The organism is Pseudomonas sp. GD03903, assembly GCF_029840045.1.
GTDB lineage: Bacteria > Pseudomonadota > Gammaproteobacteria > Pseudomonadales > Pseudomonadaceae > Pseudomonas > Pseudomonas pseudonitroreducens.
The window spans coordinates 1-55,485 of the sequence record NZ_JAOCBT010000001.1 but is presented as its reverse complement, the minus strand read 5'-3'; the positions used below and the strand labels follow the sequence as shown (position 1 = coordinate 55,485).

The 55,485-nt window shown below is 65.2% G+C and carries 56 protein-coding genes (2 of these 56 cut by a window edge); 25 read left to right on the top strand and 31 right to left on the bottom strand.

Features of this window, described 5'->3' with window-relative positions; genetic code table 11:
- A protein-coding gene (locus N5C91_RS00280) for a RidA family protein (RefSeq protein ID WP_236199250.1) crosses the window boundary here: on the bottom strand, window positions 1–19 show its 5' portion. It extends 335 nt beyond the left edge of the window; 19 of the gene's 354 nt are visible here — the first part of the coding sequence; it begins with the start codon at window positions 17–19; its stop codon lies off the left edge, out of view.
- Window positions 1–1,289, bottom strand: the 5' portion of a protein-coding gene (gene dadA / locus N5C91_RS00275; protein WP_236174275.1) for a D-amino acid dehydrogenase. It extends 7 nt beyond the left edge of the window; only the first 1,289 of its 1,296 coding nucleotides appear in the window; it begins with the start codon at window positions 1,287–1,289; the stop codon falls past the left edge of the window. The genes N5C91_RS00280 and dadA overlap by 26 nt, the downstream gene beginning before the upstream one ends.
- Window positions 1,290–1,650: 361 nt before the next feature.
- On the bottom strand, window positions 1,651–1,995 hold the full coding sequence (locus N5C91_RS00270) for a YdbL family protein (protein ID WP_024762076.1): 345 nt from the start codon (window positions 1,993–1,995) through the stop codon (window positions 1,651–1,653).
- A gap of 14 nt (window positions 1,996–2,009) precedes the next feature.
- Window positions 2,010–2,201, bottom strand: coding sequence for a YnbE family lipoprotein (locus N5C91_RS00265; protein WP_236174274.1), 192 nt, complete (start codon window positions 2,199–2,201; stop codon window positions 2,010–2,012).
- Window positions 2,202–2,218: 17 nt separating this feature from the next.
- Window positions 2,219–4,783, bottom strand: coding sequence for a YdbH domain-containing protein (locus N5C91_RS00260; RefSeq protein ID WP_279826794.1), 2,565 nt, complete (start codon window positions 4,781–4,783; stop codon window positions 2,219–2,221).
- A gap of 171 nt (window positions 4,784–4,954) precedes the next feature.
- Between N5C91_RS00260 and dadR the strand changes: the two genes are divergently transcribed.
- The 3 genes from dadR to N5C91_RS00245 all read left to right on the top strand — a co-directional run bounded on the left by dadR (window position 4,955) and on the right by N5C91_RS00245 (window position 8,522).
- Window positions 4,955–5,443: a transcriptional regulator DadR gene (gene dadR, locus N5C91_RS00255; protein ID WP_015479539.1), complete on the top strand. Its 489-nt coding sequence runs from the start codon at window positions 4,955–4,957 to the stop codon at window positions 5,441–5,443.
- Between the two features lie 137 nt (window positions 5,444–5,580).
- Window positions 5,581–6,900, top strand: a complete 1,320-nt coding sequence (locus N5C91_RS00250) for an FAD-binding oxidoreductase (protein WP_279826789.1) — start codon at window positions 5,581–5,583, stop codon at window positions 6,898–6,900.
- Window positions 6,901–6,968: 68 nt separating this feature from the next.
- Window positions 6,969–8,522, top strand: coding sequence for a phospholipase D family protein (locus tag N5C91_RS00245; protein ID WP_279826787.1), 1,554 nt, complete (start codon window positions 6,969–6,971; stop codon window positions 8,520–8,522).
- Here the strand turns inward: N5C91_RS00245 and N5C91_RS00240 are convergent.
- The gene (locus N5C91_RS00240; protein ID WP_279826784.1) at window positions 8,519–9,688 is read right to left on the bottom strand and encodes an MFS transporter; all 1,170 of its coding nucleotides are present in this window, start codon (window positions 9,686–9,688) and stop codon (window positions 8,519–8,521) included. The genes N5C91_RS00245 and N5C91_RS00240 overlap by 4 nt on opposite strands.
- A 157-nt stretch (window positions 9,689–9,845) precedes the next feature.
- Window positions 9,846–11,339 carry an aldehyde dehydrogenase gene (locus N5C91_RS00235; RefSeq protein ID WP_024762073.1) on the bottom strand — a complete coding sequence of 498 codons (1,494 nt, stop codon included), beginning with the start codon at window positions 11,337–11,339 and terminating at the stop codon, window positions 9,846–9,848.
- Window positions 11,340–11,642: 303 nt separating this feature from the next.
- Between N5C91_RS00235 and N5C91_RS00230 the strand changes: the two genes are divergently transcribed.
- On the top strand, window positions 11,643–12,005 hold the full coding sequence (locus N5C91_RS00230) for a cupin domain-containing protein (RefSeq protein ID WP_024762072.1): 363 nt from the start codon (window positions 11,643–11,645) through the stop codon (window positions 12,003–12,005).
- A gap of 127 nt (window positions 12,006–12,132) precedes the next feature.
- On the opposite strand, the gene rpmG is transcribed toward N5C91_RS00230, so the two are convergent.
- Together rpmG and rpmB are read right to left on the bottom strand one after the other, a co-directional pair.
- Window positions 12,133–12,288, bottom strand: a complete 156-nt coding sequence (gene rpmG / locus N5C91_RS00225; RefSeq protein ID WP_017520721.1) for a 50S ribosomal protein L33 — start codon at window positions 12,286–12,288, stop codon at window positions 12,133–12,135.
- A gap of 12 nt (window positions 12,289–12,300) precedes the next feature.
- A complete protein-coding gene (gene rpmB / locus N5C91_RS00220) occupies window positions 12,301–12,537 on the bottom strand; it encodes a 50S ribosomal protein L28 (protein WP_009614118.1) in 237 nt (78 codons plus the stop codon).
- A 364-nt stretch (window positions 12,538–12,901) separates the two neighbouring features.
- Between rpmB and N5C91_RS00215 the strand changes: the two genes are divergently transcribed.
- Window positions 12,902–14,473 carry an ABC transporter substrate-binding protein gene (locus tag N5C91_RS00215; protein ID WP_279826777.1) on the top strand — a complete coding sequence of 524 codons (1,572 nt, stop codon included), beginning with the start codon at window positions 12,902–12,904 and terminating at the stop codon, window positions 14,471–14,473.
- Between the two features lie 4 nt (window positions 14,474–14,477).
- Here N5C91_RS00215 and radC read toward each other — a convergent pair whose 3' ends face one another.
- Window positions 14,478–15,152 carry a DNA repair protein RadC gene (radC, locus tag N5C91_RS00210; RefSeq protein WP_236225400.1) on the bottom strand — a complete coding sequence of 225 codons (675 nt, stop codon included), beginning with the start codon at window positions 15,150–15,152 and terminating at the stop codon, window positions 14,478–14,480.
- Window positions 15,153–15,292: 140 nt separating this feature from the next.
- Between radC and coaBC the strand changes: the two genes are divergently transcribed.
- The 5 genes from coaBC (at window position 15,293) to N5C91_RS00185 (ending at window position 21,120) form a co-directional block, all read left to right on the top strand.
- Window positions 15,293–16,501: a bifunctional phosphopantothenoylcysteine decarboxylase/phosphopantothenate--cysteine ligase CoaBC gene (gene coaBC, locus N5C91_RS00205; RefSeq protein ID WP_233297565.1), complete on the top strand. Its 1,209-nt coding sequence runs from the start codon at window positions 15,293–15,295 to the stop codon at window positions 16,499–16,501.
- Between the two features lie 7 nt (window positions 16,502–16,508).
- Window positions 16,509–16,964, top strand: a complete 456-nt coding sequence (gene dut, locus N5C91_RS00200) for a dUTP diphosphatase (RefSeq protein ID WP_236199258.1) — start codon at window positions 16,509–16,511, stop codon at window positions 16,962–16,964.
- Window positions 16,965–17,004: 40 nt separating this feature from the next.
- On the top strand, window positions 17,005–19,629 hold the full coding sequence (locus N5C91_RS00195; RefSeq protein ID WP_279826767.1) for a phosphomannomutase/phosphoglucomutase: 2,625 nt from the start codon (window positions 17,005–17,007) through the stop codon (window positions 19,627–19,629).
- A 30-nt stretch (window positions 19,630–19,659) separates the two neighbouring features.
- Entirely contained in the window at window positions 19,660–20,565 is a 906-nt protein-coding gene (gene argB / locus N5C91_RS00190; protein ID WP_184596569.1) for an acetylglutamate kinase, read from the top strand.
- Window positions 20,566–20,673: 108 nt separating this feature from the next.
- Window positions 20,674–21,120, top strand: a complete 447-nt coding sequence (locus N5C91_RS00185) for a thioesterase family protein (protein WP_236175719.1) — start codon at window positions 20,674–20,676, stop codon at window positions 21,118–21,120.
- A 16-nt stretch (window positions 21,121–21,136) separates the two neighbouring features.
- Here N5C91_RS00185 and N5C91_RS00180 read toward each other — a convergent pair whose 3' ends face one another.
- Together N5C91_RS00180 and pyrE are read right to left on the bottom strand one after the other, a co-directional pair.
- Window positions 21,137–21,697, bottom strand: a complete 561-nt coding sequence (locus N5C91_RS00180) for a DUF4124 domain-containing protein (protein ID WP_279827608.1) — start codon at window positions 21,695–21,697, stop codon at window positions 21,137–21,139.
- A gap of 74 nt (window positions 21,698–21,771) precedes the next feature.
- Window positions 21,772–22,413 carry an orotate phosphoribosyltransferase gene (gene pyrE / locus N5C91_RS00175; protein ID WP_236175720.1) on the bottom strand — a complete coding sequence of 214 codons (642 nt, stop codon included), beginning with the start codon at window positions 22,411–22,413 and terminating at the stop codon, window positions 21,772–21,774.
- An 81-nt stretch (window positions 22,414–22,494) separates the two neighbouring features.
- Here pyrE and N5C91_RS00170 point away from each other — a divergent pair, with 81 nt between their 5' ends.
- Window positions 22,495–23,274: an exodeoxyribonuclease III gene (locus N5C91_RS00170; RefSeq protein WP_037009721.1), complete on the top strand. Its 780-nt coding sequence runs from the start codon at window positions 22,495–22,497 to the stop codon at window positions 23,272–23,274.
- Between the two features lie 76 nt (window positions 23,275–23,350).
- On the opposite strand, the gene N5C91_RS00165 is transcribed toward N5C91_RS00170, so the two are convergent.
- Window positions 23,351–23,722 (bottom strand): DUF4870 domain-containing protein, encoded by a 372-nt coding sequence (locus N5C91_RS00165; protein ID WP_236199260.1) that lies wholly within the window; start codon window positions 23,720–23,722, stop codon window positions 23,351–23,353.
- Between the two features lie 49 nt (window positions 23,723–23,771).
- On the bottom strand, window positions 23,772–24,491 hold the full coding sequence (gene rph / locus N5C91_RS00160; RefSeq protein ID WP_015479557.1) for a ribonuclease PH: 720 nt from the start codon (window positions 24,489–24,491) through the stop codon (window positions 23,772–23,774).
- 166 nt (window positions 24,492–24,657) lie between these two features.
- Between rph and N5C91_RS00155 the strand changes: the two genes are divergently transcribed.
- From N5C91_RS00155 to N5C91_RS00130, 6 genes are all read left to right on the top strand, one after another.
- Complete coding sequence (locus tag N5C91_RS00155; RefSeq protein ID WP_236175722.1) at window positions 24,658–25,521, top strand: YicC/YloC family endoribonuclease; 864 nt, start codon at window positions 24,658–24,660, stop codon at window positions 25,519–25,521.
- Window positions 25,522–25,567: 46 nt separating this feature from the next.
- Window positions 25,568–26,179, top strand: coding sequence for a guanylate kinase (gene gmk, locus N5C91_RS00150; protein WP_233297568.1), 612 nt, complete (start codon window positions 25,568–25,570; stop codon window positions 26,177–26,179).
- A 101-nt stretch (window positions 26,180–26,280) separates the two neighbouring features.
- Complete coding sequence (rpoZ, locus tag N5C91_RS00145) at window positions 26,281–26,547, top strand: DNA-directed RNA polymerase subunit omega (protein ID WP_024762058.1); 267 nt, start codon at window positions 26,281–26,283, stop codon at window positions 26,545–26,547.
- 60 nt (window positions 26,548–26,607) lie between these two features.
- Window positions 26,608–28,716: a bifunctional GTP diphosphokinase/guanosine-3',5'-bis pyrophosphate 3'-pyrophosphohydrolase gene (gene spoT, locus N5C91_RS00140; protein ID WP_236175723.1), complete on the top strand. Its 2,109-nt coding sequence runs from the start codon at window positions 26,608–26,610 to the stop codon at window positions 28,714–28,716.
- 20 nt (window positions 28,717–28,736) lie between these two features.
- Window positions 28,737–29,117 carry a RidA family protein gene (locus N5C91_RS00135; protein WP_024762056.1) on the top strand — a complete coding sequence of 127 codons (381 nt, stop codon included), beginning with the start codon at window positions 28,737–28,739 and terminating at the stop codon, window positions 29,115–29,117.
- Window positions 29,118–29,177: 60 nt separating this feature from the next.
- On the top strand, window positions 29,178–29,912 hold the full coding sequence (locus tag N5C91_RS00130) for a hypothetical protein (protein WP_236175724.1): 735 nt from the start codon (window positions 29,178–29,180) through the stop codon (window positions 29,910–29,912).
- 33 nt (window positions 29,913–29,945) lie between these two features.
- Here the strand turns inward: N5C91_RS00130 and N5C91_RS00125 are convergent, their stop codons facing one another.
- The 3 genes from N5C91_RS00125 to N5C91_RS00115 form a co-directional block, all read right to left on the bottom strand.
- Window positions 29,946–30,569, bottom strand: a complete 624-nt coding sequence (locus N5C91_RS00125; RefSeq protein ID WP_279826744.1) for a LysE family translocator — start codon at window positions 30,567–30,569, stop codon at window positions 29,946–29,948.
- A 66-nt stretch (window positions 30,570–30,635) separates the two neighbouring features.
- On the bottom strand, window positions 30,636–31,436 hold the full coding sequence (locus N5C91_RS00120) for an AraC family transcriptional regulator (protein WP_236175726.1): 801 nt from the start codon (window positions 31,434–31,436) through the stop codon (window positions 30,636–30,638).
- A gap of 1 nt (window position 31,437) precedes the next feature.
- A complete protein-coding gene (locus N5C91_RS00115) occupies window positions 31,438–32,307 on the bottom strand; it encodes an NAD-dependent epimerase/dehydratase family protein (RefSeq protein ID WP_279826740.1) in 870 nt (289 codons plus the stop codon).
- 94 nt (window positions 32,308–32,401) lie between these two features.
- On the opposite strand from N5C91_RS00115, the gene N5C91_RS00110 reads away from it, so the two are divergent.
- From N5C91_RS00110 to N5C91_RS00100, 3 genes are all read left to right on the top strand, one after another.
- Entirely contained in the window at window positions 32,402–33,334 is a 933-nt protein-coding gene (locus N5C91_RS00110) for a hydrogen peroxide-inducible genes activator (protein ID WP_017520699.1), read from the top strand.
- Complete coding sequence (gene recG, locus N5C91_RS00105; protein ID WP_279826735.1) at window positions 33,331–35,406, top strand: ATP-dependent DNA helicase RecG; 2,076 nt, start codon at window positions 33,331–33,333, stop codon at window positions 35,404–35,406. The genes N5C91_RS00110 and recG overlap by 4 nt, the downstream gene beginning before the upstream one ends.
- A 91-nt stretch (window positions 35,407–35,497) precedes the next feature.
- A complete protein-coding gene (locus tag N5C91_RS00100; RefSeq protein WP_279826732.1) occupies window positions 35,498–36,904 on the top strand; it encodes an aminoacyl-tRNA deacylase and HDOD domain-containing protein in 1,407 nt (468 codons plus the stop codon).
- A gap of 181 nt (window positions 36,905–37,085) precedes the next feature.
- Here the strand turns inward: N5C91_RS00100 and N5C91_RS00095 are convergent, their stop codons facing one another.
- From N5C91_RS00095 to N5C91_RS00075, 5 genes are all read right to left on the bottom strand, one after another.
- Window positions 37,086–37,487 carry a helicase gene (locus N5C91_RS00095; RefSeq protein WP_236199265.1) on the bottom strand — a complete coding sequence of 134 codons (402 nt, stop codon included), beginning with the start codon at window positions 37,485–37,487 and terminating at the stop codon, window positions 37,086–37,088.
- Between the two features lie 135 nt (window positions 37,488–37,622).
- Window positions 37,623–37,895, bottom strand: a complete 273-nt coding sequence (locus tag N5C91_RS00090; protein WP_017520695.1) for an HU family DNA-binding protein — start codon at window positions 37,893–37,895, stop codon at window positions 37,623–37,625.
- A 196-nt stretch (window positions 37,896–38,091) separates the two neighbouring features.
- A complete protein-coding gene (locus N5C91_RS00085; protein WP_279826729.1) occupies window positions 38,092–39,246 on the bottom strand; it encodes an FAD-dependent oxidoreductase in 1,155 nt (384 codons plus the stop codon).
- Between the two features lie 220 nt (window positions 39,247–39,466).
- On the bottom strand, window positions 39,467–39,634 hold the full coding sequence (locus N5C91_RS00080) for a rubredoxin (protein ID WP_279826726.1): 168 nt from the start codon (window positions 39,632–39,634) through the stop codon (window positions 39,467–39,469).
- Between the two features lie 195 nt (window positions 39,635–39,829).
- On the bottom strand, window positions 39,830–39,997 hold the full coding sequence (locus N5C91_RS00075) for a rubredoxin (RefSeq protein WP_015479573.1): 168 nt from the start codon (window positions 39,995–39,997) through the stop codon (window positions 39,830–39,832).
- 234 nt (window positions 39,998–40,231) lie between these two features.
- Here N5C91_RS00075 and N5C91_RS00070 point away from each other — a divergent pair, with 234 nt between their 5' ends.
- Entirely contained in the window at window positions 40,232–40,771 is a 540-nt protein-coding gene (locus tag N5C91_RS00070; RefSeq protein ID WP_236175744.1) for a chorismate lyase, read from the top strand.
- Window positions 40,772–40,798: 27 nt separating this feature from the next.
- Window positions 40,799–41,689 carry a 4-hydroxybenzoate octaprenyltransferase gene (ubiA, locus tag N5C91_RS00065; protein WP_279826723.1) on the top strand — a complete coding sequence of 297 codons (891 nt, stop codon included), beginning with the start codon at window positions 40,799–40,801 and terminating at the stop codon, window positions 41,687–41,689.
- 123 nt (window positions 41,690–41,812) lie between these two features.
- On the opposite strand, the gene N5C91_RS00060 is transcribed toward ubiA, so the two are convergent.
- Window positions 41,813–42,178, bottom strand: coding sequence for a hypothetical protein (locus N5C91_RS00060; protein WP_279826720.1), 366 nt, complete (start codon window positions 42,176–42,178; stop codon window positions 41,813–41,815).
- 313 nt (window positions 42,179–42,491) lie between these two features.
- Between N5C91_RS00060 and phoB the strand changes: the two genes are divergently transcribed.
- From phoB to N5C91_RS00045, 3 genes are all read left to right on the top strand, one after another.
- Complete coding sequence (phoB, locus tag N5C91_RS00055) at window positions 42,492–43,181, top strand: phosphate regulon transcriptional regulator PhoB (RefSeq protein ID WP_054910046.1); 690 nt, start codon at window positions 42,492–42,494, stop codon at window positions 43,179–43,181.
- 39 nt (window positions 43,182–43,220) lie between these two features.
- A complete protein-coding gene (gene phoR, locus N5C91_RS00050) occupies window positions 43,221–44,525 on the top strand; it encodes a phosphate regulon sensor histidine kinase PhoR (RefSeq protein WP_236199267.1) in 1,305 nt (434 codons plus the stop codon).
- A gap of 92 nt (window positions 44,526–44,617) precedes the next feature.
- A complete protein-coding gene (locus N5C91_RS00045; RefSeq protein ID WP_236175735.1) occupies window positions 44,618–45,958 on the top strand; it encodes a hemolysin family protein in 1,341 nt (446 codons plus the stop codon).
- Between the two features lie 142 nt (window positions 45,959–46,100).
- On the opposite strand, the gene N5C91_RS00040 is transcribed toward N5C91_RS00045, so the two are convergent.
- The 8 genes from N5C91_RS00040 to N5C91_RS00005 all read right to left on the bottom strand — a co-directional run.
- On the bottom strand, window positions 46,101–47,000 hold the full coding sequence (locus N5C91_RS00040; RefSeq protein WP_279826708.1) for a peptidoglycan DD-metalloendopeptidase family protein: 900 nt from the start codon (window positions 46,998–47,000) through the stop codon (window positions 46,101–46,103).
- Between the two features lie 123 nt (window positions 47,001–47,123).
- Window positions 47,124–48,017, bottom strand: a complete 894-nt coding sequence (locus N5C91_RS00035; protein ID WP_236175737.1) for a response regulator — start codon at window positions 48,015–48,017, stop codon at window positions 47,124–47,126.
- Between the two features lie 132 nt (window positions 48,018–48,149).
- Window positions 48,150–48,893, bottom strand: a complete 744-nt coding sequence (gene phoU / locus N5C91_RS00030) for a phosphate signaling complex protein PhoU (protein ID WP_054910041.1) — start codon at window positions 48,891–48,893, stop codon at window positions 48,150–48,152.
- A 105-nt stretch (window positions 48,894–48,998) separates the two neighbouring features.
- Window positions 48,999–49,835, bottom strand: coding sequence for a phosphate ABC transporter ATP-binding protein PstB (gene pstB, locus N5C91_RS00025; RefSeq protein ID WP_236199271.1), 837 nt, complete (start codon window positions 49,833–49,835; stop codon window positions 48,999–49,001).
- Window positions 49,836–49,887: 52 nt separating this feature from the next.
- Window positions 49,888–51,564, bottom strand: a complete 1,677-nt coding sequence (gene pstA, locus N5C91_RS00020; RefSeq protein WP_279826688.1) for a phosphate ABC transporter permease PstA — start codon at window positions 51,562–51,564, stop codon at window positions 49,888–49,890.
- A gap of 24 nt (window positions 51,565–51,588) precedes the next feature.
- Window positions 51,589–53,622, bottom strand: coding sequence for an ABC transporter permease subunit (locus N5C91_RS00015; protein ID WP_279827605.1), 2,034 nt, complete (start codon window positions 53,620–53,622; stop codon window positions 51,589–51,591).
- Window positions 53,623–54,017: 395 nt separating this feature from the next.
- Window positions 54,018–54,989, bottom strand: a complete 972-nt coding sequence (pstS, locus tag N5C91_RS00010) for a phosphate ABC transporter substrate-binding protein PstS (RefSeq protein WP_279826685.1) — start codon at window positions 54,987–54,989, stop codon at window positions 54,018–54,020.
- 234 nt (window positions 54,990–55,223) lie between these two features.
- Window positions 55,224–55,485, bottom strand: a 262-nt coding sequence (locus tag N5C91_RS00005) for a hypothetical protein (protein ID WP_279826682.1), incomplete at its 5' end; no start/stop codon positions are given.

Here is a 55,485-nt window from a genome sequence, read left to right as displayed (position 1 = left end):
GCAGGCGCTGGATGGCCATTCTGGGCCTCCGAGGTAGAGCTGTAGCGGGAGATATCCAGGCCTTCGGTGCTGATCTGCGGGCGCTTCTTGGCCATCAGGTCGGCGAGGTAGCGGCCCGAGCCGCACGCCATGGTCCAGCCCAGGGTGCCGTGGCCGGTGTTGAGGAACAGGTTGCGGTAGCGGGTGGCGCCAACGATCGGGGTGCCGTCCGGGGTGGCCGGGCGCAGGCCGGTCCAGAACTCTGCCTGGCTGACGTCGCCGCCTTCCGGGTAGAGGTCGGTGGTGATCATTTCCAGGGTGGCGCGGCGACGCGGGTTCAGCGACAGGTCGAAGCCGGCGATTTCCGCCATGCCACCGACGCGGATGCGCTGGTCGAAGCGGGTGATCGCGACCTTGTAGGTCTCGTCAAGGATGGTCGAGGTCGGCGCCATGTCCGGGTTGGTGATCGGCACGGTCAGTGAGTAGCCCTTGAGCGGGTAGACCGGAGCGTCGATGCCCAGCGGCTTGAGCATCTGCGGCGAGTAGCTGCCCAGCGCCAGCACGTAGCGGTCGGCGGTGACCAGCTGGCCATCGACCCAGACGCCGTTGATGCGGTCGCCGGCGAAGTCCAGGCGCTGGATGTCCTGGCCGAAGCGGAACTCCACGCCCAGGGCCTTGGCCATCTCGGCCAGCTTGGTGGTGAACATCTGGCAGTCGCCGGTCTGGTCGTTGGGCAGGCGCAGGGCGCCCACCAGCTTGTCAGCCACCTTGGCCAGGGCCGGCTCGACGCGGGCAATGCCGGCGCGGTCCAGCACTTCATAAGGAACACCGGTGCTTTCCAGGACGGCGATGTCCTTCGCGGCGGAATCCAGCTGCGCCTGGGTGCGGAACAGCTGGGTGGTGCCCAGGGAGCGGCCTTCGTAGGTGATGCCAGTCTCGGCACGCAGCTCGTCGAGGCAGTCGCGGCTGTACTCGGACAGGCGCACCATGCGCTCCTTGTTCACCGCGTAGCTCTTGGCGTTGCAGTTGCGCAGCATCTGCCACATCCAGCTGTACTGGCTGGGGTCGCCGGTCAGCTTGATGGCCAGCGGCGCGTGGGTCTGCAGCAGCCACTTCATGGCTTTCAGGGGGATGCCCGGGGCAGCCCAGGGCGAGGCGTAGCCAGGCGACACCTGGCCGGCGTTGGCGAAGCTGGTTTCCAGGGCCGGGCCGGGCTGGCGGTCGACGACGACCACTTCGAAGCCGGCACGGGCGAGATAGTAAGCACTGGCGGTACCGATCACACCGCTGCCAAGCACCAGAACGCGCATCTTTGCCTCCTACGTCGCGCCAGGGGCGCGGACGTTTCTTATTCTGAACGTAGATGCGCGCAGTATAGGAAGTCAGGCTCAGCGATATTCACTGATTGCGATACGGTATTTGACGAAAATTCCTGGCAAAAGTCGCTTTCACGGAGGGACATCCACCAGGATTAGGGCGTTTTCACCCGAGACCGAATGGTCGAGGATCTGGTGAAAATTTCACCAGATCAAGAGGAAATAGCGAACGCAATGGGATTGGCCAGAACTTCTCGCGCCGGACCATTCCCCGACGGGAATTACCTGCTTCCGCGGCCAGCCACCGAACTCGCCGCCAGAAGCGGCGGCGAGCAGGGAATTCCCCTTGGCGCGCTTACTTGCGCACCCATTGGCCGTTGACCTGCACGTACTGCCCCGAGGGCGTACGCTCGATGGCCTTCTTGCCAGCCAGCGCTTCCACATCAGCCAGCTTGGCGCCGCTCTGGCCGGCAACCTTCTGGTACTCGGCGCGTCGCGCAGCGTTGATCTGCGCGGCGATATCGGCGGCGTCACCGCCATTCTTCACGACGCCCAGGTAGCCGTCGGTCTGTTCACCGACCAGCCCCTGGGATTTGGCGCCGCCCAGGGCGGACATTGCCTGCTCCAGGCTCATCGCCATGACCGGCAGGCTCAGGCAGAGGGCGACCAGCGCGACGCCCAGTTTGCGGTGCAATCTCATGCAAAGACTCCTTCTCAGAACAGGCCGCTGTTCTCGTTGATGATGCCGTCGAGCGCCTTGTCGACCTTGATATAGATCTCGTGCTCGATCTTCACGTTGAGGTTGATGTTGATCGGCTCCTTGGGCGCGGCCAGTTGCACGGTGGGCGTGCAGCCCTGGACGACGCCTGCCAGGAGCAGGAAGGGTAAAGCGGCGCGAAGGCGCATCGGGGGTCTCCTTGCAGTCATGGCGCAGCGGCCGGGTCGTTGCGCAGGCGTTCCTGCACGCGCTGGCGAATGGTGTCGCTGACCCTGTCGCTCAGTTGCAGGCTGGTGAGCAGTTTGGGCACGTTCTCCTCCAGGTTGACGTTGAGGTTGATCGGCCGGCCCTGCTCCAGTGCGGGATTGCGCCCGCTCAGGCTCAGGGCGAGGAGCAGCTTGCCGGATTCATCATAATCCACGCGGCTGCTGAGCTTGTCGTAACGGAAATCGTCGATGGCGGTCGCCACCAGTTGCATGGCCGGGTTGCTCTGGCCCAGCGAGCGGATCTTCTCCGAACGGAACTGCAGGACGCCCGGCTGCCGCGCGGCAACTTCCCCGCCCTGGATGACCAGCTTGCCGTCGTGCAGCGCCAGCGGCAGGTTGCCGTCGATGAGGCCGTTGCCGGACAGCCCTTCCGCCGGATAGGCCGCCAGGATCGCCTCCAGCGCCAGCCCCTCCAATTTCAAGGTCAGACCTTGCCCGCGAGCGGAAAGGTCCATGGCACCACCCGGCAGCCAGGCGCGGCCGTTGAACAGCCCCAGCTCCGCCTGCTGCCAGGCGACCCGCCCGGCCAGCGGCGCGTCCAGCGAGCCCTTGTAGTTGCCTTGCAGAGACAGCGGCCCGAGCGTGACGCCAGGGTTGAGCGAGGCGACTTTCACCTGTGGCAGTTGTAGCTCCATCTGCGAGCCATTGAGGGCGAACTTCGCCTGCAAGTCGAGGCCGTGGACCTCACTGCGGTCGTACACGCCCTCCAGACCTTGCCCACGCAGGTTCAGGTCGAGGCTCTGCGGCGCGCTGCCCGGGGGCAGTCGCCAGTTCAGGTCGAAGCTGGCCTTGCCGTTGTTCAGGCTGAGCAGGGCCGGCCAGTCGCCGAGGGATTTCTCCAGCGGATTGCCGCTGCGCAGGAAGAACTCCGGCTGGCGCGCTGCCAGGGCAACGCCCTGCCTGGCCGAGTTGTTCAGATCGACTTCGGCGTTCAGTCCGCCGCTGTTCAGCAGGCGGCCCTTGAACTGCTGGCTGTCGAGGCGCGCCGCCAGCGTCCCCAGGGCATTCCAGGAAAGCGCTTTGACGTGGGGCTGGCGGAGTTCGCCCACGGCCAGTTTCAGCGGCGCATCGAGTTGCAGGGTAAACGGCGTGTCGGTGGCATAGCCGAGGTCGAACGTGCCTTTGCCGAGAACGGCGCTGAGCTTGCTCGCCTTGAGCGACTGCGGAGCGGTCAGGGTCGTTACCTGGAGCTGCGCACCATCGGCAAAGGCAACGTGGGCGGACTGCTGGTCGACGCGGCCCTCGAAGCTCAGGTCGAGACGACTGTTGTCGCCGCGCAGGCCGGCCAGTTCCAGATGCGGAACCTTGCCCTCCAGCCGCGATTCCATCAGTTGCAGCGCCAGCGGGGTTGCCTCCAGCAGTGCCACGCGGGAGCGCAGGCGCAGATCGGCCGCGCCCACCGCGTGCAATTCGGCGCGAACGCTGCCGGCTTCATCGTCCACGCCGGGTTCCAGATGCAGCGTCAGGCGCGCCGGCCGCAGGCCGACAGGCAGGGCCTGCAGCCAGTCGCCGTAGAGGTCGGACAAGCGCAGGTCACCGCTGACCACCGAAGGCCGCCAACCGGCATCCGTGGTACTGGCGATCAACCGCAGGTCTCCCTGCAGATTGCCCAGGCCCGGCAACGGCCAGGGTTGCGGCAGCTGCAGGGAAAGATCGAGATTGCCGTGCCCATCGCGCAGACCGGGCCAATCCGGCCAGGCGGCATCGCCGGCGAGTCGTGTATCCCAGCTCAGGCGCAGGCGACCCGCTTCGGGGATCGGCAGCCGCAGGTTCGGCGTCGGCAACCACATGCCCAGCCAGTTGCGCACGGCCTGTACCGGCGGCACCGCCGGGCTGGCGATGCTGCCACTGAGCTGGCGGCTGCCTGGCGCCCAGCTGGAGTCCAGGGTGAGCAGTTGTTCGTTGTCGAGATAGCTGTTCAGTTGCAGGCGCCATTGCCCATCGCCCGGTTGCAGCAGGCCGTTGAACGCCAGTTGCTGGCCACCCTGGCGAAGCTCACCGCCCAGCGCCGCGGCGCCACCCTGGACCTGCTGCCAGTGCGCACTGCCGTTGAGGGTGCATCGCTGTTCGCGGGCGCACGGTAGTTCGAGGGAGACGCGCTGCAGCGACAGTCGCCCCGGCAGTAGCGCCAGCCAGCGGTTGAGCTGCGCAAGGTCCGGCAGCGCGGCGTCGGCTTCCGCCATGCCCTGCCCCGGCCACTGGCGCACGTCGATGCTGGCAGCGGCCAGCTCCTTCAGCCGCCAGCGGCCATCGGCGTGCTCAGGCCAGCCGACGCGCAGGTCCTCCAGCTGGATCGCCAAACGCAAGCCATCCAGCGTCTGCCGTTGAACGGCGATCCGCGCCACCGTCAGCCCCTGCCCGGTGACACCCAGCCCCTGCCACTGCTCGACGCTCACCCCGGCACCCGCCAGCAGGCGCGGTACCGCCAGCCACGCCGCGCCGACCGCCAATGCCAGGAGCAGCAACAGCAGCAGGAAGACGGTGCGCAGGCGGGGAAGCGACATGCGAAAACTCCGGAAAAAACAGGCGAATCCAGCCGGGAAAGGCGGAACACTGGCCTACAGGCTGGCCGTCCGCCACGGGAAGTTCAAGGGATGCCAGTGATATTCCCTGCACAACCGACTATATTGCCGACATTCCCCCAAAGCTCACCGCTCGACTTCAGAGTCCCTCCCATGCGAACCCAGCACCAAAGCCGCCGCGAACTGGACAAGATCGACCGCAACATCCTGCGCATCCTGCAGGAGGAAGGCCGCATCTCCTTCACCGAACTGGGCGAGCGCGTCGGCCTTTCCACCACGCCATGCACCGAGCGCGTGCGGCGACTGGAGCGCGAGGGAATCATCATGGGCTACAACGCCCGGCTGAACCCACAGTACCTCAAGGCCAGCCTGCTGGTGTTCGTCGAGATCAGCCTGGACTACAAGTCCGGCGATACCTTCGAGGACTTCCGCCGCTCGGTGCTCAAGCTGCCCCACGTGCTGGAATGCCACCTGGTGTCCGGCCACTTCGACTACCTGGTGAAGGCGCGCATCTCGGAGATGGCCTCCTACCGCAAGCTGCTGGGCGACATCCTGCTCAAGCTGCCCCATGTGCGCGAATCCAAGAGCTACATCGTGATGGAAGAGGTGAAGGAAAGCCTCACCCTGCCCATCCCGGACTGATTCCCGCCGTTCGCAGCAAGCTGAGCAGATTTATTTACGACTTCCCGGCGCTTTTTGCGGCCGGGCTATTGGCTGGGCGGGAAGTCGGCGTTTATCCTGCGTAAAATTTTAACAACACAAAAATCAGGATATCGCACATGAACGCCCGCGTTCACCAGCCGGTGCACACCGATCGCCACGCCCCGTCCTACTACGCCGCGAGCGTCAATCGCCGCCTCGAAGTACCGCCCCTGGCCGGTGAGGAACGGGCCGACGTGTGCATCATTGGCGGCGGCTTTTCCGGGCTGAACACGGCCATTGAACTGGCCGAGCGCGGGCTCTCGGTGATCCTGCTGGAAGCCCACCAGATCGGCTGGGGCGCCAGCGGTCGCAATGGCGGCCAATTGATCCGGGGTGTCGGCCATGGCCTGGAGCAGTTCGAACCGGTGATCGGTACGGACGGTGTCCACGCCATGAAGCTGATGGGCCTGGAGGCGGTGGAGATCGTCCGCCGCCGCGTCGAGCAGTACGCCATCGACTGCGACCTGACCTGGGGCTATTGCGACCTGGCCAACAAGCCTTCCGACGTCGAGGGCTTCCAGGAAGACTTCGACGAACTGAAAAGCCTCGGCTACCGCCACGAACTGCGTATGGTCGCGAAAGAGGACATGCGCTCGATCGTCGGCTCCGACCTTTACGTCGGCGGCATGGTGGACATGGGTTCGGGCCACCTGCACCCACTCAACCTTGCCCTCGGTGAAGCCGCCGCGGCGCAGAGCCTGGGCGTGAAGCTGCTCGAGAACTCCGCCGTCACCGGCATCGACTATGGCAGCGAAGTGCGCGTGCGTACCGCCCAGGGCAGCGTGCGCGCCAAGTCCCTGGTGATCGCCTGCAACGCCTACCAGAACGGCCTGAATAACTACCTCGACGGCAAGGTGCTGCCCGCCGGCAGCTACGTGATCGCCACCGAGCCACTGTCCGCCGAGCAGGCCCGCGCCCTGCTGCCGCAGAACATGGCGGTATGCGACCAGCGCGTGGCGCTGGACTATTACCGCCTTTCCGCCGACAACCGCCTGCTGTTCGGCGGCGCCTGCCATTACTCCGGCCGCGACCCGGCGGATATCGCCGCCTACATGCGGCCGAAGATGCTCAAGGTATTCCCGCACCTGGAAAACCTGCGCATCGACTACCAATGGGGCGGCATGATCGGTATCGGCGCCAACCGCCTGCCGCAGATCGGCCGCCTGCCCGGGCAGAACAACGTCTACTTCGCCCAGGCCTACGCCGGGCACGGCGTGAACGCCACCCACCTGGCCGGCAAGCTGCTCGCCGAAGCCATCACCGGCCAGCAAGGCAGCGGCTTCGAGCTGTTCGCCAAGGTGCCGCACATCACCTTCCCCGGCGGCAAGCTGCTGCGCTCGCCGCTGCTGGCCCTGGGCATGGCCTGGTACCGCTTCAAGGAAACCCTCGGCGGCTGACCGCCACCGCGATCCAGCGGCTAGAATCTTCCGCAGCCCGTCACCGGCGGGCTTGTCGGAGAGTCCCTTTGTTTCCACGCCTGTTCCTGCTGATCCTGCTGGCCCTGGGTGGCTGCGCCAGCGCGCCGCCGCCTGAGCCATCGCACGTGCTGCCGGTGCAGGGCACGCGGCTGGACAATGAGATCAGCGAGCGCGCCGCCGCCCATCCCGGCCAGTCCGGCTTCCACCTGCTGGCCTCCAGCGTCGACGCCTTCCTCGCCCGCGCCGAGCTGATCCGCAAGGCCCAGCGCAGCCTCGACGTCCAGTACTACATCGTCCACGACGGCCTCACCACCCGCGCGCTGATCCGCGAGCTGCTGCACGCGGCGGATCGCGGCGTGCGCGTGCGCATCCTGATCGACGACACCAGCAGCGATGGCTGGGACTACGAACTGGGCACCCTCGCCGCCCACCCGAATATCCAGGTGCGCCTGTTCAATCCGCTGCACCTGGGCCGCAGCACCGGCATCACGCGCAACCTGGGGCGCCTGTTCAACCTTTCCGAGCAGCACCGGCGGATGCACAACAAACTGCTGCTGGCGGACAATAGCGTGGCCATCGTCGGCGGCCGCAACCTGGGCGACGAGTACTTCGATGCCAAGGCCGAGATGAACTTCAGCGACCTCGACCTGATGGGCGTGGGCCCGGTGGCGCAGTCGCTGGGGCAGAGTTTCGACCAGTACTGGAACAGCCGCATCAGCCGGCCCATCGAGGACTACCTGTGGGGCGAACCGGACCTCGACGAGCTCAACGGCATGCGCCGCCAGCTGGACCACTACCTGGCGAAGGAGCGGGTGAAGAGCTCCAGCTATATCGCCCGGCTTAATCGCAACAGCGACCGCCCGCATCTGCAGAACTGGCTGGACGACCTGGTCTGGGCGCCAGGCAAGGCCGTGTGGGACACGCCGCTCAAGGTGCTGGACCAGGGCGACCCGCAGGGCGAGCAACTGCTCAGCACCCAGCTGCAGCCGTTGTTCGACGAAGTTTCGAAAGAGCTGATCCTGGTCTCGGCCTACTTCGTACCGACCAGCACCGGGGTCGACTACCTGACCCAGCGGGCGGATCAGGGCGTCAGCGTGCGCCTGCTGACCAACTCGCTGGAAGCCACCGACGTGCCGGCCGTGCACGCCGGCTACGCGCCGTACCGGCTCGAGCTGCTGGAGCACGGGGTGAAACTCTACGAACTGCGCGCCGACCCGGACCAGCGCCTGTCCGGCGCGCCGTGGATGGTACGCGGGTCGAGCAGCGCCAGCCTGCACAGCAAGGCGGCGGTGTTCGACCAGCAGAAGGTGTTCGTCGGCTCGCTGAACTTCGACCCGCGCTCAGTGCTGTGGAACACCGAGGTCGGCATCATCGTCGACAGCCCGGAACTGGCCGACCAGGTGCGCCGCCTGGCGTTGGCGAGCATGTCGCCCAGTGTCAGCTACCAGGTGAAGATCGCGCCGAACAGCGACCCGCCCAGGCTGGTCTGGATCGAAGAGCGCGGCGGCAAGCTGGTGGCGCTGGAGCGTGAGCCGGGCAACGCCTGGCGCCGGCTCAACGCGTGGATCGCCGGCGCCATCGGGCTGGAGAAGATGCTCTAGGAGCGCTCCTGCTGCAGCTCGGCGTCAGTCGTCTGCATCACCGGCGGCAGGCCGCGGTACGACACCAGCACCACGAAGCCGGCGGCGCCCAGCGCCATCACCAATGGCAATGCATGGCCACTGATCCACTGGCTGGCCGCGCCGGTGGCCAGCGGACCGATCAGGCAACCGATCCCCCAGAGCTGGGCGATATGCGCATTGGCGCGGACCAGCGCGTCGTCGCGATAGCGCTCGCCGATCAGGATCAGCGACAGGGTGAACAGCCCGCCCGCACTGGCGCCGAACAGCACCAGCACTGGCCAGATGGCGCTGTGGTGCAACAGCAGCGGCATGCCCAGACTGCTGAGCAACAGCACGATGCCGCAACCCTTGAACAGCGTCTGCCGGGAGATGCGGTCGGCCAGCCAGCCGATGGGCAGTTGCAGCAGCGCATCGCCCACCACCACCGTGCTGACCATCGCCAGCGCCACCGCCTGAGTGAAGCCCTGCTGGATACCGTAGACCGGCAGCAGAGTGAGGATCATCGCCTCGAAGCCCGCGAACAGCACCACCGCCCAGGCAATCGCCGGTAGTTGGCCGCAGAAGGCGAACAAGCCGCGGCCGTTGGCACTGTGCGGGTCAACCTTGGGCGCGCCGGTGCGGCCGAGCAGCAGCAGGGAACCGCCCACCAGCAGGCAGACGCTGAACCAGAAACCACGGTCGTCGGCGGTACCGATGAAGGTCAGCAGCACCGGGCCGGACAGCTGGCTCAGCGCATAGCCGGTGCCGTACAGGGCGACCAGGCGGCCGCGCCATTTCTCGATGGCCAACTGGTTGATCCAGCTCTCCCCGAGGATGAACACCACGGTCAGCTGTACACCGATCAGCAGGCGCAGGATCAGCCAGACCGGATAGCTCTGCAGCAGCGCCAGCAGGCCCACCGAGAAGGCCCCGGAAATCAGGCAGATGCGCATCAGCAGCGGTGTGCCGACCCGTGCGGCGAGGCGGCCGGCGATCATCGCGCCCAGCAGCACACCCACCGCCGGCGTGGACGCCATGACGCCGATGGCGAAGTTGCCGTAACCCCAGCCCTCCAGACGCAGAGAAACCAGCGGCATGGTCAGGCCCAGGGCCAGACCGATGCTGATGACGGCAGCACACACAGCAAAATAAGGACCCCAACGCATTGTCTTTCTCCCGTTCCATCCGGAGCGCACGCCGGGCGCGAGGGTGCCCGATGCGCAATGCACAGCGGCCGGGCTTCCCTGAGGGAAACCCGGCCGCGGGTGTGGCTCTTTGTCAGAACCGGCCCCAGGATCGGGGCCGACCTGCTTCAGCCGAGGATCAGAGTTTGATCCAGGTGGCTTTCAGCTCGGTGTATTTATCAAAGGCGTGCAGCGACTTGTCGCGGCCGTTGCCGGACTGCTTGAAGCCACCGAACGGAGCGGTCATGTCGCCGCCGTCGTACTGGTTCACCCACACGCTGCCGGCGCGCAGCGCCTTGGCGGTCAGGTGGGCCTTGGACAGGTCGCTGGTCCATACCGCCGCGGCCAGGCCGTACGGAGTGTCGTTGGCGATGCGCACGGCTTCTTCGGCATCGGTGAACTCGATGACCGACAGCACCGGGCCGAAGATCTCTTCACGGGCGATGCGCATGGCGTTGGTCACGCCGTCGAAGATGGTCGGCTCGACGTAGGTGCCACCGGTCTCTTCCAGGGTGCGCTTGCCGCCGGCCACCAGCTTGGCGCCGTCGTCGTGGCCAGCCTGGATGTAGCTCAGCACGTTGTTCATCTGGGTGGTGTCGACCAGCGCGCCGACGTTGGTTTCCGGGTCCAGCGGGTTGCCCGGTTTCCAGGCCTTGATGGCTTCGACGACCATCGGCACGAACTCGGCCTTGATCGACTTTTCCACCAGCAGGCGCGAGCCGGCGGTGCAGACTTCGCCCTGGTTGAAGGCGATGGCGCTGGCCGCGGCTTCGGCGGCGGCTTTCAGGTCCGGCGCGTCAGCGAAGACGATGTTCGGGCTCTTGCCGCCGGCTTCCAGCCAGACGCGCTTCATGTTGGATTCGCCCGCGTAGATCATCAGCTGTTTGGCGATCTTGGTCGAACCGGTGAACACCAGGGTGTCGACGTCCATGTGCAGGGCCAGGGCCTTGCCCACGGTGTGGCCGAAGCCCGGCAGGACGTTGAACACGCCTTTCGGGATACCGGCCTCGATGGCCAGCTGGGCGATGCGGATGCCGGTCAGCGGGGACTTCTCGGAAGGCTTGAGGATCACCGAGTTACCGGTGGTCAGCGCCGGGCCGAGCTTCCAGCAGGTCATCAGCAGCGGGAAGTTCCACGGCACGATGGCGGCGACGACGCCGACCGGCTCGCGGGTGACCAGGCCCAGTTCGTTGTGGGCGGTGGCGGCGACTTCGTCGTAGATCTTGTCGATCGCTTCACCGCTCCAGCGCAGGCTGTTGGCGGCGCTGGACACGTCGATGCTCAGCGAGTCGCTGATCGGCTTGCCCATGTCGAGGGTTTCCAGCAGAGCCAGCTCCTCGGCGTTCTCCAGCAGCAGCTCGGAGAAGCGGATCATGACCTTCTTGCGCTTGGCCGGGGCCAGGCGCGACCACACGCCGGAATCGAAGGCAGCACGGGCGACCTGCACGGCACTTTCGGCATCGGCCAGGTCGCAGCTGGCGACCTTGGCCAGGAAGCGGCCATCCACAGGGCTGATGCAATCGAAGGTGGCGCCGGATGCGGCGTCGACGTATTCACCGTTGACGAAGGCGCGGCCTTCGATCTTCAGGTCCTTGGCGCGAGCTTCCCAATCGGCGCGAGTGAGGGTACCCATGACAACGTGTCCTCTTATTAATGTACTTATTCAGGTGCAGGCGCCCGGCGTGGGCGCGCTGTCAAATATTCCGCAAGGCGGAGCAAACGCATGCTGTTGGCAACCCTAAACCGGAGGCAGCCAATTTTCAATATTTTTTACACTAAGCGGCCAAATGGCCTTGTCACGTTCGTTTTATTAAACATAGACTGCCCAGATTCGTCGGCTGATGGTTTTCCGACAGCCGCTTCGGAGTAAATATCCAACAGCGCTGCGCGTGCCCGCACGCACTCTCGCCAACAACTCTAAAGAACCGAGACCGCCATGAACGTCGAGCAGATCGTCGATTTCGCCCAGGCCACCACCGCCCCCGAACACTACCGCCCCGCTCCGGACCGCATCATCAAGGGCGACCCGGCGCAGAACGTGCGCAACCACTACGCCAGCGACTGCGGCCAGTTCAACGTGGGCATCTGGGAAGGCGAGCCGGGCCACTGGAACGTCAGCTACACCGAGCACGAGTACTGCGAGATCCTCCAGGGCGTGTCGGTGATCCGTGACGCCAATGGCGGCGCCAAGACCGTGCGCGTCGGCGACCGCTTCGTCATCCCGGCCGGCTTCAGCGGCACCTGGGAAGTACTGGAGCCGTGCCGCAAGGTCTACGTGATCTTCGAGCAGAAGGCCTGATCCACCGAACATGAAAAAGCCCGCCGATCGGCGGGCTTTTTTTCGTCCGCGATCTTCGCAAAGGAAAATCACAGGCAAGAAAAAACCCGCCACGAAGGGCGGGTTTCTTCACAAGGGCGAAGATCAATTACTTGATCTTGGCTTCCTTGTAGATCACGTGCTTGCGAACAACCGGATCGTACTTCTTGATCTCGATTTTCTCAGGCTTGGTACGCTTGTTCTTGTCGGTGGTGTAGAAGTGGCCGGTACCGGCGCTGGACACCAAACGGATCAGTTCGCGCATGACTGCAGCTCCTTAGAATTTTTCGCCGCGGGCGCGCAGGTCGTTCAGAACGGCCTCGATACCACGCTTGTCGATGATACGCATGCCTTTGGCGGAAACGCGCAGACGCACGAAGCGCTTCTCGGATTCAACCCAGAAACGGTGGTGCTGCAGGTTCGGCAGGAAACGGCGGCGGGTTTTGTTGTGTGCGTGGGAAATGTTGTTCCCGGTAACCGGACCCTTACCGGTCACTTGGCAAACTCTCGACATGGCTCAGCCCTCTGTAAACCACATGCCAAACCCGGCATGGGTTGGCTGCTTAACTCAATAGGATTCTCAGTTTCACCGGGGTCTTAACTGCCGCTTCGCCTTGATCGAGTCGCGGGATCAGGCAGGGCCCCAGAAAAGAGCGCAGCTTTATATCAGAAAGTCACTTCCAGCTGCAAGGGAAAGCATGACTCGGAAAAGCCGACGCCAGCCCCCGTGGGGCGCGGCGCCGGTGCCGTTCGTCGCTTGTCGTCGTTGTGACGGGCTGCTGCTTGGTCTAGGGTAGCTGCTTCGAGGCTGCCAACAGCCTTGCATGGCCCGCCCAACCACGCGGATGGGCATCTTGCCAGCTTACACGGAGTCCGTCATGCGTCTCGCCCTTCTCGCCCTCCTTCTTTCTCCTGCCCTCGCCAGTGCCGCCTCGCTGAGCGTGTGCACCGAAGCCAGCCCCGAAGGTTTCGACGTGGTCCAGTACAACTCGCTAACCACCACCAACGCCTCGGCCGATGTGCTGATGAACCGCCTGGTGGACTTCGACGCCGCCAGCGGCGCGGTGGTACCGAGCCTGGCCGAAAGCTGGAAAGTGTCCGACGATGGCCTGACTTACGACTTCCAGCTGCGCGACGGCGTAGCCTTCCATCGCACCGACTACTTCAAGCCGAGCCGCACGCTGAGCGCCGACGACGTGGTGTTCAGTTTCCAGCGCATGCTCGACGCCACCCAGCCCTGGCACAAGGTGGTGCAAAGCGGCTTCCCCCACGCCCAGTCGATGCAGCTGCCGAGCCTGGTCAAGGCCGTGGAGAGGGTCGATGAGCGCCATGTGCGTTTCACCCTCAACCACCCGGACGCCACCTTCCTGGCAATGCTCAGCATGGGCTTCGCCTCCATTTATTCCGCCGAGTACGCCGACCAGCTGATGCAGGCCGGCACCCCGGAGAAGCTCAACGCCCAGCCAATCGGCACCGGCCCCTTCATCTTCAAGCGCTTCCAGAAGGACGCCGTGGTGCGCTACAGCGCCAACGCCGAGTACTTTGGCGGCAAGCCGGCGGTGGATAACCTGGTGTTCGCCATCACCCCGGATGCCAGCGTGCGCTTGCAGAAGCTCAAGCGCGGCGAGTGCCAGATCGCCCTGTCACCCAAGCCGCTGGACGTCGAGGCGGCACAGCAAAGCGCCGAGCTCAAGGTCGAACAGACCCCGGCCTTCATGACCGCCTTCGTCGGCATCAACAGCCAGCACCCGCCGCTGGACAACCCCAAGGTGCGCCAGGCGATCAACCTCGCCTTCGACAAGGCCAGCTACCTGAAGAGCGTGTTCGCCGGCAGCGCCACCGCCGCCGACGGCATCTATCCGCCCAACACCTGGAGCTACGCCAAGGACATCCCCGGCTATCCGCGCGATCTCGACAAGGCCCGTGCGCTGCTGGCCGAAGCCGGGCACAAGGACGGTTTCAAGACCACCATCTGGACCCGGCCGTCCGGGAGCCTGCTCAACCCCAACCCGAGCACCGGCGCGCAATTGCTACAGGCGGACCTGGCGCAGATCGGCATCCAGGCCGAGATCCGCGTGATCGAGTGGGGCGAGCTGATCCGCCGTGCCAAGGCCGGCGAGCATGACCTGCTGTTCATGGGCTGGGCTGGCGACAACGGCGATCCGGACAACTTCCTCACCCCGCAATTCTCCTGCGCCAGCGTGAAGTCCGGCCTCAATTTCGCCCGTTATTGCGACGAGAAGCTCGACGGCCTGATCAGCCAGGGCAAGGCGGTCGCCGACCAGAGCAAACGCAGCGCGCTGTACCACCAGGCCCAGCAGATCATCCACGACCAGGCGCTGTGGCTGCCGCTGGCACACCCGACGGCCTCGGCGCTCACCCGCCAGAACGTGAAGGGCTACGTAGTGAGTCCGTTCGGTCGCCAGGATTTCTCGAAGGTCCAGCTATAACGCGCTAGAGCATGCCAAGCTCGGCCATTGACTGCGGCTCGCCGTCACCGACGATGAAGTGATCCAGCACGCGCACGTCGATCAGCGCCAGCGCCTCGACGATACGCCGGGTCAGCAAGTGGTCGGACTGGCTGGGCTCGCAGACGCCGGAAGGATGGTTGTGCGCCAGGATCAGTGCAGCGGCGTTGTGCGCCAGGGCGCGCTTGACGATCTGCCGTGGGTAGACGCTGGCACTGTCGATGGAGCCGTGGAACAGCACCTCGAAGGCCAGCACCCGGTGGCGGTTATCCATGAACAGGCAGGCAAACACCTCGTGGAGTTCGTGACGCAGCCGCGCCTTGAGGAAATCACGCACGGCCTGCGGGCTCTCCAGCGCCGAGTCGCGACTGAGCTGTTCGGCGAGGTGGCGCCGGGCGATTTCCAGCACAGCCTGCAACTGCACGAACTTGGCGACGCCCAGCCCCAGGTGGCTGCAGAACGATTCCAGGTCGGCCTCCAGCAAGGCGCGCAGGCTGCCGAACTCGCTGAGCAGGCGGCGTGCCAGGTCGACAGCACTGCAGCCGACCACGCCGGTGCGCAGGAAAATAGCGAGTAATTCGGCGTCGCTCAGGCTCGCCGCGCCTCGCTCAAGGAGCTTCTCCCGCGGACGCTCTGCCGCAGGCCAGTCACGAATACTCAAGGGACCTCCCAGTCAGGCCACCCGCTGTTCCCATGCGGGCGCTGTGCTATCTTAGCCCCCTCGCTGCGCGCAGCCGGAGGCCTGGGGAGGCGTCGTCGGCTTCAGCGCGCGTCATCCATTTCCGTATTTAAGGCTGGCCTATGCAGCGGCTCTATCGTAAACGCATCGTTCTGGGCGTCGGCGGCGGTATCGCCGCCTACAAGAGCGCCGAACTGGTCCGCCGGTTGCGCGACCAGGGCGCCGAGGTGCGTGTCGTGATGACCCAGGGCGGCCGCGAGTTCATCACCCCGCTCACCCTCCAGGCACTGTCCGGCCATCCGGTACACCTGGACCTGCTCGACCCCGCCGCCGAAGCGGCCATGGGACACATCGAGCTGGCCCGCTGGGCCGACCTGGTACTGATCGCCCCCGCTACGGCCGACCTCATGGCGCGCCTGGCCCAGGGCGTGGCCAACGACCTGCTGACGACCCTGGTGCTGGCCACCGACGCGCAGGTTGCCCTCGCCCCGGCGATGAACCAGGCCATGTGGCGTGACCCGGCCACCCAGGTCAACGCCGAGCTGCTGCGCAGCCGCGGCCTGCACTTCTTCGGCCCCGCCGCCGGCAGCCAGGCCTGCGGCGACGTCGGCCCGGGCCGCATGCTCGAAGCCGAGGAGCTGGCGCAGCTGGCCGCCGACTGTTTCGAGTTCAAAGCCCTGACCGGCCAGCACATCCTGATTACCGCAGGGCCGACCCAGGAAAATATCGACCCGGTGCGCTATATCACCAATCACAGCTCGGGGAAGATGGGCTTCGCCCTGGCCGAGGCGGCCGCCGAAGCAGGCGCCCGCGTGACCCTGGTCACCGGTCCGGTGCACCTGCCGACTCCGGACCGGGTGAGCCGCGTCGACGTGGTCAGCGCCCGCGACATGCTCGCCGCCTGCGAAGCGGCGATGCCGGCGGACATCCTGATTGCCTCTGCCGCCGTGGCCGACTACCGCCCGGAGCTGGTCGCAACGCAGAAACTCAAGAAAGATCCCACCAAGGGTGACGGTCTGCTCTTGCAGCTGGTGCGCAATCCCGACATTCTCGCCACCCTCTCGCTGCGCGAGGACCGCCCCTTCAGCGTCGGCTTCGCCGCGGAGACCGAGAACCTGCTCGAGTACGCCTCGCGCAAGCTCAAGGACAAGAATCTCGATCTGATCGTTGCCAATGACGTGGCAAATCCGTCAATCGGCTTCAATAGTGAAGAGAACGCCATCACGGTCATCGACCGCGAATTGCACAAGACTGCGTTCGCCCAGACCAGCAAGGGCAAGATCGCCCGCCAGCTGATCGCCTTCATCGCCGAACGCATCAATCAACACTGAGAACTCAATGCACTCCCTGCAAGCCAAGATCCTCGACCCCCGCCTGGGCAGCGAATTCCCGCTGCCGCAGTACGCCACCCCGGGCTCCGCCGGCCTCGACCTGCGCGCCATGCTCAAGGAGGACCTGGTCCTCGAGCCGGGCCAGACCGTGCTGATTCCCACCGGCCTGTCCATCTACATCGCCGATCCGGGCCTGGCCGCGCTGATCCTTCCGCGTTCGGGCCTGGGCCACAAGCACGGCATCGTGCTCGGCAACCTGGTCGGCCTGATCGACTCCGACTACCAGGGCGAGCTGATGGTCTCCTGCTGGAACCGCGGCCAGACGGCCTTCAAGATCGCCATTGGCGAACGTCTCGCCCAACTGGTGCTGGTGCCGGTGGTACAGGCGCATTTCGAGCTGGTCGAGACCTTCGATGAAAGCCAGCGCGGTGCCGGCGGCTTCGGTCACTCCGGCAGCCATTGACCCCTACCCATTTCAGGATGAATCGCCGAGGAGACGTTGCATGAAACTTTTCCAACGCACTGCCAAGGACAGCGCCGAACTGCCGGAACTCGTACCGGCGGAGAAGCCCGTCAAAGGACCGGCCGCGAAGGTCGACCTCAAGCCGCTGCTGCCATCCTTCGTCCTCACCGTGGGCGGTGTGGCCGCCGCCGGCGCGCTGCTGTGGTTCAGCCTGTTCGGCCAGGCCGACAATACTCACGTTACCCAGCTGACCAGCGCCTGGTCCGACAGCCAGGCCGGCGCCCTGCGCCAGTCACTGAACCTGCTGGCCGCCGACAGCCGCGCCATGGCAGGCGACCCGCAACTATTGCCGGCCTTGCAGAGCAATGACCCGGCGCGCATCGCCGCACTGGAGAAAGCGCTGACCCAGGGCCACCTGGACGGCCTGGTGGACGTGCACCTGAATGCCAACGGCCAGGCCGTGCAGGATACTGCCCGCCCCGGCCCGCTGAACTACGCCGCACTGGACATGCTTCACCGTGTCGAAAGCGGCCAGGCGGTGGCGCCGGAGGCCTACAAGGTCGGCACCCGCTGGCTGGTCTACAGCCCCGTCGCACTGCGTGCCGCCGACAACTCGATCCAGGGTTCGCTGCTGCTGGTCGTCGACCTGCAACGTTTGCTCGGCAGCCTGCCGCCGATGTCCGCCGATATCGGCCAACTGCAGATCTCCCAGCAGTTCGGCAACTCGCCAGCCCAGTTGCTGCTGCAGCGCGGCCAGGCCAATGGCGCCGCTCCGCTGGAGCTGCCCAGCGGCAATCCGAACTGGAAGCTGAGCTTCACCCCCGGCCCGACGATCACCGGCCAGCTGTACTCGCCGACCCTGCTGGGCATTGCCGCGCTCCTGGCACTGGTCGGCGGCCTGCTGGGCCTCTATCTTGCGCAAAGTGCGATGCAGCGCCGGGTCAGCAAGGATGCCCAGGCCCTGGGGCAGTTCATTCAGGAACTCGCCGGCCAACGCACTGCCAAAGCTCCTGAGCTGAGCCTGCCGAGCCTGCAGGCACTGGCTCAGGCGCTGGCCCGCCAGCCGCGCCGCAAGACCGAAACATCCGGTGCCAGCACCCCCGCCGCGCCCGCAGCCCCTGTTCAGCCGACCCCGGCTGTCGCCGCTGCCAGCGCCCCGGCCGCTGCCACCCAAACGCCATTGGTCGATCCGCTATTCCAGAACACTGACATTCTGGACATCGACATTCTTGATGAAGACCAGGATCTCCTGGGATTGGAGCAAACACCCGCTATGAGCACGCCTAAAGCCCCGCAGCTGCCCGCCAGCATCTTCCGCGCCTACGACATCCGTGGCGTGGTCGGCGACACCCTGACCGCCGAGACCGCCTACTGGGTCGGCCGCGCCATCGGTTCCGAAAGCCTGGCGCGCGGCGAGCCGTGCGTTTCCGTAGGCCGCGACGGCCGCCTGTCCGGCCCCGAGCTGGTCCAGCAGCTGATCCAGGGCCTGGTCGATTGCGGCTGCCAGGTCACCGACATCGGCATGGTGCCGACCCCGGTGCTGTACTACGCCGCCAACGTCCTGGAAGGCAAATCGGGCGTGATGCTCACCGGCAGCCACAACCCGCCGGACTACAACGGCTTCAAGATCGTCGTCGCCGGTGAAACCCTGGCCAACGAGCAGATCCAGGCCCTGCGCGAGCGCATCCAGAACGGCGACCTCGCCTCCGGCATCGGCAGCGTGCAGCAGATCGACATCCTGCCGCGCTACTTCCAGCAGATCCGCGACGACATCGCCCTGGCCAAGCCGCTGAAAGTGGTCGTGGACTGCGGCAACGGCGTGGCCGGCGTAATCGCCCCGCAACTGATCGAAGCCCTGGGCTGCACCGTGATCCCGCTGTACTGCGATGTCGACGGCACCTTCCCCAACCACCACCCGGATCCGGGCAAGCCCGAGAACCTGGAAGACCTGATCGCCAAGGTGAAGGAAACCGGCGCCGACCTGGGCCTGGCCTTCGACGGCGACGGCGACCGTGTGGGCGTGGTGACCAACGAAGGCACCATCATCTACCCCGACCGCCTGCTGATGCTGTTCGCCAAGGACGTGGTCTCGCGCAACCCCGGCGCCGACATCATCTTCGACGTCAAATGCACCCGTCGCCTGATCTCCCTGATCAGCGGCTACGGCGGCCGCCCGGTGATGTGGAAGACCGGCCACTCGCTGATCAAGAAGAAGATGAAGGAAACCGGCGCCCTGCTCGCCGGCGAGATGAGCGGCCACATCTTCTTCAAGGAGCGCTGGTACGGCTTCGACGACGGCATCTACAGCGCCGCGCGCCTGCTGGAAATCATCAGCCTGGACAAGCGCGATGCCGAGCGCGTGTTCTCCGCGTTCCCGATGGACATCTCCACCCCGGAAATCAACATTACCGTCACCGACGAGGGCAAGTTCGCCCTGATCGAGGCGCTGCAGGCCCGCGGCCAGTGGGGTGAAGCCAACCTCACCACCCTCGACGGCGTGCGTGTGGATTACCCCAAAGGCTGGGGTCTGGTTCGCGCGTCCAACACCACTCCGGTGCTGGTGCTGCGCTTCGAGGCGGATTCCCAGGACGAACTGGAGCGCATCAAGGAAGTGTTCCGTACCCAGCTGAAAGCGGTCGACCCCGCCCTCAGCCTGCCCTTCTGACCCTCAAGTAAGACTATGCCGGAGCCCACCATGACCCAGAGCCGCGATGACGCCGCCCAGGTTGCCCGCGTCCTTGCCGAAGCCCTGCCCTATATCCGCCGGTTCGTCGGCAAGACGCTGGTGATCAAGTACGGCGGCAACGCCATGGAAACGGACGAGCTGAAGAACAGCTTCGCCCGCGACGTGGTGCTGATGAAGGCCGTCGGTATCAACCCGGTGGTGGTGCATGGTGGTGGTCCGCAGATCGGCGACCTGCTCAGCCGCCTGTCGATCGAGAGCCACTTCATCGATGGCATGCGCGTCACCGATGCGCAGACCATGGACGTGGTGGAAATGGTCCTCGGTGGCCAGGTGAACAAGGACATCGTCAACCTGATCAACCGCCATGGCGGCAGCGCCATCGGCCTGACCGGAAAGGACGCCGAGCTGATCCGTGCGAAGAAGCTCACCGTCACCCGCCAGACGCCGGAGATGACCAAGCCGGAAATCATCGACATCGGCCACGTGGGCGAAGTCACCGGGGTCAACGTCGACCTGCTGAACATGCTCGTGCAGGGCGATTTCATCCCGGTGATCGCACCGATCGGCGTGGGCGCCAACGGCGAGTCCTACAACATCAACGCCGACCTGGTGGCCGGCAAGGTGGCCGAGGCGCTGAAGGCCGAGAAGCTGATGCTGCTGACCAACATCGCCGGTCTGATGGACAAGCAGGGCCAGGTCCTCACCGGCCTGACCACCGAGCAGGTCAACGAGCTGATCGCCGACGGCACCATCTACGGCGGCATGCTGCCGAAGATTCGCTGCGCCCTCGAAGCGGTGCAGGGCGGCGTGACCAGCGCGCACATCATCGATGGCCGTGTACCGAACGCCGTGCTGCTGGAGATCTTCACCGACAGCGGTGTCGGCACGCTGATCACCAACCGCAAGTCGCGTTGATCAAAGACACCCGCCAGGAGCGATCCTCGCGGGTGTTTTTCTGTCTGTTCGGGGCCGCATTGGCAGCCATGGATGCCCAGCGTCGAACAGGTCTTCAGGAGCTTTCGCATGGCCGCGTCTCCCGTTTCCCGCAATGACTTCAGCTTCTTCCACGGCCTGCGCGTGCGCTGGTCAGAGGTCGACCCGCAGGGCATCGTCTTCAACGGCAATTACCTGACCTACGCCGATGTCGCCACCACCGAGTATTACCGCCACCTGGGCGTGAGCTACCCGGCCGATCTGCTGCGCGGCGGCGGCGACCTGTTCGCGGTGAAGACCACCCTGGAATATCTGGCGCCGGCGCGCTTCGACGAGTGGCTGGAGATGGGCGTGCGCGTCAGTCGGCTGGGCCGCAGCAGCCTGACCTTCCAGGTCTCGATCTGGTGCGACGAGCAGTTGCTGACGCTTGGCGAGCTGATCTACGCCTATGCCGGCGAAGACCGCACGAGCCAGCCCCTGCCGGACTGGCTGCGCGGGAAGATCAACGAATTCGAGCGCGTCTCGCCGCAACAGTGAGCGGCGCGGGGTGGGCTCAGTTGCCCACCAGCTGGGCGACGCGGGCGCGATCCTCGCCGAAGCTGCTCACAGCCTGCACGCGCAGTTGCTGGTAGCGGGCGATGTCCTGCTGCAGGCGCTGCTCATCGCTGCGCAAGTTGTTCAGCTGCGCGACCAGGTCGTCGGGCACCTGACGCCCGGCGCGCTCCTGGTCGGCGGCGCGAGCCTGCAGGTTGGCCTGCTGCATCTTCAGTGACTGCAGATTGCCCTTGGCCACGCTGGTCAGCCCATCGAGTTCGGCCAGTTTGCGGTCGCGGGCACGGTCGACGTCTTCGACGCTGGTGTACATGCGCATCAGCTGCTGGTCGGAACTGGCACGGGCGGCGTCCGCCTTGCGCTGCTCGATCTCGGCGGCGGTCGGGGCCGGCGGCACCTCGCGGATCACCCGGCCCTGTTCATTGAGCACCTGATAGCCCTTGCCGATGTACTGCGGGGGCACGCCCAGGCGGTCAATGACGGTGATGCCCTTGTCATTCACGTAACGGTACATCTCGACCTGGCTGGCCGCCTGGTCGGCAGCCGCCTGGCCGGCGAGCATGGCTCCCAGAAGCCCCATCAACACCCTGTAGCGGTAAGCACCCTGCTTGGCCATGCCCGACACCCTTGTTCCGGTTAGATACCGTACTGCGCCCGATACGCTTCGACTGCCGACAGATGCTGCTTGAGCTGCCCGTCACCGGCCAGATATTCCAGCACCTGCTCCAGCGAGACAATGCTTACGACTGGAATCGAGAAATCCCGTTCCACTTCCTGGATCGCCGAAAGCTCGCCCTTGCCGCGCTCCTGCCGGTTCAGCGCGATCAGCACACCGGCAGCCTGGGCTCCCTGCGCGTCGATGATCTGCATGACCTCGCGAATCGCAGTGCCAGCGGTGATCACGTCGTCGATGATCAATGCGCGACCGGCCAGTGGAGCGCCAACCAGCGTGCCGCCTTCGCCATGGTCCTTGGCTTCCTTGCGGTTGAAGCACCAGGGCAGGTCGCGGCCGTGCTGTTCCGCCAGCGCAATAGCTGTAGCGGCCGCCAGCGGAATTCCTTTATAGGCCGGACCGAACAACACGTCGAAAGGTATGCCGCTGTCGACCACCGCGCTGGCGTAGAAACGACCCAGCTGGGACAGCGCAACGCCGCTGTTGAACAGACCGGCATTGAAGAAGTACGGGCTGGTGCGCCCGGACTTGAGAGTGAACTCGCCGAAGCGAAGAACGCCGCGCTCGATGGCGAAGCGGATGAAATCGCGTTGATATGCGTGCATGGGAGAGAACCGGCCGGTATGAATTTAGCTAAACCGTTTGAGCTCGGGTATCATACACACACGTGATTTTGGGGGCCATTTATGCGGATCATCAGTGTGAACGTGAATGGTATTCAGGCTGCAGCCGAGCGGGGTCTACTCAGCTGGCTGCAAGCCCAGAATGCCGACGTGATCTGCTTGCAGGATACCCGCGCCTCCGCTTTCGATCTGGATGACCCATCCTACCAACTGGATGGCTACTTCCTGTACGCCTGCGATGCCGAAGTGCCCAGTCAGGGCGGCGTCGCAATCTATAGTCGTCTGCAACCCAAGGCTGTCATAAGCGGCCTGGGTTTCGAGATGGCCGATCGTTACGGGCGCTACCTGCAAGCCGATTTCGATAAGGTGAGTATCGCCACTCTCCTGCTGCCTACCGGGCAGGAAGGGGATGAGAACCTGAACCACAAGTTCAAGTTCATGGACGATTTCGCCCAGTACATGAACAAGCAGCGCCGCAAGCGCCGCGAATACATCTATTGCGGCTCGCTGTACGTCGCGCACCAGAAGCTCGACGTGAAGAACTGGCGCGAATGCCAGCAATCGCCCGGCTTCATGGCGCCGGAGCGTGGCTGGATGGATGAGATCTTCGGCACCATGGGCTATGTCGACGCCCTGCGCGAGGTCAACCGCGAAGGCGACCAGTACAGCTGGTGGCCGGAAAGCGAACAGGCCGAGTTGCTCAACCTGGGCTGGCGCTTCGACTACCAGATCCTCACGCCGGGTCTGCGGCGCTTCGTGCGCGGCGCCAAGCTGCCGCGCCAGCCGCGCTTCTCCCAGCATGCGCCGCTGATCGTGGACTACGACTGGACGCTGAGCATCTGAGTCCTGGCGCCGCGCCAAAAGGCGGACAGAAAAAAGCCGGCTTCGCGCCGGCTTTTTCATGCCTGGAATTCAGCGCCTACTTGATCGGACGCCAGGTGAAGGGATAGCGGTAGTCCAGCCCTTCGTTGGCCTTGATCCCGGCGATGATGGTCAACACCAGCGCGCCGATGCTCACCAGGCCCAGCAGGAAGAAGCCAATCACCACCAGCATCAGCAGGAAGCTGACCACCACCGCGAGGCTCACGGTGATCTGGAAGTTCAGCGCTTCCTTGCCCTGACGGTCCACGAACGGGTCTGATTCACGCTTGATCTGCCAGACGATCAGCGGCCCGAGCAGGTTACCGAAAGGGAAGATGAAGCCAAGGAAAGCGGCAAAGTGGCAGAACATCGCCCACTGCCGGGCCTCCTGGCTCGGCTTAGGCTGCGGTACCGGTACTTCGTCGCTCATCCTTTCGCTCCTTGTACTTGCAGAGCGGGCGGGTTCACCGCCCGTCGGGTCAGTCCGCCAGCGCGGCGCGCTGCAGCTCGAACAGCTCGCGCAGGCCCTGCTGCGCCAGCTCCAGCATGGCATTGAGTTCAGCCGGCTGGAAGGGTGCGCCCTCGGCGGTGCCCTGGACTTCGATGAAGCCGCCCGCGTCGGTCATGACCACGTTCAGATCGGTCTCGGCGGCGGAGTCTTCCAGGTAGTCCAGGTCCAGCACCGGCTCGCCCTGGTACATGCCCACGGACACGGCAGCGACCATCTGCTTGAGCGGATTGCCCTTGAGTGCGCCGCGCTTCTTCAGCACGGCCAGGGCGTCGATCAGCGCCACGGTGGCGCCGGTGATGGACGCGGTGCGAGTGCCACCGTCGGCCTGGATCACATCGCAGTCGATATACAGGGTGTTTTCACCCAGCTTGCTCAGGTCCAGCGCGGCGCGCAGGGAACGACCGATCAGCCGCTGGATTTCCAGGGTACGGCCACCCTGCTTGCCGCGCGCAGCTTCGCGCTGGTTACGCTCACCGGTGGAACGCGGCAGCATGCCGTATTCGGCGGTCAGCCAGCCCTGGCCCTGGCCCTTGAGGAAGCGCGGCACACCGGATTCGGCGCTGACGGTGCAGATCACCTTGGTGTCGCCGAACTCGACCAGCACGGAGCCCTCGGCGTGCTTGGTGTAATGGCGGGTGATACGGATCGGGCGCAGTTGGTCGGCGGCGCGGCCACTGGGACGGTTCATGGAGGCATCCTGTACAGATTACTGGCGGGGGAATGTCCGCCATTATAGAGGCCAGCGGACGGGCGCAACCACCGCCGGCGTGCTGCGGCGCGCCACGCTGGGGTACAATTACCGGTTTCCGACGACCTGTCGGCCATTTTCCCAGCCCATTCAGAGAGGTGATTCCATGGTCCACAGCATGACCGCCTTCGCCCGCGTCGAGCGCGCCGGCACCCATGGAACCCTCAGTTGGGAGCTGCGCTCGGTCAACCACCGCTACCTCGAACCCAACCTGCGCCTGCCCGAAGCCTTCCGCGACCTCGAAGGCGCGGTGCGCGAGGCGCTGCGCCAGGGCCTGTCGCGCGGCAAGGTGGAATGCACCCTGCGCTTCAACGAGGAAAACGCCGGCAAGCCGCTGCAGGTCGACCGCGAGCGCGCCGCGCAGCTGGTCGCCGCCGCCGAGACCGTCGCCGGCCTGATCCAGCAGCCCGCCCCGCTCGACCCGCTGGCCGTGCTGGCCTGGCCGGGCGTGCTGGTGGGCGATGCCGCCGACCCGCAGGCGCTCAACGCCAGCGCCCTGGCCGCCTTCAACCAGGCGCTGGACGAACTCAAGGCCGGCCGCGCCCGCGAAGGTGCTGACCTGGCGAAGATCATCGACGAGCGCCTGAGTGCCATGCAGGAAGAAGTGGTCAACCTGCGCGAACTGGTGCCGCAGATGCTCGCCAACCAGCGGCAGAAGATCCTCGACCGCTTCACCGAGATGAAAGCCGAACTCGACCCGCAGCGCCTGGAGCAGGAAATGGTCCTGCTGGCGCAGAAGAGCGACGTCGCCGAGGAGCTGGATCGCCTGACTACCCACATCACCGAAGTGCGCCGCGTGCTCAAGGCCGGCGGTGCCGCTGGCCGGCGCCTGGACTTCCTGATGCAGGAGCTCAACCGCGAGGCCAACACGCTGGGTTCGAAGGCGTTCGACCCGCGCTCCACGCAGGCCGCGGTCAACCTCAAGGTCCTGATCGAGCAGATGCGCGAACAGGTGCAGAATATCGAGTAAGCCGGGCGTCTCCGGTCCCAATCCACCGCAACTCCAGGAAAGCGCCATGTCCGGCACCCTGTACATCGTTTCCGCGCCGTCGGGCGCCGGCAAGACCAGCCTGGTCAAGGCCCTGCTCGACGCCATGCCCAGCGTGCGCGTCTCCGTCTCCCACACCACCCGCGGCATGCGTCCGGGCGAAGTGGACGGGGTGAACTACCACTTCGTCGGCCACGACACCTTCAAGGCCATGCTCGAGCGCAACGAATTCCTCGAGCACGCGCAGGTCTTCGACAACCTCTATGGCACCTCTCAGCGCTGGGTCGAGAAGACCCTGGCCGAGGGCAACGACCTGATCCTCGAGATCGACTGGCAGGGCGCGCAGCAGGTGCGCCGGCTGATGCCCCAGGCGCAGTCGATCTTCATCCTGCCGCCGACCCAGGAAGCCCTGCGCCAGCGCCTGACCAACCGCGGCCAGGACAGCGACGAGGTGATCGAGCGGCGCATGCAGGAAGCCGTCAGCGAAATGAGCCACTATGTGGAGTACGATCATCTGGTGATCAACGACGATTTCGCCCACGCGCTGGAAGACCTCAAGGCGATCTTCCGCGCCCGCCAACTGCGCCAGGATGCCCAGCAGCAACGCCATACCGAGCTGCTGCAACGCCTGCTGGCCTGAAACGGGCGAGCAAAGGCACTTCCATAAAGATTGGCGATTTTTTAGACTATCCAGTCCGCCCGGTATTTCTCCGGGTCTCCATTTGCGTAATGAGGAACACCATGGCCCGCGTCACCGTTGAAGACTGCCTGGACAACGTCGATAACCGTTTCGAGCTGGTCATGCTCGCCACCAAGCGTTCGCGCCAGCTGGCTACCGGCGGCAAAGAGCCCAAGGTACCGTGGGAAAACGACAAGCCCACCGTCGTCGCCCTGCGCGAAATCGCCTCTGGCCTGGTGGATGCTGACATCGTTCAGCAGGAGGACGTGGTTGAAGAAGAGCCGCTGTTCGCTGCTTTTGAAGACGAGGCCAACAACGAGGCCCTGTAAGTCGATGTCTGGCCGACGAATCGGCGCGCCGCGATATGCCGCTCGGCAGGGGGTAAGCCCATGCCGAGCATAGACGCCTTCGCCGACCGACTGTCGAGCTACCTGGGCCCGGATCAGGTCAACCTGGTCCGCCGCGCCTACTACTACGCCGAGCAGGCCCATGACGGGCAGCGCCGCCGCAGCGGCGAAGCCTACGTCACGCACCCGCTCGCCGTCGCCAACATCCTCGCCGACATGCACATGGACCATCAGAGCCTGATGGCGGCCATGCTGCACGATGTGATCGAGGACACCGGCATCGCCAAGGAAGCGCTTACCGCGCAGTTCGGCGAAACCGTTTCGGAACTGGTGGACGGGGTCAGCAAGCTGACCCAGATGAACTTCGAGTCCAAGGCCGAGGCGCAGGCCGAGAACTTCCAGAAGATGGCCATGGCCATGGCGCGCGACATCCGCGTGATCCTGGTGAAGCTGGCCGACCGCCTGCACAACATGCGCACCCTGGAAGTGCTGTCGGGCGAGAAGCGCCGGCGCATCGCCAAGGAAACCCTGGAAATCTACGCGCCCATCGCCAACCGGCTGGGCATGCACAGCATGCGCGTGGAGTTCGAGGACCTGGGCTTCAAGGCCATGCACCCGATGCGCTCCGAGCGCATTCGCCAGGCGGTGAAGAAGGCCCGTGGCAATCGCCGCGAAATCGTCGGCAAGATCCAGGAATCGCTGGTCAACTGCCTTGCCCGCGAAGGCATGGAAGGCCAGGTCCTGGGCCGCGAGAAGCACCTGTTCAGCATCTACAAGAAGATGCGCGGCAAGCGCAAGGCGTTCACCGAGATCATGGACGTCTACGCCTTCCGCATCATCGTCGACAAGGTCGACACCTGCTACCGCGTGCTCGGCGCCGTGCACAACCTGTACAAGCCGTTCCCCGGTCGCTTCAAGGACTACATCGCCATTCCCAAGGCCAACGGCTACCAGTCGTTGCACACCACGCTGTTCGGCATGCACGGCGTGCCCATCGAGATCCAGATCCGCACCCGCGAGATGGAAGAGATGGCCAACCACGGCATCGCCGCGCACTGGCTGTACAAGTCCAGTGAAGAGGAATCGCCCAAAGGTACCCACGCCCGCGCCCGCCAGTGGGTCAAGGGCATCCTCGAACTGCAGCAGCGCGCCGGCAACTCGCTGGAGTTCATCGAGAACGTGAAGATCGACCTGTTCCCGGACGAGGTCTACGTGTTCACGCCCAAGGGCCGCATCATGGAGCTGCCCAAAGGCTCCACGGCGGTCGACTTCGCCTACGCGGTGCATACCGACGTCGGCAACAGCTGCATCGCCTGCCGCATCAACCGTCGCCTGGCGCCGCTGTCCGAACCGCTGCAGAGCGGCGCGACGGTGGAAATCGTCACCGCGCCGGGCACCCGGCCGAACCCGGCCTGGCTCAATTTCGTGGTCACCGGCAAGGCACGCACGCACATCCGCCATGCGCTCAAGCTGCAGCGCCGCTCCGAGTCGATCAATCTCGGCGAGCGCCTGCTGAACAAGACCCTCGCCGGCTTCGACAGCCACCTGGAGAAGATCCCGCAGGAGCGCATCCAGGGCGTCCTCGCCGAATACCGCATGGAGGTCTTCGAGGACCTGCTCGAAGAGATCGGCCTGGGCAACCGCATGGCCTACGTGGTCGCCCGCCGCCTGCTGTCCAGCGAAGGCGAACAGGCCCCCAGCGCCGAAGGGCCGCTGGCGATCCGCGGCACCGAAGGGCTGGTGCTCAGCTACGCCAAGTGCTGCACGCCGATCCCGGGCGACCCGATCGTCGGCCACCTGTCCGCCGGCAAGGGCATGGTCGTGCACCTGGAGAACTGCCGGAACATCAGCGAAATTCGCCACAACCCGGAAAAATGCATCCAGCTCAGCTGGGCCAAGGATGTCACTGGCGAATTCAACGTCGAACTGCGCGTCGAACTGGAACACCAGCGCGGCCTGATCGCCCTGCTCGCCACCAGTGTCAACGCCGCCGACGGCAACATCGAGAAGATCAGCATGGACGAGCGCGATGGTCGCATCAGCGTGGTCCAGCTCGTCGTCAGCGTGCATGACCGTGTGCACCTGGCCCGCGTCATCAAGAAGCTGCGCGCGCTCAAGGGCGTGATCCGCATCACCCGCATGCGCAGCTGATCCCACCCTAAGGAGTCGACATGACCAAGACCGTTATCCATACCGACAAAGCCCCGGCCGCCATCGGTACCTACTCCCAGGCCATCAAGGCTGGCAACACCGTCTACGTCTCCGGTCAGATCCCGCTGGACCCGAAAACCATGGAACTAGTCGAGGGCTTCGAAGAGCAGACCGTCCAGGTCTTCGAGAACCTCAAGGCAGTGATCGAAGCCTCCGGCGGCTACCTGCACGACGTCGCCAAGCTGAACATCTTCCTCACCGACCTCTCGCACTTCGCCAAGGTCAACGAGATCATGGGCAAGTACTTCACCCAGCCCTACCCGGCCCGCGCCGCCATTGGCGTTGCCGCCCTGCCGAAGGGTGCCCAGGTCGAGATGGACGCCATCGTCGTCCTCGAATAAGCGGTACGAAACACCTACGGGGCCCCAGCGGCCCCGTTCTCTTGTCTGCAAGGAGCAAACATGCGTCGCGCCCTGATCCTGAGCGCCCTGCTCGGCCTGCTCACCGGCTGCGCCGGCACCCCGTCCGACCCGTCCGGTGTCTGGGTCAACCAGGCCGCCATCGATGCTGCCGGCAAAGGTGGCAAGTTGCGCGAGGCGCTGCTGGCCTACGGCCCGAACCTGGAATGGAAACTGGACACCAAGGCCGGACAGGCCACCTTCAGCAACGGCTTCGAGCTGGGCGAAGGTCAACTCACCGCCGAAGATCCCAAGCACTACCGCGTCGACTTCTACGGCAGCAACCAGGAAGCCCTGGAGCTGGACGGCAAGGAGCTGGTGCAGGTAGGCAGCGACAACTGGCCCGAGCAGCGCTTCCTGCGTCCCAAGCAGCAGCCCGCGGCGCAGAGCCCGGCCGGCAGCACCTTCGAGAACGCCCTGTATGCCGCCTACCTCAACGGCACCTGGATCATCGAGGAAGGCGAAGGCAAGGGCAGCAAGGTCAAGTTCTCCCCCAACGGCAGCCTCGAAGGCATGCCCGGCTTCGATCGCTACGCGCTGTGCCTGGCCGGCGACTGCGCGGCCATGAGCGGTGACAACGACAGTATCTGGCTGCAACAGGGCCAGCAGGGCCGCGAGTTCCTCTTCGAGCGCGACGGCGACAAGCTGGAGCTGTTCGAGACGGTGAACCGTGCCCAGGCCGACGAGATGCCGCAGTACGCACCCGGCAACAAGGTCTGGACGCTGGAGCGCGACTGACTCGCGCGAGTGGGCGGGCTCGATTGGCAGACGTCAGCGCAGCCCGCTCCACAGCAACCAGCCACCCAGCGCCAGCAACAGACCACCACACAGACGGTCCAGCGCCGTGACCCGGTGCTGCAGCCAGGCGCGCCAGCGCGGGCGATCCAGCAGGCGCACCAGCGCCATGTCCCACAGCAGCACCACCACCACCATCCACAGCACGCAGACACCCAGCGCCCAACCGGGCAGGTGGAACTGGCCGAGCACGCCAAACAGGCCGGTGTAGAAGATCGGCAGCTTGGGGTTCAGGCTGCTGGCGAGAAGTCCCTCGCGCACGCCCCGCAGAAATCCTCCGCCATGCTGATCACCCACTTGCGTGGGAATCTCCAGCTCCCGCCGCGCCAGCAAAGCCTGCACGCCAAGCCAGACGAAATACCCGCCGCCCAGCCACTGCACGACCCGCAGTCCATGGCTTGCCACTTGTGGCAGCAAGCCGAGGATGAACAGCACCAGCAGCATGCTGGCCAGATTGGCCAGGGCGATACCGACAGCACAGCCATCGGCATGCCGCCGCCCGCGCAACAAGGCGGCACGGATCAGCAGGAAGAAGTCCGGCCCCGGCGACAGCAGGGCGGCAAAGTGAGTACTGGCAACCAGCGCGAAGGCGGCGAACATGACGATCTCCCGAATGCGACGTCGCGCAGTCTGGAAGGGCCGGCCCCAGGCAGTCTTGGAAGAAACTCAGGTGCGCGTAGCGCGCAGGAAACGTCCGGGAGTGACGCCGGTAAAGCGGCGGAAGGTGCCGGAAAAATGCGCCTGGTCGTAGAAGCCCAGGGTCAACGCAACATCCAGCGGCTTTTCGCCGGCCACCAGCAGGCGCTTGGCCTCGCGGATGCGCCGTTGCAGCAGGTAGGTATGCGGCGGCACGCCATAGGCGTTGCGGAAGGCTTCGATCAGGTGGCGCGGATGGCGTTGCAACAGGTTGGCGAGATGTTCGAGGCTGACCGCGTCGCGGTAGTGCGCCTCCAGATAGTCGCGCAGCTTCGCCGTGATGCCGCCATCGCGGGCTGGCGAGGCGTTCGGCCGCATGCCGCCGTGACGGACGAATACCAGTTCCAGCAGCGTCAGCAACTCGCTTTCCAGGGCCAGCGCATCGTTACGCTCGAACTCTGCGGCAACCCGCCGGAGCGCCTCGGCCACCTGCCCGTCATCATGCGGATTGAGCGCCTGGAAGCCGCGCGGCAACTGCTTGCGCCCGAGCAGCGGCAATAGACGCGACTCCTCGATGTAGAGCATGCGGTAGACCAGCCGCTCGGACTCGGCATTGCCGGTGTGCGGCTCCTCCGGATTCATCAGCGACAGTGTGCCGGCCGGCAGCACGTGGCGCGCGCCACGGCACTGGTAGCCGCCGGCGCCCTGCAGGATGGCGCCGATGGCGAAGGCATCGTGGCTGTGACGGCCGAACGGCTGGCCGGAGAAGTCCGCATGGAACAACTCCACTCCCGGCAACCAGGGGCGCGCCAGCAGCCGGTTGGCGTCCATCTCAGGCGTCTTTGCCAGCCAGGATCGCCGCGTAGCCTTCGCGGAAGCTCGGGTAGCGCGGTTCCCAGCCCAGCGCGCGGGCGCGGGCGTTGCTGCAACGCTTGCTGCCGGCGCGGCGCACGGTCTGCTCTGCGGACCATTGGGTGACGCCCAGTTGCTCGCGCAACCAGCCGACCACCTCGTGCAGCGCTGCCGGGTCGTTGTCGACACCGAGGTAACAATCCTCCAGCGCCACGCCGCTGCGGTCGGCTTCCAGCAGGTGCGCCAGCAGACCGGCACAGTCTTCGGCGTGGAGGCGATTGGCGTACAGCGGCGGCTCGCTGGCCACCCGGTAGCCCTCGCGCACCTGCTTGAGCAGCCACTCGCGGCCGGGCCCGTAGATGCCGGTCAGGCGCACGATGCTGGCGGCGATGCCGCTCTGCAGCGCCACCTGCTCGGCCTCGAGCATCACGCTGCCGGAATAGCTTGTGGCTTCGGCCGGCGAGGTCTCGTCGATCCACTCGCCATCGCGCTGGGCATACACACCGCTGCTGGAGACGAACAGCAGGCGCCTGGGCGTCTGCCCGCGCTGCTTGAGCCAGCCGAGCGCGTTGCGCAGGCCTTCGACGTAGGCGGCGCGGTAGCCGGCTTCGTCATGCTGGGTCGCGGCGGCGCAGTACACCAGGTAATCCAGGTTGCCGACCGGCCAGGTATCGGGGCATTCGAGCTGGGCCAGGTCGCCGGCCACCGGCAGCACTTCCAGCGGCAGCGTGGCGACGTTGCGACGCAGGCCATGGACGCGCCAGTCGCGCGCGGCCAGTTGGCGCCCCAGGCGGCTGCCGACATCGCCGCAACCGACGATCATCAGGCTGGGGAAGGTGCTCTTGCTCATGCTTGGCTCCGCGAATCAAAGTTCGGCAGTTTAGCGCGGTTGGTTCGCGGCGGTGCAGCCGCTATGCTTGGGCCACCTCAACGGATTCAGTGCCATGACCCTTACCGAACTGCGCTACATCGTCACGCTTGCCCAGGAGCAACACTTCGGCCGCGCCGCGGAGCGCTGCCACGTCAGCCAGCCGACCCTGTCGGTGGGCGTGAAGAAGCTCGAAGACGAGCTTGGCGTGCTGATTTTCGAGCGCAGCAAGAGTGCGGTGCGCCTGACACCGGTCGGCGAAGGCATCGTGGCGCAGGCGCAGAAAGTGCTGGAGCAGGCCCAGGGCATCCGCGAACTGGCCCAGGCCGGCAAGAACCAGCTGACCTCGCCGCTCAAGGTCGGCGCCATCTACACCATCGGCCCGTACCTGTTCCCCCACCTGATTCCGCAGCTGCACCGGGTCGCCCCGCAGATGCCGCTGTACATCGAGGAAAACTTCACCCACATCCTGCGCGACAAGCTGCGCACCGGCGAGCTGGACGCGATCATCATCGCCCTGCCGTTCCAGGAAGCCGACGTGCTGACCCTGCAACTGTTCGATGAGCCCTTCTACGTGCTGATGCCGGCGGACCACCCATGGACCGCAAAGAAGACCATCGACCCGGAGCTGCTCAACGACAAGAGCCTGCTGCTGCTCGGCGAGGGCCACTGCTTCCGCGACCAGGTCCTGGAAGCCTGCCCGACCACCCACAAGGGCGGCGAGAACAAGCACACCACGGTGGAATCCAGCTCCCTGGAAACCATCCGCCACATGGTCGCCTCAGGCCTAGGCGTGTCGGTGTTGCCGTTCTCCGCCGTGGACAGCCACCACTACGCACCGGGCGTCCTGGAAGTGCGCCCTTTCAGCGCCCCGGTTCCCTTCCGCACCGTCGCCATCGCCTGGCGTGCCAGCTTCCCGCGGCCGCGCGCCATCGAGGTGCTGGCCGACTCGATCCGCCTGTGTTCGGTCGCCAAACCGACCGTCAAGGGTGAAGCCGAGCCGGCATGACCGATCTGTCGAACGTCCCGGTCACCGCGCTCAAAGGCGTGGGCGCCGCGCTGGAAGAGAAGCTGGCGAAGGTCGGCCTGGAGAACCTCCAGGACATCCTCTTCCACCTGCCGCTGCGCTACCAGGACCGCACCCGCATCACGCCCATCGGTGCATTGCGCCCGGGACAGGACGCCGTCGTCGAGGGCGTGGTCTCCGGCGCCGACGTGGTGATGGGCAAACGCCGCAGCCTGCTGGTGCGCCTGCAGGACGGCACCGGCACGCTGAGCCTGCGCTTCTATCACTTCAGCCAGGCGCAGAAGGAAAACCTCAAGCGCGGCACGCACCTGCGTTGCTACGGTGAAGCGCGCCCCGGGGCTTCCGGCCTGGAGATCTACCACCCCGAATACCGCTCGCTCACCGACGCCGCTGCGGCGCCGGTGGAGCAGACGCTGACGCCGATCTACCCGACCACCGAAGGCCTCACCCAGCAGCGCCTGCGCCAGCTCAGCGAGCAGACCCTGGCACGCCTGGGCCCATCGAGCCTGCCGGACTGGTTGCCGGCGGAACTGGCCCGCGACTACCGCCTCGGCCCACTCGACGAAGCCATCCGCTACCTGCACCGGCCGCCACCGGATGCTGATCTGGAGGAGCTCGCCGAAGGCCGCCACTGGGCGCAACATCGCCTCGCCTTCGAGGAACTGCTGACCCACCAGCTGTCGCTGCAACGCCTGCGCGAAAGCGTGCGCTCCCAGGCCGCGCCAGCTCTGCCGCCGGCCAAGCGCCTGCCGCAGCAGTACCTGAAGAACCTCGGTTTCAAGCCCACCGGTGCGCAACAGCGGGTCGGCGCGGAAATCGCCTATGACCTCGCCCAGTCCGAGCCGATGCTGCGCCTGGTGCAGGGCGACGTCGGCGCCGGCAAGACCGTGGTCGCCGCCCTCGCCGCCCTGCAGGCGCTGGAAGCCGGTTATCAGGTGGCGCTGATGGCGCCCACCGAGATTCTCGCCGAGCAGCACTTCCTCAACTTCACCAAGTGGTTGCAACCGCTGGGCATCGAAGTCGCCTGGCTGGCCGGCAAGCTCAAGGGCAAGGCCCGCGCCAGCGCATTGGAGCAGATCGCCGGCGGCGCACCGATGATCGTCGGCACCCACGCACTGTTCCAGGACGAGGTGAAGTTCAAGCGCCTGGCCCTGGTGATCATCGACGAGCAGCACCGCTTCGGCGTGCAGCAGCGCCTCGCCCTGCGCCAGAAAGGCGTCGACGGCCGGTTTTGCCCGCACCAGCTGATCATGACCGCCACCCCCATTCCGCGGACCCTGGCGATGAGCGCCTACGCCGATCTGGACACCTCGATCCTCGATGAACTGCCGCCCGGCCGAACCCCGGTGAACACCGTGCTGGTGGCCGACAGCCGCCGCATCGAAGTGATCGAGCGGGTGCGCGCCGCCTGCGCAGAGGGCCGCCAGGCCTACTGGGTCTGCACGCTGATCGAGGAATCCGAAGAACTCACCTGCCAGGCTGCGGAAACCACCTACGAGGAACTCTCTTCGGCGCTGGGCGAACTGCGCGTGGGCCTGATCCACGGGCGCATGAAGCCGGCAGACAAGGCCGTGGTCATGGAGGCCTTCAAGGAAGGCATGCTGCAGTTGCTGGTGGCGACCACGGTGATCGAAGTCGGCGTGGACGTACCCAACGCCAGCCTGATGATCATCGAGAACCCCGAGCGCCTGGGGCTGGCGCAGTTGCACCAGTTGCGCGGCCGAGTCGGCCGGGGCAGCGCGGCAAGCCACTGCGTGCTGCTCTATCACCCGCCGCTGTCGCAGATCGGCCGCGAGCGCCTGGGGATCATGCGCGAAACCTGCGATGGTTTCGTCATCGCCGAAAAGGACCTGGAATTGCGCGGCCCCGGCGAAATGCTCGGTACGCGCCAGACCGGCCTGCTGCAATTCAAGGTGGCCGACCTGATGCGCGACGCCGACCTGCTACCGGCGGTACGCGATGCCGCGCAGGCCCTGCTGGCACACTGGCCGCAATCGGTCAGTCCGCTGCTGGCACGCTGGCTGAGACACGGCCAGCAATACGGACAAGTGTGACGTATTTCACTCTCATCGGTCAGTTGACTGCTCGGTCACGCTGACTGCGTGGTTATACTCCGACCCAGCCGTTGATAACCGGATCACATTCATGAGCGACGCCGCACGCGCCCCATCCGACTCCTCGCAGGCCCCCGAGGTCATCCTGCAGCTGCTCGACAAGCTGGGCATTCCCTCTCGCGAAATCAGCGACGCCACCACACTGCCGGCCGCGCGCCGGGTGCAGGCCAGCCTGCTGGAGGATGCCGTCGGCACCTTGCTGGTGCTGTTCCCGCAGAGCCAGTTGCTGGACCTCAACCGCCTGGCCGAACTCACCGGGCGCAAGCTGGTGGCGGTCAAGCCCGATCGCCTGGAGCGCATGCTCGGCAAGCATCAGCTCGGTCGCCTGCCGGCATTGCCGCCGCTGACCAGCTCGCCGTGCCTGTATGACGAGCGCCTGCTGCAGGAACCGCAGCTGCTGATCGAGTCCGGCGCACCGGGCACGCTGCTGGAAATTCCCACGGCGTCCTTCCGCAGCCTGCTGGAGAAGGCCAGCGCGGCACGCTTCGGCGTGCCGCTGGAATCCATCCGGCCCAACCTCGACCGCCCGGACGACGACCGCAAGGAAATCACCCAGGCCGTGCAGGCGTTCACCGCCCGCCGCATCCAGCAACGCCTCGAGGAAACCATCGAGATTCCACCGCTGCCGGAAACCGCACAGAAGATCATCAAGCTGCGCGTCGACCCCAACGCCACGGTGGATGACATCACCGGCGTGGTGGAAACCGACCCGGCGCTCGCCGCGCAAGTGGTCAGCTGGGCGGCTTCGCCCTACTACGCTGCGCCTGGCAAGATCCGCTCGGTGGAGGACGCCATCGTCCGTGTGCTGGGCTTCGACCTGGTGATCAACCTCGCCCTGGGCCTGGCCCTGGGCAAGACCCTGAGCCTGCCCAAGGACCAGCCGCAGCACGCTACGCCCTACTGGCACCAGGCGATCTACACCGCCGCAGTGATCGAGGGCCTGACCCGTGCCGTGCCGCGCGCCGAGCGCCCGGAAGCCGGCCTGACCTACCTCGGCGGCCTGCTGCACAGCATCGGCTACCTGGTTCTGGCACACATCTTCCCGCCGCATTTCTCGCTGATCTGCCGGCACCTGGAAGTGAACCCGCACGTCGAGCACAACCTCGTCGAACAGCATCTGCTGGGCATCACCCGCGAACAGATCGGCGCCTGGCTGATGCGCACCTGGGACATGCCGGAGGAGATCTACACCGCGCTGCGCTTCCAGCACGACCCGACCTACGCCGGTGATTGCTCCGCCTACGCCAACCTGGTGTGCCTGGCGACCCGCCTGCTGCGCAACCACGGCATCGGCAGCGGCCCGGAGACCGATATTCCGCAGGACCTGCTGGATCGCCTGGATATTCCGCGTGAAAAGGCCGAGGACGCCGTGCGCAAGGTCCTCGACGCCGAGGCTGTGCTGCGTGAACTGGCCAGCCAGTTCAATCCGGGGCACTGAATCTGGTCCGGCCCCGGCCGTAGGATGGCGTGGAGCGCAGCGATACCCATCGATCCGAAGCACCGACAGCATGGGTATCGCTTAGGCTCCACCCATCCTACGAGTACCCTGCCGTGCATCGCTTCCCGCATCAATGAAAAAGGCCCCGTCAGGGGCCTTTTTTCTGTGCATCGAAAGCGCCTCAGGCGGCTTTCTTGTCGCTGGCCGGCGCGGCCTTTTTCTTCGGCTTCAGGTACTTCACCAGGCCCTGGAACCAGATCACCAGGCCGGGGTTGCCCTGGATCTGGATGTCCTTGTTCTGGATGCCCTGCATGAAGGCCAGTTGGGGATTCTTCGAGGTCATGGTGGCGAAGCCGTAGGCGCCGTCCTTGAAGCCCAGCGCAAAGGCCGGGTTCGGGTGCGTGCCGCGACGGGCGCTGACCTTGAGATCCTTGACGATGTAGTGGCGGGCGACCTTGCCGTCGAGGGTGTGGAGCTGGAACACCAGGTCCTTGCCTTCGAGCTGCTTCTGGAACGCCGGGTTTTCGCGGCTGGCCTTGGCCATCAAGCGACCCAGCATCCACAGGAGAAGACGGAATTTCATGCACAAACCTCGACGTTCGAGACAATAGTCTGCGCATTGTAGCCAGTTTGAAAACGGACTACATCCGGTCTTTTGGAGGGATTATGTAACTGCAGGAGGCAACCCGGAGCCGCTCTGGCTCCGGGTCAGACGCGATCAGTTGACGGCGTCTTTGAGCGCCTTGCCCGGCTTGAAGGCAACGGTATTGCTGGCTTTGATCTTTACCGGCTGGCCGGTCTGCGGGTTCTTGCCGGTACGGGCGCCACGGTGGCGCTGAACGAAGGTACCGAAACCGACAAGGGTAACGCTGTCCTTGCGGTTGAGCGCGCCAGTGATTTCATCCAGCAGCGCATTCAGCACCTTGTTGGCTTGTTCTTTGGTGAGGTCGGCCTTCTCGGCGATCGCGGCGGCGAGTTCTGGTTTACGCATAAATGCCTCTTTGACGGTTTGTTGTTGTTGTGTCCGTGCTGTCTTCCCAACAGCGCCCAAGGCACCGCAGCCTTGCCGTACAGGCTCTAGGCTGCGGCAGACGGGGGGAGAATGGCACGCCGAAAGCTGGTACGCCAGTATCGTCTGACAATTTGCGGGTAGTTTCCCAAGGCAAAAACGCCATAGGCGACGCCTGTCACGCCAACAGGGCTGGCAACTCCTTGTTCAGAGAGAGTTTTTCACTCACCGCGGCCCCTGTGAGGGCGTAACCGAGCAATCGACCGGCGGTATCCCGGCAGAGCACCTTGAGGTCCGGGCCAGAGCCTTCCACCTGCCATTCACCCTCGCTTCCGCGCGGCGGCGGCGAAACCACCAGCGGGCACACCGGGGTTTTCACCGTCACCGGCATGGCGCCATAGGCCACCGGCGTCGGTTTGCCGGCCAGGGTCTGTGCCAGTGCGCGAGCGCAGGACATCAGTGGCATCACGTAGAGCAGGTTGAGGCCGTCGACCTCGGCGCAGTCACCCAGGGCGTAGATATTGGCGTGGGAGGTGCGCAGTTCGCGGTTGACCATCACGCCACGGTTGATGTCCAGCCCGGCGGCGGCAGCCAGGTCGATGCGCGGGCGCAGACCGACCGCGGAGACCACCAGATCGCAGGCGATCACCTGGCCGTCGGAAAGATGCGCCTCCAGGGCGTCCCCGGCGTGCACCAGACTGTTCAGCACCGGGCCGAGGTGGAAGCGTACGCCAAGGCCTTCCAGCCCCTCCTGCACCGCCTGCGCGGCGGCAGGATGGAGCAGGCCGGGCATCACCTGTTCGCAAGGCGCGACCACGTCGATCTGGTAGCCGCCGCTGGACAGGTCGTTGGCGAATTCGCAGCCGATCAGGCCGGCGCCAAGCAGCAGCACGCGGCGCTTGCCGGCGGCGGCAGCGCGGAAGCGTGCGTAGTCCTCGAGGTCGTTGATCGGGAAGATCAGGTCCTGGGCGTCGCCCTCGACCGGCACGCGGATGGTTTCGGCGCCCCAGGCCAGGACCAAGTCGCGGTAGTGCACTTCTTCCTCGCCGATCCAGATGCGCCGGTGGCCCGGATCGATGCCGGTGACGCGGGTGTGGGTGAGGATGCGCGCCTTGAGCTGGTCAGCCATGGCGCCAGCTTCGGCCATGGCCAGGCCGTCGGCGTCCTTGTCCTTGGAGAAGCCGGTGGAGAGCATCGGCTTGGAGTAGGAGCGACCGTCGTCGGCGGTGATCAGCAGCAGCGGCGTTTCGCTGTCCAGCTTGCGCCACTCGCGGGCCAGGTTGTAGCCGGCAAGGCCAGTTCCGATGATCACCAGCGGTGCGTTTTCGCTCATTACTCTCTCACCTCAAAATCGCCACAGCGTAAAGACGGAATGGCGGCGCGGAAGCCGCCGAATGTTAGTTCTGTCACCCAGAATCCATTCAGGACCTGGCGAGCTAGAGCAGAACAAGGCGGAAGCGAGCGAGGGAGCGGAGTGTACTTCAGTACATGAGCATCCCGAGTTCGCTTCCAACGCAGTTATGCCGACGCGCAGCCCGGTCATGGATGGATTCTCAGGAGATTTCGATCATCTCGAAGTCCATCTTGCCAACGCCGCAGTCCGGGCAGACCCAATCCGCCGGGATATCTTCCCAGCGGGTTCCAGGAGCAATGCCCTCTTCGGGCAGCCCCAGCGCTTCGTCGTAGATGAAGCCACAGACCACGCATTGCCATTTGCGCATCGGATGCCCTCCTCGGCTTGCCCGCTGAACCTAGCGTATCTGCCCATGCCGGCCAACGGCGGGCATGCCGCCGGGGCACGTCAGCAGAGTCAACCCGGCGCCAGGCCAGTCTACCCCGTCAGCAACAGCCGTGCCGGCGCTACAAACGCAGACGGCGGCCCGAAGGCCGCCGTCGCGGAATTGTTCCTGGCGGGATCAGCCGATCTCGATCATCTCGAAATCCAGCTTGCCGACGCCGCAGTCCGGGCACAGCCAGTCTTCCGGTACGTCTTCCCAGCGAGTGCCGGCGGCGATGCCCTCTTCCGGCCAACCCTTGGTCTCGTCATAGATCAGGCCACAAACCACGCATTGCCACTTCTTCATCAGCTATCACCCTCATGTTCTTGTCGCTTGGACGTCAGTGCATCCAATGTCCGGCTTTGTACTGGCGATGGGCTTGCGGCGCAAGCCCCTGTAAAACGCCGGGCAACCCGCCAAACCTTTGGTGGGGTTTTGCGTAAGGCACTCTTGCAGACAACGCAATCGGAGCCGCAAAGCCGCCATGTTAAGCTGCCGCGTCCCTGGCCAACTGCAGTCGAACCCGTGCCCGAAGCCGCCCTGATTCACCCGCCCCGCTGGCTCACCGCCGCCCAATTGCACCCCGCTCCCGCCGCCCAGGTGGTGGACTGGCTGTTCGATGAAGGTTCGCTGACGCGCCGCCTCACCGCGCTGTCCGCCGGCGCCTTCGCCGTACAGCCGCTTGCCGAGGGCTGGCATCGCCTGCGTACCGATGAGTGCGCTGCGCTGGGCGTGCCGGATGGCAGCCAGGGCTGGGTGCGCGAGGTCTACCTGAAGGGCCACGGCACGCCCTGGGTATTCGCCCGCAGCGTCGCCGCGCGCCAGGCGCTGGAAGGCTCAGGCTTCGACCTGCGCCTGCTGGGCACGCGCTCATTGGGCGAATTGCTGTTCAGCGACCGCGCCTTCCTGCGTGGCGCCATCGAGGTCTGCCGCTATCCGGCCGCCAGCCTGCCCGCCGAGGTGCGCGCCGAGCGCCTGTGGGGCCGCCGTTCGTGCTTCAGCCGTGACGGCCTGGGCGTGCTGGTTGCCGAAGTATTCCTGCCGACACTGTGGCAACGCGTGGAACAACAGCCCGTATAATTCCCGGATCGTTTTCCGGAGGCCGCCATGTTCGTCGCCCTGATCAAACCCCTCGCCCGCCTGCATCCCCGCGCCTGGGACTTCATCCAGTTGACGCGCATGGACAAGCCGATCGGCATCTACCTGCTGCTGTGGCCGACGCTGTGGGCGCTGTGGATGGCCAGCGGCGGCATGCCGAGCGCAAAGAACCTGCTGATCTTCATCGTCGGTACCGTGCTGATGCGCATGGCCGGCTGCGTGATCAACGATTTTGCCGATCGCAAGCTCGATGGCCACGTCGAACGCACCAAGGCGCGCCCACTGGCCACCGGCAGGATCACCGTGCGCGAGGCCTGGATCGCCTTCTTCGTGCTGCTGGGCTTGAGCTTCCTGCTGGTGCTGTGCACCAACGCACAGACCATCTGGCTGTCCTTCGGCGGCGCGGCGATCGCGGCGCTCTACCCCTTCATGAAGCGCTACACCTACTACCCGCAGGTAGTGCTGGGCGCGGCCTTCTCCTGGGGCATCCCGATGGCCTTCACCGCAGCCGGCGGCACGCTGCCAGCGGTGGCCTGGCTGCTGTTCTTCGCCAATGTGCTGTGGACGGTCGCCTATGACACCTACTACGCGATGACCGACCGCGAAGACGACCTGAAGATGGGCATGAAGTCCACGGCGATTCTCTTCGGCGACGCCGACCGGGTGATCAACCTGAGCCTGCAGGGGCTGATGCTCCTGCTGCTGGTCCTGGCCGGCAACAAGCTGGCCATGCACCTGTATTACTACCTGGGCCTGGCGGTGGCGGCGGCTTGCTTCGCCTGGCAGTTCCACTCGACCCGCGACCGCGAGCCGATGAAGTGCTTCAAGGCCTTCCTGCACAACCACTGGGCGGGATTGGCGATCTTCCTCGGCACCGTGCTGGACTTCGCCCTGCGCTGATCATAGCCATTTCGTAGGAGCGGACTTCGTCCGCGATTGGCCCGCAGCGCGCCGGAGACCATCGCGGACGAAGTCCGCTCCTACATCGCTCCCAACCCGCACAAGCAAGGTCGGGCTGTGACCTTACGGCTTGGCCATGTGCCAGACGCCCATCTTGCCGTCGCCGGCCATGTCGCCAGCCTTCTTGTCCTGCACGAAGGTGTACAGCGGCTTGCCCTTGTAGGCCCACTGGGCGCTGCCGTCATCGCGCTTGATCAGCGTCCAGTCACCCATGGCGCTGTCATCCGCGGCAGCCATCAGCGGCGGCCAATTCTGCGCGCAGCCGCCGTTGCACATCGACTTGCCGCCGCCGTCCTTGTCGAAGGTGTAGAGCGTCATGCCCTTGGCATCGACCAGCATGCCGTTCTTCTCCATGCCGGGGCCCGCGGCCAGGGCGGACATCGCCGGCAGCATCAGGCCCAGTGCCAGGGCCGGGAATAGCAGTTTCATAACGCTTCTCCTCTGGTGAGGTGGAAACGGCGCGAGCATCGGCGCAAAGGCAGGCGGGATCGCAGGCAGGGCCGGCCAGGGCGACGTCGACAACGCACTCACAACCGTCATCGCAAGACTCCGGCAATCGAGCTGCCGGACACACCGCCGACCGGGCCGGTGCACTCCGCTTGTGCCGCGCGGCAAACCCGCGGCAACCCACTCAGCATAGACGAGCGCTCTGGAGCGAGGCTCGGCTAACATCCGGGTGTCACATTCATGAAATATTTCCGTTATCTAATGCGGCGCAACACAGAAATTCTGAGGCCTCAGCATGGTTGGCAAGACAATCCTCATCGTCGATGACGAAGCTCCGATCCGGGAAATGATCGCCGTGGCCCTGGAGATGGCCGGCTACGAATGTCTGGAGGCCGACAGCGCCCAGACGGCTCACGCGGTGATCGTCGATCGCAAACCGGACCTGATCCTGCTCGACTGGATGCTCCCGGGCACCTCCGGCATCGAACTGGCCCGCCGCCTCAAGCGCGACGAACTGACCTCGGCCATCCCGATCATCATGCTCACCGCCAAGGGCGAAGAGGACAACAAGATCCAGGGGCTGGAAGTCGGCGCGGATGACTACATCACCAAGCCGTTCTCCCCGCGCGAACTGGTGGCCCGCCTGAAGGCCGTGCTGCGCCGCACCGGCGCTGGCGACAGTGAGACGCCGATCGAAGTCGGCGGCCTGATGCTCGACCCGATCAGCCACCGCGTGACCATTGACGGCAAACCTGCCGAGATGGGCCCGACCGAATACCGCCTGCTGCAGTTCTTCATGACCCACCAGGAGCGCGCCTACACCCGTGGCCAGTTGCTGGACCAGGTCTGGGGCGGCAACGTCTATGTCGAGGAGCGCACCGTCGACGTGCATATCCGCCGCCTGCGCAAGGCCCTGGGCGAGGTATACGAAAATCTGGTTCAGACCGTGCGCGGCACCGGGTATCGTTTCTCGACCAAAAGCTGACCCGACTTCTCGTCTGACGGGTACAAGGAACGGAATTTCGTGACCCAGAACTGGAGAGGCGTGCTGATACGCCACCTGCTGTTGGTGGTGGCCGCCGGCGCGCTGCTCGGCCTGATCACCGGCCAGTACGGCTGGGCCATCGCCGTGGCGCTGGCTGCCTATCTTGGCTGGTCGACCTGGCAGCTGCTGCGCCTGCACAAGTGGCTGAAGAACCACCAGCCCGACGAAGCCCCGCCCGATGGCTACGGCCTGTGGGGCGAAGTGTTCGACAGCATCTACCACCTGCAGCGCCGCAACCAGAAGGCACGCGGGCGCCTGCAGGCGGTGATCGACCGCATGCAGGAATCCACCGCGGCGCTACGCGACGGCATGATCCTGCTCGACCGCGACGGCAACCTGGAGTGGTGGAACCAGTCCGCCGAGCGTCTGCTCGGCCTGAAGAGTCCGCAGGACGGCGGCCAGCCAGTGACCAACCTGGTTCGTCATCCGCGCTTCAAGGAATACTTCGAGGGTGAGGATTACCGCGAGCCGCTGGAGTTGCCCTCGCCAATCAGCGACAACCTGCGCCTGCAGTTCCACATCACCCTCTACGGCGCCGGCGAGCACCTGATGCTGGTGCGCGACGTGACCCGCGTCCATCAGCTGGAACAGATGCGCAAGGACTTCGTCGCCAACGTCTCCCATGAGCTGCGCACACCACTGACGGTGATCGCCGGCTACCTGGAGACACTGCTCGACAACGTCGAAGACGTGAACCCGCGCTGGACCCGCGCGCTGCAGCAGATGCAGCAGCAGGCCGGGCGCATGCAGAACCTGCTCAACGATCTGCTCCTGCTGGCCAAGCTGGAAGCCACCGACTACCCGGCAGACAACAAGCCGGTGGCGGTAGACCTGATGCTGCTGTCGATCCGCAATGATGCCCAGGCATTGTCCGGCGCACGCAGCCATCGCATCAGCCTGGAAGCGGATTCGAAGGTGAAGCTCAAGGGCAGCGAGGCCGAACTGCGCAGCGCCTTCTCCAACCTGGTGTTCAACGCCGTGAAGTACACCCCCGACGAAGGTGATATCCGCATTCGCTGGTGGGCGGACGAGCAAGGCGCACATCTGGCCGTGCAGGACAGCGGTATCGGCATCGACCCCAAGCACCTGCCGCGCCTGACCGAGCGTTTCTACCGCGTGGATTCCAGCCGCAACGCCAGCACCGGCGGCACCGGCCTGGGCCTGGCCATCGTCAAGCATGTGCTGCTGCGCCACCGCGGCACCCTGGACATCAGCAGTGTGCCGGGCAAGGGCAGCAGCTTCACCTGCCACTTCCCTGCACAGCAGGTCGAGAGCCGCGCATAACGGCGCTCGAGCCACACGCGGCCATAGTCGGGCTTGCCAGCCAGGCCCCACGAACCGCATTCTTGTCCGTCCATCCTTAATCCAACAGAACCATGGACCCTTCCCCTAGTAGCAACTTCCTCACCTATTTCGCCGATTTCGGCCTGATTCTGTTCGCCCTGTTCCTCGTCGTACTCAACGGCTTCTTCGTGGCCGCCGAGTTCGCCATGGTCAAGCTGCGCTCGACCCGCGTGGAGACCATCGCCAACCAGCACGGCTGGCGCGGCACCATCCTGCGCAAGGTGCACAACCAGCTCGACGCCTACCTCTCCGCCTGCCAGCTGGGCATCACCCTGGCCTCCCTGGGCCTGGGCTGGGTCGGCGAGCCGGCCTTCGCCGAACTGCTCGAACCGCTGCTGGCGGCAATCGGCGTGCACTCCGAGGAAGTCATCCGCGGCGTATCGTTCTTCACCGCGTTCTTCATCATTTCCTACCTGCACATCGTGGTCGGCGAGCTCGCGCCCAAATCCTGGGCGATCCGCAAGCCGGAACTGCTGTCGCTGTGGACCGCGGTGCCGCTGTACCTGTTCTACTGGGCCATGTACCCGGCCATCTGGCTGCTCAACGCCAGCGCCAACACCATCCTCAAGATCGCCGGGCAAGGCGAACCGGGCCCGCACCATGAGCATCACTACAGCCGCGATGAGCTCAAGCTGATCCTGCACTCCAGCCGCGCCCACGACCCCAGCGACCAGGGCATGCGCGTGCTGGCCTCGGCGGTTGAACTGGGAGAGCTGGAAGTCGCCGACTGGGCCAACTCCCGCGAAGACCTGGTCTACCTGGAGCGTAATGCGCCGCTGGACGACATCATCGCCACCATCCGCCGACACAAGTACAGCCGCTACCCGGTGTACGACGGCGAGAAAGGCGAGTTCACCGGCCTGCTGCACATCAAGGACCTGCTGCTGGCCCTGGCGACGCTGGACAGCCTGCCGGAGTCCTTCGACCTCGACGAGCTGACCCACCCGCTGGAGATGGTCACCAAGCACCTGCCGCTGGCTCGCCTGCTGGAACAGTTCCGCCAGGGCGGCTCGCACTTCGCGCTGGTGGAGGAAGCCGACCACAAGGTGGTGGGCTACCTGACCATGGAAGACGTGCTGGAAGTACTGGTCGGCGACATCCAGGACGAGCACCGCAAGGCCGAGCGCGGCATCGTCGCCTACCAGCCCGGCAAGCTGCTGGTGCGCGGCGACACTCCGCTGTTCAAGCTGGAGCGCCTGCTGGGCCTGGACCTCGACCACGTCGAGGCAGATACCCTGGCCGGCCTGGTGTACGACACCCTGAAGCGCGTCCCGGAAGAAGAGGAAGTGCTGGATACCGAGGGCTTGCGCATCATCGTGAAGAAAATGAAAGGCCCGAAGATCGTCCTCGCCAAGGTGGTGAAGCTGGACTGACAGTTCCGCGCAAAAAAAAAGGCAGCCCGCAGGCTGCCTTTTTCTTTTCTGCAGGAGCGGGCTTGCTCGCGAACCCACCCGGCTCCGGTGCTGCCGGCCAACCCCGCTCGCGAGCAAGCTCGCTCCTGCAACGAACCGCCGCTCAGTTGCCCTTGACCACCGCAAAGTTCGGCAGCGTGTCCACCGGCTGCGAGAAGTCGTAGGGAATCGAGACCAGGTCCAGCCCGACGTTGCGTTGCACCACGAAGTGCAGGTGCGGGCCGCTGCTGTTACCGGTGTTGCCCGACTGCGCCAGCGGCGTGCCGGTACCGACCCGCTGGCCTTCACGGACCAGCACCGAGCCGCGCATCAAGTGCAGGTAGACGCCCATGGTGCCGTCGTCATGCAGCACGCGCACGAAGTTGCCGGACGGATTCTTCCCGCGGCCGCTCTGGCCGTTCTCCACCTTCACCACGGTGCCGCCACGCGCCGCGATGATGGGCGTGCCCACCGGCATGGCGATGTCCATGGCGTAACGGCCCTTGGGCGTGAAGTGGCTGTAGCGTCCGTTGGCCCCCTGGGTCAGGCGGAACGGCCCACCCACCCATGGCAGCGCATACTGGTAGGCCAGCGGCGCCACGCGCGGGTCGCCCAGCGCATAGCGCAGCTTGGGCTTGTAGTGCAGTGGCTTGGCGGGGTCCAGCGGGGCAAGGGTGGCCAGGCGAATCGAGCTGCGCGGCGGCAACACCCAGCGAATCGGCCGTGCCGGTGCGCCCGCGGCGTTCTGGACTGCGTTCACGCTCAGCTCCACCTCCACCGGCGCGTACAGATCGTTGCGCACCTGGAGGGTCTCGCCGCCGGCATGTTTCTTCGTCTCCAGCTTCACCTGCTCTTCCAGGTGCTCGACCATGCGATCACGGAAAACGAACACAGCCGCACCCGGCACGGCCTTGTCCGTGTAGGTGACCACGCCGTTGGCGTCGGTGTACTTGTAGATGGTCACGGCCGAAGCCGTCCCGGAGGCGGCCAATAGACCGCACAGGAGGATACTGCGCCCTAGCATGTCGACTCTGGTTATAGGTTTGGCGACGCTGGCAAGACTAGCAGCGTCGTCCCTGCGTCGCGACCTGCCGCCGGTCGGCCTGTGAAGCAGTACTTCCCGCCGACCTGCGCATTTGTAACCGGATCAGGCGCCGGGAACGTAGTGCTTCTGCGTGCTGCCACGGGCGATCAGGCGCGAAAGATAGTCGAGCTTCTGCGGATCGCGGTCGACGAAGCGGAAGGTCAGCTGCAGCCACTCGCTGTCCGGCCGGGGTTCCAGCGCGGCAACGGCATGCAGGTAGCCGTTGAGGCGGGCGACGTCGCTGTCCTCCTCCAGGTCCAGCACGGCGCTCTCCAGCACCTGCGGCAGCGGCGTGCCGCGCTTCACCACCAGCAACGCTTCCTTGAGGCTGAGCGCCTTGATCACACAGGCAAGGCTGGCCGAAGGCAGGCGCAACTGGCCTTGCTGACCCTTGGCGCCGCTACGGGCGGCAGGCGCAGCGGCAGTCGGAGTTGCCGGAGCCTGGCGCGGCGCACTGGGCGCCGCCGCTGGACGCACGACTTCCGCCTTGCCGCCGGTGAGGGCGGCCAGGGAGTCATTGGGCATGGAACCAACCAGGCTGCGTTGCGGTGCCTGGGCCGCCAGGGCTTCCAGCTTGCCGGCGCGCGACAGCGCCTTCTTCACCTTGCTCACCAGTTGGTCGTTGGAAAACGGCTTGCCGATGAAGTCGGAAACGCCGGCCTGGATGGCCTGCACCACGTTGTCCTTGTCGCCGCGGCTGGTGACCATGATGAAGGGCGTGGTCTTCAGGTTGTCCTGCTCACGACACCAGGTAAGCAGCTCGATGCCCGACAGTTCGGGCATTTCCCAGTCGCAGAGGATCAGGTCGACGGCCTGGCGCGCGAGGAACTGCTGCGCCTTGCGACCATTGACCGCCTCTTCGATCTGCAGACCGGGGAAGTGGTCCCGCAGCCCCTTCTTCACCAGGTCACGGATGAACGGAGCGTCATCCACCACCAGCACACTGACCTTGCCCATCGGCATCTCCCGAAAACGATAGGGCGAAGGATAGCCTTGCCGAGTGGCTAGATGCCATTGGCGGGGACCGCTCAGCCATAAAATGACGAACCCGGCGCGATGGCCGGGTTCCTTCTGCTGCAAGCTTCTGGCTTATTCGGCCTTGTCGGCCTTTGCAGCCGTGCCCTGCACTTCTTCCTTCATGCGGGTCAGGCCGATGTGGCGGACATCGGTGCCGCGCACCAGGTAGATCACCAGTTCGGCGATGTTGCGCGCGTGGTCGCCGATGCGCTCCAGCGAACGCAGGGCCCAGATGACGTTGAGCACGCGGGAGATGGCGCGCGGGTCTTCCATCATGTAGGTGACCAGCTCGCGCAGGGCGGTCTTGTATTCGCGGTCGACAGTCTTGTCGTACTGCGCCACCGACAGCGCGAGGTCTGCGTCGAAGCGGGCGAAGGCATCCAGCGCCTCCTGCACCATCTTGCGCACCTGGTTGCCGATGTGGCGTACCTCGACGTAGCCGCGCGGCGACTCGCCCTCCTCGCACAGCTGGATGGCACGGCGGGCGATCTTCGAGGCTTCGTCGCCGATGCGCTCCAGATCGATCACCGACTTGGAGATGCTGATGATCAGGCGCAGGTCGGAGGCAGCCGGCTGGCGGCGGGCGAGGATGCGCAGGCACTCCTCGTCGATGTTGCGCTCCATCTGGTTGATCTGGTCGTCGATCTCGCGGACCTGCTGGGCCAGGCCCGAGTCGGCGTCGATCAGCGCGTTGACCGCGTCGTTGACCTGCTTCTCCACCAGGCCGCCCATGGCCAGCAGGTGGCTGCGCACATCTTCCAGCTCGGCGTTGAACTGCTGCGAGATGTGGTGGGTGAGGCTCTCTTTGTTAATCATGCTTTCGCTCCGCGAATGGCTTCAGGCTACATGCTTCAGGCAGAAAAACGGTGGCTCGCAGGGCTGGGCTCACGCCTGTTGCCTGCAGCCTGTCGCCTACAGCCACTAACCGTAGCGCCCGGTAATGTAGTCTTCCGTCTGCTTCTTGGCCGGGTTGGTGAACAGGGTATCGGTATCGCCGAACTCGATCAGCTTGCCCATGTACATGAACGCCGTGTAGTCGGAGACGCGCGCGGCCTGCTGCATGTTGTGGGTCACGATGACGATGGTGAACTTGGATTTCAGCTCGTAGATCAGCTCTTCGATCTTCAGGGTGGAGATCGGGTCCAGTGCCGAGCAGGGTTCGTCGAGCAGCAGGACTTCCGGCTCCACGGCGATGGTGCGGGCGATGACCAGACGCTGCTGCTGGCCGCCGGAGAGGCCGAGGGCGGACTCGTGCAGGCGATCCTTCACTTCGTCCCACAGCGCCGCGCCCTTGAGTGCCCACTCGACGGCTTCGTCGAGTACACGCTTCTTGTTGATGCCCTGGATGCGCAGGCCGTAGACCACGTTCTCGTAGATGCTCTTGGGGAACGGGTTGGGCTTCTGGAACACCATGCCGACGCGGCGGCGCAGTTCGGCGACGTCGACGTTCTTGGCGAAGATGTTGTGGCCGTCGAGGAGGATCTCGCCCTTCACGTTGCAGCCGTCGACCAGATCATTCATGCGGTTGAAGCAGCGCAGCAGGGTGGACTTGCCGCAACCGGACGGGCCGATGAAGGCGGTCACGCGCTGCTTGGGGATGTTCATGCTGACGTCGAACAGCGCCTGCTTTTCACCGTAGAACAGGCTCAGGCCGGGCACTTCGAGGGCGACGGTCTCACTTTCCAGGTTCATGCCGTGGCGGTCGCCGCGACCGAGCGCGCCGATGTCGATGCCGTGGGATCCGGTTTCATGTTGCATGTTCAGTCTCCTTGGGAGGCTTGGCGGCGGGCCTTGCCCGCCGCCTGCGGAATCAGTTTTCCAGCGCCTTGTACTTTTCGCGCAGGCGGTTACGAATGGCGATGGCCGAGAAGTTCAGCAGGGCGATCACCATCACCAGCAGCAGCGCGGTGGCGTATACCAGTGGGCGTGCTGCCTCGACGTTGGGGCTCTGGAAGCCGACGTCATAGATGTGGAAGCCCAGGTGCATGATCTTCTGGTCCAGGTGCACATAGGGGTAGTTGCCATCCACCGGCAGCGCCGGAGCCAGCTTCACCACGCCCACCAGCATCAGCGGTGCCACTTCGCCGGCAGCGCGGGCCACAGCGAGGATCAGGCCGGTCATCATCGCCGGGCTGGCCATCGGCAGGACCACTTTCCACAGGGTTTCGGCCTTGGTCGCGCCCAGGGCCAGCGAGCCTTCGCGGGTGGCTCGCGGGATACGCGCAAGGCCTTCCTCGGTGGCCACGATCACCACCGGCACCGCGAGGATAGCCAGGGTCAGCGAGGCCCAGAACAGCCCGGGCGTGCCAAAGGTCGGCGCCGGCAGGGCCTCGGGGAAGAACATTCGGTCGAGGGAGCCGCCCAGCACGTAGACGAAGAAGCCCAGGCCGAACACGCCGTAGACGATCGCCGGAACGCCCGCAAGGTTGTTCACCGCGATGCGGATGATGCGGGTCAGCAGGCCCTGGCGAGCGTACTCGCGCAGGTAGACCGCAGCGATCACACCGAACGGGGTGACGATCACGGCCATCACCAGGGTCATCATCACGGTGCCGAAGATGGCCGGGAAGATACCGCCCTCGGTGTTGGCTTCACGCGGGTCGTCGCTGAGGAACTCCCACAGTTTCTTGAAGTAGAAGCTCAGCTTGGTGGCCACGCCCATCTGGTTGGGCTGGTAGGCGTGCACCAGCTTGCCGACGCTGATCTCGGTTTCCTTGCCGGAGGCATCGCGCATGACGATGCTGTCGCGGTTGAACTCCTGATGCAGGCCGTTGAGCTGGTCTTCCAGCACCTTGTACTGGGCGTTCAGCTCGGCGCGGCCGGCAGCGATGTCAGCCTCGGCGGTGGCATCCAGCTTGTTGTTCAGCTGCAGGCCACGCTCCTTCAGGCGCAGGCGCTCCAGGCCATGGTTGATGCCGCCGATGTCCTTCTTCTCCAGCTGGTAGAGCTTGGAATAGAGCTCATCGACACGCTTGAGCCGGGTCTGCAGCTCGGCCATGGCGCCAGGACCTTCGGCGACGACCTTGCCGTTTTCCTTGACGCTGAGCAGGTAGCCGTAGAAGTTGCCCCACTCGCGGCGCTCCAGGGTCACCAGCTCGGCCGGGTGATGACGGTCGGTCAGCCACTCGCCGATCACCCAGGAGAAGTCGCTGCCATACAGGTCACGGTTGCCCAGCTTGAGCAGTTCGCGGGTCATGAACTCCGGACCGTTGTCCGGCACCGGCAGGCCGGCACCGCGCAGGCGCGCGCGCGGTACCTGCTCGATCTGCACTTCTTCGCCGATCAGGGTCTTGGGGGCTTCACCGGGGACGCTGTAGGTCGCCTCGATCACGTCCGCCGGCCAGAAGTGGCCGAGACCGCGCACGGCGATCACGGCGAGCAGGCCGATGGTCATGATCACGGCGATGGACACCGCACCCGCGTTCATCCACACCCAGGGCGAACCGCTGGCGAACCACGCTTTGACGGATTCCTGTTTCTGTTTCACGGAACTAGCCTCGTCGGGCGGCGCTTAGAGCGACGCGTATTTCTTGCGCAGGCGCTGACGGATCAGCTCTGCCAGGGTGTTCATCACGAAGGTGAAGGACAGCAGTACCAGTGCCGAAAGGAACAGCACGCGGTAGTGAGTCCCGCCCACCTCCGACTCGGGCATTTCCACCGCGACGTTCGCCGCCAGCGTGCGCATGCCCTGGAAGATGTTCACGTCCATGACCGGGGTGTTGCCGGTGGCCATCAGCACGATCATGGTCTCGCCGACGGCGCGGCCCATGCCGATCATCAGCGCCGAGAAGATGCCCGGGCTGGCGGTCAGGATCACCACGCGGGTCAGCGTCTGCCAGGGCGTGGCGCCCAGGGCCAGGGAGCCGTAGGTCAGGCTGCGCGGCACGCTGAAGATGGCGTCTTCGGCGATGGAGAAGATGTTCGGGATCACCGCGAAGCCCATGGCCAGGCCGACTACCAGGGCGTTGCGCTGGTCGTAGGTGATGCCCAGGTCGTGGCTGATCCACAGGCGCATGTCGCCGCCGAAGAACATGGTCTCCAGGTGCGGGCTCATCCACAGGGCGAAGGCGCCGGTGGCGAGGACCACGGGGATCAGGATCGCCGCTTCCCAGCCGGCCGGCAGGCTCAGGCGGATGCGCTCGGGCAGTCGGCTCCAGATCAGGCCAGCGGCGAGGATGCCCAAGGGCGTGAGCAGCAGCAGGCTGAAGATGCCCGGCAGGTGGCCTTCGACGTAGGGCGCGAGGAACAGGCCGGCGAAGAAGCCGAGGATCACGGTCGGCAGCGCTTCCATCAGCTCGATCACCGGCTTGACCTTGCGGCGCATGCCCGGAGCCATGAAGTAGGCGGTGTAGACGGCGGCGGCGATGGCCAGCGGCGCAGCGAGGATCATTGCGTAGAACGCGGCCTTCAGCGTACCGAAGGTCAGCGGCGACAGGCTCAGCTTGGGCTCGAAGTCGGTGGTCGCGGCGGTGGACTGCCAGACATAGGACGGCTTGTCGTAGCTCTCATACCAGACCTTGCCCCACAGCGCGCTGAAGGACACTTCCGGGTGCGGGTTGCTCAGGCTGAAGCGGCGCAACTCGCCACCCTGCTCGACGATCAGACGGTTGGCGCGCGGCGACAGGGCCATTGGGCCGGCGGACGAAGCGACGTTCTCCACCAGCAGCGTGCGGTGCGCGGTGCTGTGGAAGATGCCCAGGTTGCCTTGCTTGTCGAGGGCCAGGAAGCCCTTGCGGCGCTGCTCCGGCGCGATGCTGGAGATCGGCTGGTCGCCCAGCTTGAAGTCACGTACGTGGGACAGGCGCGGCTCGCCATCTTCACCACGAGCCATGAACCATTGGCCGATGCCGCCCTTGGAGTCGCCGACCATCAGCGAGATACCACCCAGCAGTTGGCTGCTGGCGGTCACTTCGGCGGAGGCGTCATCCAGCAGCTTGTAGCGACCGTTGAGCTGGTGGGTATTCAGATCGAAGACGTCAGCCTGGGCACGGCCATTGAGTACATAGAGCCACTGTTTGCGCGGGTCCATGTAGATGGCTTTCACCGGGTCGGCGATCTGCGGCAGGTTGATGCGCTCTTCCTGCAGGGTGCTTTCGCCGGTCAGCATGTTTTCCTGCTGGGTCAGGCCGAGCAGGAGCATCTCGCTGCCGGTGGACGCGGCCAGCAACAGGCTGTCATCACCCGAGACGATCGCCACGTGCTCCAGCGGACGACCCTGGGGGTCCAGGTTCATCGCGGCTTCGCCATAGGGATATTCGATGTGCGGAGTGATGGTCTTCTTGTTGTCCGGGTAGGTGACCTTGTAGTTGTGCTTGAACACCAGCACCTGGCCATTGGACAGGCCCAGGGCAACGGTCGGGTGCCCCGGCTGGTCCTCGGCGATGGAGGTGACGCTGGTGCCGGCAGGCAGCTTCAGCGCAACGCGGTCCATTTCGTCGCCTTTCTTGGCGTCGAAGAACACTACCTCGCCATTAGCGGCGACGCGCATGCCCACCATGTTCTGCTCTTCGATGCTCAGCAGCAGCGGCGCCTGGGCCGTCTTCAGCCAGGCGGGAGCCAGGGGGTCGCGGGTCTCCAGTTCGGCGCCGCGGAACAGCGGCAGCACGACGTAGGCGAGGTAGAAGAAAATCAGGGTGATGGCAGCCAGCACGGCGAGACCGCCAACCAGCACGTACCAACGGGTCAGTCGATCCTTCAGCGCCCGGATACGGCGCTTGCGCTGCAGGGCAGGCGTATTGAAATCGATCCGCTCGGGAAGAGAAGAAGTCATCGGGGAGTTGGCCATGTCGTTCATGGAGTGACACCCTAGCGGCCCTATATGACAGAAAGATGACATGGAAGTGACGCGACAAAGCCCGCCAGCAGAGCCATGCTGGCGGGCTCGGTCGAGTAAGCGTCAGCCCATGCCGGGCGGGGATCTCCGCCCGGTTTGAAGGCTGATTACAGACCCAGGTCCTTGATCGCTTTTTCGGCGACTTTGGACGGCAGCGGGATGTAGCCGTCTTTCACGACAACCTGCTGGCCGGTCTTGGACAGCACCATCTTAAGGAACTGGGCTTCCAGCGGGTTCAGCGGCTTGTTCGGCGCCTTGTTGACGTAGACATAGAGGAAGCGCGACAGCGGGTAGGTGCCGTTCAGGGCATTCGCCTCGTTGTCTTCGATGAATTCGCCGCCTTCCTTCTTGGCCAGGGCAACGGTCTTCACGCTAGCGGTCTTGTAACCGATACCGGAGTAGCCAACGCCGTTCAGGGACTGGCTCACCGACTGCACCACGGAAGCCGAACCCGGCTGCTCGTTCACGTTCGGCTTGTAGTCGCCTTTGCACAGGGCCTCTTCCTTGAAGTAGCCGTAGGTGCCGGACACGGAGTTACGACCGAACAGCTGGACGGGCTTGTTGGCCCAGTCGCCGGTCAGGCCCAGGTCGCCCCAGGTCTTCACTTCCGACTTGCTGCCGCACAGGCGGGTGGAGGAGAAGATGGCGTCGACCTGTTGCATGGTCAGGCCCTTGATGGGGTTGTCCTTGTGCACGAAGATCGCCAGGGCGTCCACGGCAACCGGAACAGCGGTCGGCTTGTAGCCGTACTTCTGCTCGAAGGCCTGCAGCTCGACGTCCTTCATCTTGCGGCTCATCGGGCCCAGGTTGGCCGTGCCTTCGGTCAGAGCCGGCGGCGCGGTGGAGGAACCGGCGGCCTGGATCTGCACGTTCACGTTCGGGTACAGGCGCTTGTACTCTTCCGCCCACATGGTCATCAGGTTGGCCAGAGTGTCGGAACCGACGCTCGACAGGTTACCCGACACACCGCTGGCTTTCTGGTAGTCCGGCAGGGCCGGATCGATCGCGGCCACCGCACTGGCGGTGCCTACGCCTGCGGCGACAAAAGTCAGGGCCGCCATCAAACGCTTGAGTTTCATGCCTTGCTCCTTAAGGAGAATGGGGTTGGATGGAACGGGGGCCAGTATCGTGAGGCCGCATGAAGACTCTATGACACGAATGTGACAGTTGGATGAAGTGCCATCAGTGCTGCAGCCGAGGTTTTGTAACAGCAGGAATGGCGCCTTCCGAATGGGGAAAATCGCGCTGAAATGGCTGTTCTAGAGCGCCTTTTGGTGAGTCTACCGCGACAACTCGCAGGCTCGTCGCGGGGCTCATCCGGCCATGAGCATCGCCGCGATGAAGCATCCCATGCACACCAGATACGGCAGCAGGAGCCATTTATAGATGCCGTGCCGGCGTCCGAGAAAGAAGCCGAAGCCCGGGATGATCAATGCAAGCAGCGCAGTTGGTCCCGCTCGCCTGAGCAACAGGAAGAAGGCGAGCAACTGGCCGAGGCTGAGGCTCAGAACGCCCAGCAGAATGAGGCTTGAAATCAACGTTTCCATGTCGAGCGCCGACCTTTTTCCCGCGCAA

Bases quoted from the DNA above. Each gene is read 5' to 3' on its own strand.
- dut (WP_236199258.1), top strand. From the start codon at position 16,509: ATGCACTCCCTGCAAGCCAAGATCCTCGACCCCCGCCTGGGCAGCGAA.
- coaBC (WP_233297565.1), top strand. From the start codon at position 15,293: ATGCAGCGGCTCTATCGTAAACGCATCGTTCTGGGCGTCGGCGGCGGT.
- N5C91_RS00235 (WP_024762073.1), bottom strand. From the start codon at position 11,339: ATGGGTACCCTCACTCGCGCCGATTGGGAAGCTCGCGCCAAGGACCTG.
- N5C91_RS00170 (WP_037009721.1), top strand. From the start codon at position 22,495: ATGCGGATCATCAGTGTGAACGTGAATGGTATTCAGGCTGCAGCCGAG.
- N5C91_RS00165 (WP_236199260.1), bottom strand. From the start codon at position 23,722: ATGAGCGACGAAGTACCGGTACCGCAGCCTAAGCCGAGCCAGGAGGCC.
- N5C91_RS00090 (WP_017520695.1), bottom strand. From the start codon at position 37,895: ATGCGTAAACCAGAACTCGCCGCCGCGATCGCCGAGAAGGCCGACCTC.
- argB (WP_184596569.1), top strand. From the start codon at position 19,660: ATGACCCAGAGCCGCGATGACGCCGCCCAGGTTGCCCGCGTCCTTGCC.
- phoU (WP_054910041.1), bottom strand. From the start codon at position 48,893: ATGATTAACAAAGAGAGCCTCACCCACCACATCTCGCAGCAGTTCAAC.
- pyrE (WP_236175720.1), bottom strand. From the start codon at position 22,413: ATGCACGCATATCAACGCGATTTCATCCGCTTCGCCATCGAGCGCGGC.
- phoB (WP_054910046.1), top strand. From the start codon at position 42,492: ATGGTTGGCAAGACAATCCTCATCGTCGATGACGAAGCTCCGATCCGG.
- pstB (WP_236199271.1), bottom strand. From the start codon at position 49,835: ATGCAACATGAAACCGGATCCCACGGCATCGACATCGGCGCGCTCGGT.
- recG (WP_279826735.1), top strand. From the start codon at position 33,331: ATGACCGATCTGTCGAACGTCCCGGTCACCGCGCTCAAAGGCGTGGGC.
- N5C91_RS00260 (WP_279826794.1), bottom strand. From the start codon at position 4,783: ATGTCGCTTCCCCGCCTGCGCACCGTCTTCCTGCTGCTGTTGCTGCTC.
- N5C91_RS00100 (WP_279826732.1), top strand. From the start codon at position 35,498: ATGAGCGACGCCGCACGCGCCCCATCCGACTCCTCGCAGGCCCCCGAG.
- dadR (WP_015479539.1), top strand. From the start codon at position 4,955: ATGCGAACCCAGCACCAAAGCCGCCGCGAACTGGACAAGATCGACCGC.
- N5C91_RS00110 (WP_017520699.1), top strand. From the start codon at position 32,402: ATGACCCTTACCGAACTGCGCTACATCGTCACGCTTGCCCAGGAGCAA.
- N5C91_RS00035 (WP_236175737.1), bottom strand. From the start codon at position 48,017: ATGGGCAAGGTCAGTGTGCTGGTGGTGGATGACGCTCCGTTCATCCGT.
- N5C91_RS00045 (WP_236175735.1), top strand. From the start codon at position 44,618: ATGGACCCTTCCCCTAGTAGCAACTTCCTCACCTATTTCGCCGATTTC.
- N5C91_RS00075 (WP_015479573.1), bottom strand. From the start codon at position 39,997: ATGAAGAAGTGGCAATGCGTGGTTTGTGGCCTGATCTATGACGAGACC.
- ubiA (WP_279826723.1), top strand. From the start codon at position 40,799: ATGTTCGTCGCCCTGATCAAACCCCTCGCCCGCCTGCATCCCCGCGCC.
- N5C91_RS00080 (WP_279826726.1), bottom strand. From the start codon at position 39,634: ATGCGCAAATGGCAATGCGTGGTCTGTGGCTTCATCTACGACGAAGCG.
- N5C91_RS00115 (WP_279826740.1), bottom strand. From the start codon at position 32,307: ATGAGCAAGAGCACCTTCCCCAGCCTGATGATCGTCGGTTGCGGCGAT.
- pstS (WP_279826685.1), bottom strand. From the start codon at position 54,989: ATGAAACTCAAGCGTTTGATGGCGGCCCTGACTTTTGTCGCCGCAGGC.
- N5C91_RS00250 (WP_279826789.1), top strand. From the start codon at position 5,581: ATGAACGCCCGCGTTCACCAGCCGGTGCACACCGATCGCCACGCCCCG.
- N5C91_RS00230 (WP_024762072.1), top strand. From the start codon at position 11,643: ATGAACGTCGAGCAGATCGTCGATTTCGCCCAGGCCACCACCGCCCCC.
- rpoZ (WP_024762058.1), top strand. From the start codon at position 26,281: ATGGCCCGCGTCACCGTTGAAGACTGCCTGGACAACGTCGATAACCGT.
- N5C91_RS00060 (WP_279826720.1), bottom strand. From the start codon at position 42,178: ATGAAACTGCTATTCCCGGCCCTGGCACTGGGCCTGATGCTGCCGGCG.
- N5C91_RS00040 (WP_279826708.1), bottom strand. From the start codon at position 47,000: ATGCTAGGGCGCAGTATCCTCCTGTGCGGTCTATTGGCCGCCTCCGGG.
- N5C91_RS00185 (WP_236175719.1), top strand. From the start codon at position 20,674: ATGGCCGCGTCTCCCGTTTCCCGCAATGACTTCAGCTTCTTCCACGGC.
- N5C91_RS00195 (WP_279826767.1), top strand. From the start codon at position 17,005: ATGAAACTTTTCCAACGCACTGCCAAGGACAGCGCCGAACTGCCGGAA.
- N5C91_RS00180 (WP_279827608.1), bottom strand. From the start codon at position 21,697: ATGCTCGCCGGCCAGGCGGCTGCCGACCAGGCGGCCAGCCAGGTCGAG.
- rpmB (WP_009614118.1), bottom strand. From the start codon at position 12,537: ATGTCGAGAGTTTGCCAAGTGACCGGTAAGGGTCCGGTTACCGGGAAC.
- N5C91_RS00135 (WP_024762056.1), top strand. From the start codon at position 28,737: ATGACCAAGACCGTTATCCATACCGACAAAGCCCCGGCCGCCATCGGT.
- gmk (WP_233297568.1), top strand. From the start codon at position 25,568: ATGTCCGGCACCCTGTACATCGTTTCCGCGCCGTCGGGCGCCGGCAAG.
- spoT (WP_236175723.1), top strand. From the start codon at position 26,608: ATGCCGAGCATAGACGCCTTCGCCGACCGACTGTCGAGCTACCTGGGC.
- N5C91_RS00155 (WP_236175722.1), top strand. From the start codon at position 24,658: ATGGTCCACAGCATGACCGCCTTCGCCCGCGTCGAGCGCGCCGGCACC.
- N5C91_RS00095 (WP_236199265.1), bottom strand. From the start codon at position 37,487: ATGAAATTCCGTCTTCTCCTGTGGATGCTGGGTCGCTTGATGGCCAAG.
- rpmG (WP_017520721.1), bottom strand. From the start codon at position 12,288: ATGCGCGAACTGATCCGTTTGGTGTCCAGCGCCGGTACCGGCCACTTC.
- N5C91_RS00130 (WP_236175724.1), top strand. From the start codon at position 29,178: ATGCGTCGCGCCCTGATCCTGAGCGCCCTGCTCGGCCTGCTCACCGGC.
- N5C91_RS00120 (WP_236175726.1), bottom strand. From the start codon at position 31,436: ATGGACGCCAACCGGCTGCTGGCGCGCCCCTGGTTGCCGGGAGTGGAG.
- N5C91_RS00085 (WP_279826729.1), bottom strand. From the start codon at position 39,246: ATGAGCGAAAACGCACCGCTGGTGATCATCGGAACTGGCCTTGCCGGC.
- N5C91_RS00125 (WP_279826744.1), bottom strand. From the start codon at position 30,569: ATGTTCGCCGCCTTCGCGCTGGTTGCCAGTACTCACTTTGCCGCCCTG.
- N5C91_RS00270 (WP_024762076.1), bottom strand. From the start codon at position 1,995: ATGAGATTGCACCGCAAACTGGGCGTCGCGCTGGTCGCCCTCTGCCTG.
- rph (WP_015479557.1), bottom strand. From the start codon at position 24,491: ATGAACCGTCCCAGTGGCCGCGCCGCCGACCAACTGCGCCCGATCCGT.
- N5C91_RS00240 (WP_279826784.1), bottom strand. From the start codon at position 9,688: ATGCGTTGGGGTCCTTATTTTGCTGTGTGTGCTGCCGTCATCAGCATC.
- N5C91_RS00265 (WP_236174274.1), bottom strand. From the start codon at position 2,201: ATGCGCCTTCGCGCCGCTTTACCCTTCCTGCTCCTGGCAGGCGTCGTC.
- N5C91_RS00215 (WP_279826777.1), top strand. From the start codon at position 12,902: ATGCGTCTCGCCCTTCTCGCCCTCCTTCTTTCTCCTGCCCTCGCCAGT.